56 protein-coding genes and 1 tRNA gene (1 of these 57 running past the window's edge) are annotated in these 55,841 nt (G+C 65.5%); 30 read left to right on the forward strand and 27 right to left on the reverse strand.

Annotated features, from left to right (window positions below; genetic code table 11):
• Positions 1-86: 86 nt before the first annotated feature.
• A tRNA-Gln gene (locus LXM94_RS09040) sits at positions 87-161 on the reverse strand.
• Between the two features lie 290 nt (positions 162-451).
• On the opposite strand from LXM94_RS09040, the gene LXM94_RS09045 reads away from it, so the two are divergent.
• From LXM94_RS09045 to LXM94_RS09055, 3 genes are read left to right on the forward strand one after another with little or no spacing between them, the layout of a single operon-like run.
• On the forward strand, positions 452-748 hold the full coding sequence (locus LXM94_RS09045; protein ID WP_235770862.1) for a cupin domain-containing protein: 297 nt from the start codon (positions 452-454) through the stop codon (positions 746-748).
• Between the two features lie 7 nt (positions 749-755).
• Entirely contained in the window at positions 756-1,700 is a 945-nt protein-coding gene (locus tag LXM94_RS09050; RefSeq protein WP_235770863.1) for an MBL fold metallo-hydrolase, read from the forward strand.
• Positions 1,697-2,155, forward strand: a complete 459-nt coding sequence (locus LXM94_RS09055; protein ID WP_235770928.1) for a thiol-disulfide oxidoreductase DCC family protein — start codon at positions 1,697-1,699, stop codon at positions 2,153-2,155. The genes LXM94_RS09050 and LXM94_RS09055 overlap by 4 nt, the downstream gene beginning before the upstream one ends.
• A gap of 4 nt (positions 2,156-2,159) precedes the next feature.
• On the opposite strand, the gene LXM94_RS09060 is transcribed toward LXM94_RS09055, so the two are convergent.
• Entirely contained in the window at positions 2,160-3,065 is a 906-nt protein-coding gene (locus tag LXM94_RS09060; protein WP_235770929.1) for a DUF1499 domain-containing protein, read from the reverse strand.
• A gap of 220 nt (positions 3,066-3,285) precedes the next feature.
• Here LXM94_RS09060 and LXM94_RS09065 point away from each other — a divergent pair, with 220 nt between their 5' ends.
• Both LXM94_RS09065 and LXM94_RS09070 read left to right on the forward strand, forming a co-directional pair.
• A complete protein-coding gene (locus LXM94_RS09065; protein WP_235770864.1) occupies positions 3,286-3,675 on the forward strand; it encodes a hypothetical protein in 390 nt (129 codons plus the stop codon).
• A 65-nt stretch (positions 3,676-3,740) separates the two neighbouring features.
• Positions 3,741-4,022: a hypothetical protein gene (locus tag LXM94_RS09070; protein WP_235770865.1), complete on the forward strand. Its 282-nt coding sequence runs from the start codon at positions 3,741-3,743 to the stop codon at positions 4,020-4,022.
• 98 nt (positions 4,023-4,120) lie between these two features.
• On the opposite strand, the gene ppdK is transcribed toward LXM94_RS09070, so the two are convergent.
• The 4 genes from ppdK to LXM94_RS09090 all read right to left on the reverse strand — a co-directional run bounded on the left by ppdK (position 4,121) and on the right by LXM94_RS09090 (position 12,136).
• Entirely contained in the window at positions 4,121-6,787 is a 2,667-nt protein-coding gene (gene ppdK, locus LXM94_RS09075; RefSeq protein WP_235770866.1) for a pyruvate, phosphate dikinase, read from the reverse strand.
• 281 nt (positions 6,788-7,068) lie between these two features.
• On the reverse strand, positions 7,069-10,533 hold the full coding sequence (gene smc / locus LXM94_RS09080) for a chromosome segregation protein SMC (protein ID WP_235770867.1): 3,465 nt from the start codon (positions 10,531-10,533) through the stop codon (positions 7,069-7,071).
• A gap of 135 nt (positions 10,534-10,668) precedes the next feature.
• Entirely contained in the window at positions 10,669-11,502 is an 834-nt protein-coding gene (locus tag LXM94_RS09085; RefSeq protein WP_235770868.1) for a DsbA family protein, read from the reverse strand.
• Positions 11,503-11,623: 121 nt separating this feature from the next.
• Positions 11,624-12,136 (reverse strand): DUF721 domain-containing protein, encoded by a 513-nt coding sequence (locus tag LXM94_RS09090; protein ID WP_235770869.1) that lies wholly within the window; start codon positions 12,134-12,136, stop codon positions 11,624-11,626.
• 118 nt (positions 12,137-12,254) lie between these two features.
• Between LXM94_RS09090 and mutY the strand changes: the two genes are divergently transcribed.
• The 9 genes from mutY to LXM94_RS09135 all read left to right on the forward strand — a co-directional run bounded on the left by mutY (position 12,255) and on the right by LXM94_RS09135 (position 21,294).
• The gene (gene mutY, locus LXM94_RS09095) at positions 12,255-13,382 is read left to right on the forward strand and encodes an A/G-specific adenine glycosylase (RefSeq protein ID WP_235770870.1); all 1,128 of its coding nucleotides are present in this window, start codon (positions 12,255-12,257) and stop codon (positions 13,380-13,382) included.
• A complete protein-coding gene (locus tag LXM94_RS09100; protein WP_235770871.1) occupies positions 13,379-13,996 on the forward strand; it encodes an HAD family hydrolase in 618 nt (205 codons plus the stop codon). The genes mutY and LXM94_RS09100 overlap by 4 nt, the downstream gene beginning before the upstream one ends.
• 19 nt (positions 13,997-14,015) lie before the next feature.
• Entirely contained in the window at positions 14,016-14,378 is a 363-nt protein-coding gene (locus LXM94_RS09105) for a nuclear transport factor 2 family protein (RefSeq protein ID WP_235770872.1), read from the forward strand.
• Between the two features lie 301 nt (positions 14,379-14,679).
• Positions 14,680-15,789, forward strand: coding sequence for a hypothetical protein (locus tag LXM94_RS09110; protein WP_235770873.1), 1,110 nt, complete (start codon positions 14,680-14,682; stop codon positions 15,787-15,789).
• 367 nt (positions 15,790-16,156) lie between these two features.
• Positions 16,157-17,275 (forward strand): hypothetical protein, encoded by a 1,119-nt coding sequence (locus LXM94_RS09115; RefSeq protein WP_235770874.1) that lies wholly within the window; start codon positions 16,157-16,159, stop codon positions 17,273-17,275.
• 104 nt (positions 17,276-17,379) lie between these two features.
• On the forward strand, positions 17,380-19,494 hold the full coding sequence (locus tag LXM94_RS09120; protein ID WP_235770875.1) for a glycosyltransferase: 2,115 nt from the start codon (positions 17,380-17,382) through the stop codon (positions 19,492-19,494).
• Between the two features lie 78 nt (positions 19,495-19,572).
• Entirely contained in the window at positions 19,573-19,749 is a 177-nt protein-coding gene (locus LXM94_RS09125) for a hypothetical protein (RefSeq protein ID WP_235770876.1), read from the forward strand.
• Between the two features lie 5 nt (positions 19,750-19,754).
• Positions 19,755-20,462 (forward strand): hypothetical protein, encoded by a 708-nt coding sequence (locus LXM94_RS09130; protein WP_235770877.1) that lies wholly within the window; start codon positions 19,755-19,757, stop codon positions 20,460-20,462.
• Positions 20,463-20,517: 55 nt separating this feature from the next.
• On the forward strand, positions 20,518-21,294 hold the full coding sequence (locus LXM94_RS09135; RefSeq protein ID WP_235770878.1) for a hypothetical protein: 777 nt from the start codon (positions 20,518-20,520) through the stop codon (positions 21,292-21,294).
• Between the two features lie 148 nt (positions 21,295-21,442).
• On the opposite strand, the gene LXM94_RS09140 is transcribed toward LXM94_RS09135, so the two are convergent.
• A complete protein-coding gene (locus LXM94_RS09140; protein WP_235770879.1) occupies positions 21,443-22,573 on the reverse strand; it encodes a site-specific DNA-methyltransferase in 1,131 nt (376 codons plus the stop codon).
• 229 nt (positions 22,574-22,802) lie between these two features.
• On the opposite strand from LXM94_RS09140, the gene LXM94_RS09145 reads away from it, so the two are divergent.
• Positions 22,803-23,639, forward strand: a complete 837-nt coding sequence (locus LXM94_RS09145; RefSeq protein WP_235770880.1) for a vWA domain-containing protein — start codon at positions 22,803-22,805, stop codon at positions 23,637-23,639.
• Positions 23,640-23,764: 125 nt separating this feature from the next.
• On the forward strand, positions 23,765-24,475 hold the full coding sequence (locus tag LXM94_RS09150; RefSeq protein ID WP_235770881.1) for a hypothetical protein: 711 nt from the start codon (positions 23,765-23,767) through the stop codon (positions 24,473-24,475).
• Positions 24,476-24,534: 59 nt separating this feature from the next.
• On the opposite strand, the gene LXM94_RS09155 is transcribed toward LXM94_RS09150, so the two are convergent.
• A complete protein-coding gene (locus LXM94_RS09155; RefSeq protein ID WP_235770882.1) occupies positions 24,535-24,885 on the reverse strand; it encodes an antibiotic biosynthesis monooxygenase family protein in 351 nt (116 codons plus the stop codon).
• On the reverse strand, positions 24,882-25,211 hold the full coding sequence (locus tag LXM94_RS09160) for an NIPSNAP family protein (RefSeq protein ID WP_235770883.1): 330 nt from the start codon (positions 25,209-25,211) through the stop codon (positions 24,882-24,884). The genes LXM94_RS09155 and LXM94_RS09160 overlap by 4 nt, the downstream gene beginning before the upstream one ends.
• Positions 25,212-25,285: 74 nt before the next feature.
• Between LXM94_RS09160 and LXM94_RS09165 the strand changes: the two genes are divergently transcribed.
• Positions 25,286-25,963: an ArsR/SmtB family transcription factor gene (locus LXM94_RS09165; RefSeq protein WP_235770884.1), complete on the forward strand. Its 678-nt coding sequence runs from the start codon at positions 25,286-25,288 to the stop codon at positions 25,961-25,963.
• Between the two features lie 703 nt (positions 25,964-26,666).
• On the forward strand, positions 26,667-27,356 hold the full coding sequence (locus tag LXM94_RS09170; protein WP_235770885.1) for an HAD family hydrolase: 690 nt from the start codon (positions 26,667-26,669) through the stop codon (positions 27,354-27,356).
• 115 nt (positions 27,357-27,471) lie between these two features.
• Here the strand turns inward: LXM94_RS09170 and LXM94_RS09175 are convergent, their stop codons facing one another.
• The gene (locus tag LXM94_RS09175; RefSeq protein WP_235770886.1) at positions 27,472-28,035 is read right to left on the reverse strand and encodes a hypothetical protein; all 564 of its coding nucleotides are present in this window, start codon (positions 28,033-28,035) and stop codon (positions 27,472-27,474) included.
• A gap of 362 nt (positions 28,036-28,397) precedes the next feature.
• Here LXM94_RS09175 and thrC point away from each other — a divergent pair, with 362 nt between their 5' ends.
• The 4 genes from thrC (at position 28,398) to LXM94_RS09195 (ending at position 34,819) form a co-directional block, all read left to right on the forward strand.
• The gene (gene thrC, locus LXM94_RS09180) at positions 28,398-29,795 is read left to right on the forward strand and encodes a threonine synthase (RefSeq protein WP_235770887.1); all 1,398 of its coding nucleotides are present in this window, start codon (positions 28,398-28,400) and stop codon (positions 29,793-29,795) included.
• 17 nt (positions 29,796-29,812) lie between these two features.
• The gene (locus LXM94_RS09185) at positions 29,813-31,111 is read left to right on the forward strand and encodes a M16 family metallopeptidase (RefSeq protein WP_235770888.1); all 1,299 of its coding nucleotides are present in this window, start codon (positions 29,813-29,815) and stop codon (positions 31,109-31,111) included.
• A 137-nt stretch (positions 31,112-31,248) separates the two neighbouring features.
• Positions 31,249-31,842, forward strand: a complete 594-nt coding sequence (locus LXM94_RS09190; RefSeq protein WP_235770889.1) for a GNAT family N-acetyltransferase — start codon at positions 31,249-31,251, stop codon at positions 31,840-31,842.
• A 127-nt stretch (positions 31,843-31,969) separates the two neighbouring features.
• Positions 31,970-34,819, forward strand: coding sequence for an EAL domain-containing protein (locus tag LXM94_RS09195; RefSeq protein WP_268965067.1), 2,850 nt, complete (start codon positions 31,970-31,972; stop codon positions 34,817-34,819).
• Positions 34,820-34,841: 22 nt separating this feature from the next.
• Here the strand turns inward: LXM94_RS09195 and LXM94_RS09200 are convergent, their stop codons facing one another.
• The 3 genes from LXM94_RS09200 to LXM94_RS09210 form a co-directional block, all read right to left on the reverse strand.
• Positions 34,842-35,159 (reverse strand): hypothetical protein, encoded by a 318-nt coding sequence (locus tag LXM94_RS09200; RefSeq protein WP_235770891.1) that lies wholly within the window; start codon positions 35,157-35,159, stop codon positions 34,842-34,844.
• A gap of 146 nt (positions 35,160-35,305) precedes the next feature.
• Positions 35,306-36,358, reverse strand: coding sequence for a zinc-binding metallopeptidase family protein (locus LXM94_RS09205; protein WP_235770892.1), 1,053 nt, complete (start codon positions 36,356-36,358; stop codon positions 35,306-35,308).
• A 284-nt stretch (positions 36,359-36,642) separates the two neighbouring features.
• Positions 36,643-37,236, reverse strand: coding sequence for a YqgE/AlgH family protein (locus tag LXM94_RS09210; protein ID WP_408015612.1), 594 nt, complete (start codon positions 37,234-37,236; stop codon positions 36,643-36,645).
• A gap of 197 nt (positions 37,237-37,433) precedes the next feature.
• Between LXM94_RS09210 and LXM94_RS09215 the strand changes: the two genes are divergently transcribed.
• Both LXM94_RS09215 and LXM94_RS09220 read left to right on the forward strand, forming a co-directional pair.
• Positions 37,434-38,249: a protein-disulfide reductase DsbD domain-containing protein gene (locus LXM94_RS09215; protein WP_235770895.1), complete on the forward strand. Its 816-nt coding sequence runs from the start codon at positions 37,434-37,436 to the stop codon at positions 38,247-38,249.
• A 63-nt stretch (positions 38,250-38,312) separates the two neighbouring features.
• Positions 38,313-38,798: a peroxiredoxin gene (locus LXM94_RS09220; protein ID WP_235770896.1), complete on the forward strand. Its 486-nt coding sequence runs from the start codon at positions 38,313-38,315 to the stop codon at positions 38,796-38,798.
• A 410-nt stretch (positions 38,799-39,208) separates the two neighbouring features.
• Here the strand turns inward: LXM94_RS09220 and rnhA are convergent, their stop codons facing one another.
• The 12 genes from rnhA to coxB form a co-directional block, all read right to left on the reverse strand.
• Positions 39,209-39,661, reverse strand: a complete 453-nt coding sequence (gene rnhA, locus LXM94_RS09225; protein ID WP_235770897.1) for a ribonuclease HI — start codon at positions 39,659-39,661, stop codon at positions 39,209-39,211.
• Positions 39,658-40,623 (reverse strand): homoserine kinase, encoded by a 966-nt coding sequence (locus tag LXM94_RS09230; protein WP_235770898.1) that lies wholly within the window; start codon positions 40,621-40,623, stop codon positions 39,658-39,660. Before LXM94_RS09230 ends, rnhA begins: the two co-directional genes overlap by 4 nt.
• Before the next feature lie 44 nt (positions 40,624-40,667).
• Complete coding sequence (gene ispH / locus LXM94_RS09235) at positions 40,668-41,672, reverse strand: 4-hydroxy-3-methylbut-2-enyl diphosphate reductase (protein WP_235770899.1); 1,005 nt, start codon at positions 41,670-41,672, stop codon at positions 40,668-40,670.
• Position 41,673: 1 nt separating this feature from the next.
• Positions 41,674-42,039: a DUF1304 domain-containing protein gene (locus tag LXM94_RS09240; RefSeq protein WP_235770900.1), complete on the reverse strand. Its 366-nt coding sequence runs from the start codon at positions 42,037-42,039 to the stop codon at positions 41,674-41,676.
• Positions 42,040-42,214: 175 nt separating this feature from the next.
• Positions 42,215-42,982 (reverse strand): SURF1 family protein, encoded by a 768-nt coding sequence (locus LXM94_RS09245; protein WP_408015613.1) that lies wholly within the window; start codon positions 42,980-42,982, stop codon positions 42,215-42,217.
• Entirely contained in the window at positions 42,951-43,334 is a 384-nt protein-coding gene (locus tag LXM94_RS09250; protein ID WP_235770901.1) for a DUF983 domain-containing protein, read from the reverse strand. Before LXM94_RS09250 ends, LXM94_RS09245 begins: the two co-directional genes overlap by 32 nt.
• Before the next feature lie 197 nt (positions 43,335-43,531).
• Positions 43,532-44,404: a cytochrome c oxidase subunit 3 gene (locus LXM94_RS09255; protein ID WP_235770902.1), complete on the reverse strand. Its 873-nt coding sequence runs from the start codon at positions 44,402-44,404 to the stop codon at positions 43,532-43,534.
• 58 nt (positions 44,405-44,462) lie between these two features.
• Entirely contained in the window at positions 44,463-45,065 is a 603-nt protein-coding gene (locus tag LXM94_RS09260; RefSeq protein WP_235770903.1) for a cytochrome c oxidase assembly protein, read from the reverse strand.
• 4 nt (positions 45,066-45,069) lie between these two features.
• A complete protein-coding gene (locus LXM94_RS09265) occupies positions 45,070-45,210 on the reverse strand; it encodes a hypothetical protein (protein WP_235770904.1) in 141 nt (46 codons plus the stop codon).
• 8 nt (positions 45,211-45,218) lie between these two features.
• A complete protein-coding gene (locus LXM94_RS09270; RefSeq protein ID WP_235770906.1) occupies positions 45,219-46,154 on the reverse strand; it encodes a heme o synthase in 936 nt (311 codons plus the stop codon).
• Positions 46,155-46,251: 97 nt separating this feature from the next.
• Positions 46,252-47,919: a cytochrome c oxidase subunit I gene (ctaD, locus tag LXM94_RS09275; protein ID WP_235770908.1), complete on the reverse strand. Its 1,668-nt coding sequence runs from the start codon at positions 47,917-47,919 to the stop codon at positions 46,252-46,254.
• A gap of 19 nt (positions 47,920-47,938) precedes the next feature.
• Positions 47,939-48,823 carry a cytochrome c oxidase subunit II gene (gene coxB / locus LXM94_RS09280; protein ID WP_235770910.1) on the reverse strand — a complete coding sequence of 295 codons (885 nt, stop codon included), beginning with the start codon at positions 48,821-48,823 and terminating at the stop codon, positions 47,939-47,941.
• 397 nt (positions 48,824-49,220) lie between these two features.
• Between coxB and LXM94_RS09285 the strand changes: the two genes are divergently transcribed.
• Together LXM94_RS09285 and tldD are read left to right on the forward strand one after the other, a co-directional pair.
• Entirely contained in the window at positions 49,221-49,751 is a 531-nt protein-coding gene (locus LXM94_RS09285) for an invasion associated locus B family protein (protein ID WP_235770911.1), read from the forward strand.
• A 67-nt stretch (positions 49,752-49,818) separates the two neighbouring features.
• Positions 49,819-51,234, forward strand: coding sequence for a metalloprotease TldD (gene tldD, locus LXM94_RS09290; protein WP_235770913.1), 1,416 nt, complete (start codon positions 49,819-49,821; stop codon positions 51,232-51,234).
• Between the two features lie 15 nt (positions 51,235-51,249).
• On the opposite strand, the gene LXM94_RS09295 is transcribed toward tldD, so the two are convergent.
• Positions 51,250-51,570 carry a nucleoside triphosphate pyrophosphohydrolase family protein gene (locus LXM94_RS09295; RefSeq protein ID WP_235770915.1) on the reverse strand — a complete coding sequence of 107 codons (321 nt, stop codon included), beginning with the start codon at positions 51,568-51,570 and terminating at the stop codon, positions 51,250-51,252.
• 176 nt (positions 51,571-51,746) lie between these two features.
• Here LXM94_RS09295 and LXM94_RS09300 point away from each other — a divergent pair, with 176 nt between their 5' ends.
• The gene (locus LXM94_RS09300; RefSeq protein ID WP_235770917.1) at positions 51,747-52,808 is read left to right on the forward strand and encodes a polysaccharide deacetylase family protein; all 1,062 of its coding nucleotides are present in this window, start codon (positions 51,747-51,749) and stop codon (positions 52,806-52,808) included.
• A 6-nt stretch (positions 52,809-52,814) separates the two neighbouring features.
• On the opposite strand, the gene pdxH is transcribed toward LXM94_RS09300, so the two are convergent.
• On the reverse strand, positions 52,815-53,435 hold the full coding sequence (pdxH, locus tag LXM94_RS09305; RefSeq protein WP_235770919.1) for a pyridoxamine 5'-phosphate oxidase: 621 nt from the start codon (positions 53,433-53,435) through the stop codon (positions 52,815-52,817).
• A gap of 46 nt (positions 53,436-53,481) precedes the next feature.
• Here pdxH and LXM94_RS09310 point away from each other — a divergent pair, with 46 nt between their 5' ends.
• The 3 genes from LXM94_RS09310 to fabI form a co-directional block, all read left to right on the forward strand.
• Positions 53,482-53,934, forward strand: a complete 453-nt coding sequence (locus LXM94_RS09310; protein ID WP_235770921.1) for an RT0821/Lpp0805 family surface protein — start codon at positions 53,482-53,484, stop codon at positions 53,932-53,934.
• A 146-nt stretch (positions 53,935-54,080) separates the two neighbouring features.
• Positions 54,081-55,151, forward strand: a complete 1,071-nt coding sequence (locus LXM94_RS09315; RefSeq protein WP_235770922.1) for a DnaJ domain-containing protein — start codon at positions 54,081-54,083, stop codon at positions 55,149-55,151.
• A 121-nt stretch (positions 55,152-55,272) separates the two neighbouring features.
• Positions 55,273-55,841: the 5' portion of an enoyl-ACP reductase FabI gene (gene fabI, locus LXM94_RS09320; RefSeq protein WP_235770923.1), read on the forward strand. The gene runs 250 nt beyond the window's last position; 569 of the gene's 819 nt are visible here — the first part of the coding sequence; the start codon lies at positions 55,273-55,275; its stop codon lies beyond the right edge, outside the window.

Raw genomic sequence — 55,841 nt, forward strand, 5'->3', positions numbered from 1 at the left:
ACTCCAAGACCCCTTCGGGCCAAAAGTGTTACCCATGTCTCCGGTATAAACCGTAACCCATGTGTCCAGAATGGACCGCGTAGGGCTGGCTGGGGCGCCAGGATTCGAACCTGGGAATGCCGGTACCAAAAACCGGTGCCTTACCGCTTGGCGACGCCCCACCACGAATGCCGGCTTCAAATCACCGGCATAGGCGGGAGCCTGATAGCAAAGCTTGCGGGAGCGGACAACTCGCAAATTCCGCCAGGGCGCGATTTGGCGGTCGTCATGGGCCCTGCCGCCGGGGCGGACGGATCGCGGGACCCCTGCCATCAAGATCGGCGCAGGGACGCGCGGGCCGCTTGGCTTCGCCGTTTCGAGGCGGTAGGCTCCGGCGATCCGCTTCGGTTAGGGCCATTGCCCGCGCCGCAATCCCGAGCGCCCGTCCGGGCGCATCCAGCAAGGAGCCTCCATGCCGCCCTTCCGTGCCCGTCCGCCCGCCGTCCCGACCGTGCTTCTCGACGACCCGGTGGTGCGCGTGACGCGCTGGGATTTCGAGCCGGGCGCCGATACGGGGCATCACGTGCACGGGCTCGGCTATGTCGTCGTGCCGATGACGGACTGCGCCTTCCTGATCGAGGATGCCGGCGGCGAACGGCGCGTGACGTCGAGGGCCGGCGAGGTCTACCGGCGCGAGGCGGGCGTCGAGCACAATGTCGTCAATGGCGGCGACGCGCCGATGAGCTTCATCGAGATCGAATACAAGTGAGCCTGCCGTGACGGCCGCAAGACCAGCCTCTCCGCGTTTCGACCTCGACTTCCTGCCGGCGCATGGCGAGGCGGTGCCGGTCGCGGCGGGCGTGCAGCGCGTGACGGTCAACAATCCCGGTCCCTTCACCTTCCACGGCACGAACAGCTACATCGTCGGCGACCGCTCGGTGGCGGTCATCGATCCCGGCCCGCAGGACGAGGCGCATTTCGCCGCGCTGATGGCGGCGCTCGCGGGCCGCGAGGTGACGCATATCGCCGTCAGCCACACCCACCGCGACCATTCCCCCCTCGCGCGCCGGCTGAAGGCGGCGACGGGCGCGCTCATCGTCGCCGAAGGGCCGCATCGCGCCGCGCGGCCGCTCCATGCCGGCGAGATCAACCCCTTCGCGGAAAGCTCCGACACGGATTTCGTACCCGACATCGCGCTTGCCGACGGGGAGCGCGTCGAGGGCGACGGCTGGTCGCTGACGGCACTGCTCACGCCCGGCCACACGGCGAACCATGCCGCCTTCGCGCTCGGCGGGCCGACGGCGGATACCGGCATCGTCTTTTCCGCCGATCACGTCATGGCCTGGGCGACGACCATCGTCGCGCCGCCGGACGGCGCCATGGCGGACTACATGGCCTCGCTCGACCGGCTTCTTTCGCGCGACGACCGGCTCTACCTGCCCGGCCACGGCGGGCCGGTGCGCGAGCCCGCCGCCTTCGTGCGGGCGCTGAGGGCCCACCGGCGCATGCGCGAGCGCGCCGTGCTGCAGCGCATCCGCAAGGGCGACCGGCGGATCGTCGACATGGTACAGGTGATCTACCGCGACACCGATCCGCGGCTCCACGGCGCGGCGGCGCTGTCGGTGCTCGCCCATCTGGAGGATCTCGTCGGCCGCGGCGCCGTCGTCACGGAGGGGCCGCCCTCGCTTGCCGGGCTCTATGCCCCGCCGCCGGGAGGCTGACGGTGGAACCGCGCCGGCCCTTCAGCTATCGCGACGACCCGGCGGTGCCGCCCTTTCCGGACGACCGGCCGCTCGTGGTCTTCGACGGCGAATGCGGCTTCTGCTCGCGCGACATCCGCTTCCTGCTCAAACACGACCGGCGCGGACGCTACCGCTTCACGCCCGCCCAGTCGCCGCTCGGAACCGCGCTGATGCGGCACTACGGCTTCAATGCGGTGAACTACGAGACGAGCCTGCTCATCGAGGACGGCCGGGTCCACCAGCGCTCGGCGGGTGTGCTGCGCACCGTTGCCGGCCTCGGCGGCGCCTGGCGGCTGGCGCGCCTGCTCATGCTCGTGCCGCGCCCGATCCGCGACTTCGTCTACGACCGGGTGGCGGCAAACCGCATGCGCATCGCCGGCCGGCTCGACACGTGCCACGTGCCCCCGCCGCACCAGCGCGCGCGTTTTCTCTGAGGAATCAGTCGCCGGCGATGCCGAGAAGCTCGGCGTCGAGCGCCTTCAGGTAGCGCTCGGCGAAAGCCGCGCCGATGCCGAGATCGTGCTGGCCGTAGCGGGAGGCGACGCGCAGGTCCACCAGCGTCGTTTCCGCCTCCTCGCGCAGCCGGATCACCAGATCGAAACGGAAACCGAAGACGAGCGAGCGCCATTCGCCCTGGAGCAGCACGTCGCCGGGGCCGCCGATGCGCGGCGTCAGCACCGTTTCGAGCGGGCGGGCGACCGGCACTGGAACGGCGCCGAGGCCGTCGTCCTCCGGCTTTTCCGCCTTGGGGTCGATGGCCATGTCCTCGAGGTCTGCCACGACGTTTTCGAGGCCGCTCTCCCGGATGATGGCGATGCCGTTTTCCTCCGCCACCTTGCGGGCGCCCACCAGCACGCGGTCGAGCGCGCCGTCATAGCGCCGGCCGGTAAGACCCGCATAGGCGCGGCTCTGCGCGGTCCTGTCCTGCACGGTGACCGAGCCGGCGCGCGGCAGCCAGTCCTGCTTGGCGACAGGCTCCTGCAGCCAGGGCGGCGGCGCGGCCCGGTCGGTCGTCACGTCGTAGATCGCCGGCCGGTCGAAGAAGGCGAAGGCACCCGCTCCGGCCGCGACAAGCGGCGCAACGGCGGCAAGCACCGCGACGAAGGCCGCACGGCCGCCGCGCGCGCCCACCTGCCAGAGCCGCGCGATGCCGACGGCGGCAAGCGCGACGGCAAGCAGCGACAGGACGGCTGCAAAGAGCACGAGCGCCAGGAAATGCGGTGTGGTGAGCGGGCCGAAGCGATGGGAGAGCGTCGCGAAGAGGAAGAGCAGCAGCGCGAAATAGGCAAGGCGCCGCGACCAGTAGGCCGCATGCGAGGTGGGCCGCACATATTCGATCGTCACCGCCATGCCGTCAGATCCGGCGCTCCCTGCCGCCCGTTTCCCGTTCGACCGGCTTACAGCAACACGGTGGAAATTGCCATCCGCCGGCAGCGCGCGAGCGGAGACGATGCGCACGGGCCGGGCGAATGCCGGACGCGCCCACCACCCTGCCCTGCAAGCCGCCGCAAATTCGCCATGCTCCTTAACAATTCTCTTATGGACGGGGCGAAAGGAGCAGATCATGGAGTCGACATCGACCCCGGCCGCCAACGCGCCGGCCGTATCCAAGGCAGTGGCCGAACCGATCCTCACGCTGGATCTCGTGGAGCTCGAGCTGGCGCTCGACAGCTTTTCCGGCGAGAGCCCGGATTTCGAGAAGACGGTGCGGCTCGCGGCGCGCAACCTCGGCGGCGACTTTCTCTTCGCGCTGCCGGCCTCCGGCCTCGCGGAGGATTGCAGCCGGATCGCCGCGCTGCGCATTCCCGACCCCGGCGATCAGAAGGCGCTGAAGATCGTTTTCGCGCTTCTCGGCGAAAGCGACGGCACCATCCGCGTCGAGGAACCCGCCGCCGCGACGGCGGGGCTGAAGCGTTTCGCGGAGGCCTTCGTCGGAGTGCTGGAACGCATCTGACGGCTTGTCCTTGTTGCGGCGGCGCTATAGTCCTTCGACGGTTCATCATGTTTCCGGATACCGCAATGACCAGGCTTTTCTCGCGGCTGGCGCCGCTCGCCTTCCTCGCCCTCGCCCTTGCGTCCTGCCAGACGATGACGCCTGAGGAACGCCGCGCGGCCGACGAGGCGAAATGCGCCTCCTACGGTTTCCGCCGCGGCAGCGAGGCCTTCGCCGGATGCCTGCAGCGCATAGAGCTCGACCGCCGCGCCGACGCCCGCGCCTTGCGTTATTCCAACACCTATCCCGGCTGGGGCTGGGGCGGCCCGGTCTATGTCGAGCGCCGGGCCTATGTCCGCCGCCGGTAAGCCGGCGCCAAGGAACCTGCCGCCCGTCCGCGACTGAACGCCCCATGGCGCGACGTCGACGTGGTGCACGCCATGCGGCAGCGGAATGCGGCTGCCGTTCAGCCGCCGTTGCGGTAGGCGGCCTGCGCGGCCGCGAGCCGGGCGATCGGCACGCGGAAGGGCGAGCAGGACACGTAGTCGAGCCCCGTCTCCTCGCAGAAATGGATGGAGGCCGGGTCGCCGCCGTGCTCGCCGCAAATGCCGAGCTTCAGATTGTTGCGGGTGCGCCGGCCCCGTTCGGCGGCGATGCGGATCAGTTCCCCCACCCCGTCGAAATCGATCTGCACGAAGGGATCCTGCTCGACGATGCCCTTCTGGATATAGGTCGACAGGAAGGAGGCGGCGTCGTCGCGCGAAATGCCGAAGGTGGTCTGCGTCAGGTCGTTGGTGCCGAAGGAGAAGAACTCGGCGGATTCGGCGATGACATGGGCGCGCAGAGCCGCACGCGGCAACTCGATCATCGTGCCGACGAGATAGGCGATGCCGACGCCGGCTTCCGCGATCACGTCCTTCGCCACCGCCTCGATGCGCGCCTTGACGTAGTCGAGTTCCGATTTCAGGCCGACCAGCGGCACCATGATCTCGGGCTCCACGGCGGCACCGGTCAGCCGCGCCGCCTCGCAGGCTGCCTCGAAGATGGCACGCGCCTGCATCTCGGCGATTTCCGGATAGGAGATCGCCAGCCGGCAGCCGCGGTGGCCGAGCATGGGATTGAACTCGTGCAGCGTCTCCACCCGGCGGCGCAGCACGGACTCGTCGATCGCCAGCGCGAGCGCCACCTCGGCGATCTCCTCGTCGGTCTTCGGCAGGAATTCGTGCAGCGGCGGATCGAGCAGGCGGATCGTCACCGGCAGACCGTGCATGATCTCGAAGAGCTCGACGAAATCCGAGCGCTGCATCGGCAGCAGCTTGGCGAGCGCCGTGCGGCGCCCCGCCTCGTCCTCCGCGAGGATCATCTCGCGCATGACGTTGATGCGTCCGCCCTCGAAGAACATGTGCTCGGTGCGGCAGAGCCCAATGCCCTCCGCGCCGAAGGAGCGGGCGGCGCGCGCATCCGCCGGCGTTTCGGCATTGGTGCGCACCTTCATGCGGCGTGTCTTGTCCGCCCACGCCATGATCAGCCCGAAATCGCCGGAAAGCTCCGGCTGGAGCATGGGGATCGCGCCCTTCAGCACCTGGCCGGACGAGCCGTCGATGGTGATGACGTCGCCCTTCCCGAGCGTCACGCCCTGGGTGATCAGCAGTTCGTTGCGCAGGTCGACGCGCAGCATGCCGGCGCCGGAGACGCAGGGTTTGCCCATGCCGCGGGCGACGACGGCCGCATGGCTCGTCATGCCGCCGCGCGTCGTCAGGATGCCCTCGGCGGCATGCATGCCGTGAATGTCCTCCGGGCTCGTCTCGATGCGCACGAGGATGACCTTGCGCCCCTCCTCCTGCGCATGCACCGCCTGTTCGGAGGTGAAGACGATCTCGCCCGTCGCCGCCCCCGGCGAGGCCGGCAGGCCGGACCCGATGACGTCGCGCCGGGCGCGCGGGTCGATCGTCGGGTGGAGAAGCTGGTCGAGCGAGGCGGGATCGATGCGCGAGACGGCCTCGCCCTCGCTGATCAGCCCCTCGCCCGCCATGTCGACGGCGATCTTCAGCGCCGCCTTGGCGGTGCGCTTGCCGGAGCGGGCCTGCAGCATCCAGAGCGTGCCGCGCTCGATGGTGAATTCGAGATCCTGCATGTCCCGGTAATGACTTTCGAGCCGGTCGCAGATCGCCTGGAACGCCTCGAAGGCGTCCGGCATCAGCTTTTCGAGCGACGGCCGGTCGGAGCCCGCGGCAAGGCGCGCCGCCTCGGTCAGGTTCTGCGGCGTGCGGATGCCGGCGACCACGTCCTCGCCCTGCGCATTCACCAGGAACTCGCCGTAGAGCTCCTTGGCGCCGGTTGACGGGTTGCGGGTGAAGGCGACGCCGGTGGCCGACGAATTGCCGAGATTGCCGAACACCATGGCCTGCACGTTGACGGCAGTGCCCCATTCGGCCGGAATGTTATGGAGATGGCGATAGGTGACGGCGCGCGCGTTCATCCAGCTCGAGAAGACGGCGCCGATCGCGCCCCAGAGCTGGACTTCCGGATCCTGCGGGAAGGGCTCGCCGAGTTCCTCCTCGATGGTCTCCTTGTAGCGGGCAACGACATGCTGCCACTCAACGGCGGAAAGCTCGGTATCCTGCTCATGGCCGAGCCGTGCCTTCTCGTCCTCGAGAATCTCCTCGAAGACCTCGTGGTCGAGGCCCATGACGACGTCGCCATACATCTGGATGAAGCGTCGGTAGCTGTCCCAGGCAAAACGTGCGTCGCCCGCATCGTGCCCCAGCGCCTGCACGGTCTCGTCGGTGAGGCCGAGATTGAGCACCGTATCCATCATGCCCGGCATGGAGGCGCGCGCGCCGGAGCGCACGGAGAGCAGCAGCGGCCGGCTGTCGCGGCCGAACTGCCGGCCCGTCAGGCGTTCCATGCGGCGGATGCCCGCCCGGACCTCGTCCTTCAGCGCATCGGGAATGACGCGGCCGCTGTCATAAAAATGGGAACAGGCGGTGGTAACGATCGTCAGGCCCGGCGGTACGGGCAGGCCGAGATTGCACATCTCCGCCAGATTGGCGCCCTTGCCGCCAAGCAGGTCTCGGTCGGCCGCGCTGCCCTCGGCAGACCCGCCGCCGAAGGTATAGACCCATTTCTGCATGCCTGTTCTCCCCCAGGACAACCGAAGGACGACCCGCCCGCCGAACGCGGCGGGCACCCCGCTCCCCGTATGCCTGCGGAGAGCTTATACCAATAGCGCGCGATTGAGAATGCGGCGGGAAGGCAAATTTGCTGCATTGCAGCAAATTTGCGACGAACAACGGCCGGAGGGGGCGTCCGCCGCCGTCAGTTTTCCTCCACGCAAACGCCGTCCCTGCCGATCCGGATTTCCACCCGCCCGGCTGCTTTTCCTCCTGATGGCCGTGTTTCACTCCGGCAGGGCTACACCGCCTCCCGCAGCTGCTCCGCCGTCTGCAGGTCGACGCTCACGAGCTGGGAGACGCCCTGCTCGGCCATGGTGACGCCGAAGAGGCGGTTCATCCGGGCCATGGTGATCGGGTTGTGGGTGATGATGACGAAGCGGGTCTCGGTGGAGGCGGCCATCTCGTCCATCAGGTTGCAGTAGCGCTCGACATTGTGGTCGTCGAGCGGTGCGTCCACCTCGTCCAGCACGCAAATCGGCGCCGGGTTGGTGAGGAAGACGGCGAAGATCAGCGCCATCGCCGTCAGCGCCTGCTCGCCGCCCGACAAAAGCGTCATGGTCTGCGGCTTCTTGCCCGGCGGGCGGGCGAGGATCTCGAGGCCGGCATCAAGCGGATCCTCGCTCTCGATCAGCTGCAGTTCCGCCGTGCCGCCGCCGAAAAGGTGGGTGAAGAGCCGCTGGAACTGCCCGTTCACCACGTCGAAGGCGGCGAGCAACCGCTCGCGGCCCTCGCGGTTCAGGCTCTGGATCGCCGAGCGCAGCTTGCGGATCGCCTCGATGATGTCCTCGCGCTCGGTGACGATCGCCTGCAGCTTGTCGGAAAGTTCCTTCTGCTCCTCCTCGGCGCGCAGGTTGACGGCGCCGAGCCGCTCGCGCTCGATCTTGAGGCGCTCGAGCTCCAGTTCCGTCTCGCGCGGCTCCGGCAGCGGCCGGTCGACCGGGTGTTCGGCAAGCCTGAGGGCCTCGTGCGGCGCGCAGTGCAGCGCCTCGCGGATGCGCGCCTCGCCGTCGATGCGGCGCTCGCGGGCGGAGACCAGCCGCTCCTCCGCGCGGCCGCGCCGCTCGCGGGCTTCGGCGAGTTCCGACAGCGCGGTGGCGGCGACGCGGTCGGCGTCGCGCTGGCGGTTCTCCGCCTCCTGCAGGAGGTCGGCCGCCTCCCGCCGCGCGCCCTCCGCGCGGGAAAGGTCGCTCATCAGGCCGCGCCGCTTTTCCTCGATCTCCTCCGGCGCCTCTGCAAGCGCCTCCATCTCCTCATGCGCCTCGGCCTCGCGCTCGCGCAGCGTCGCGATATGGTGCTCGGCATTGGCGGCGCGGCTCTTCCAGGTCTCGCGCTCGGCGGCGATGGCGGCGAGCCTGCGGCGCCGCTCCTCCATCTGGCGGGCAAGCCCGTCATGCTCGGCGCGCGCCTCGGCGAGCGCCGCGCGGTCGGTCGCGACGACGGCGGTCTGCGTGGTGAGCCTGAGGTCCAGTGCGGCGAGATCCGGTGCGTCGTCGAGCGCGATGCGGGCTTCTTCCAGCGCGGCGGTCGCCTCCTCGAGCTGCCCGTCGAGCTGCCCGCGCGTCTCGGCGAGCACGGCACGCTTGCGGATGAGGTCGCCGGCGGCGCGCTCGGCGGCATCGAGCGCCTCGCGCGCCTCGCCGAGGGCGCGGGTGGCAAGCCGCTGGCCGTCGCGCGCCGCCTGCTGGCGCTCGGCCGCCGCACGCACGCCGTCACCGGCCCGCCGCAGCGCCTCCTCGGCGGCACGAAGCGTCGCTTCCGCCGCCGACAGTTCCGCGTCGAGTTCCGCCAGCCGGTTCTTCTGCGCAAGCCGGAGGGCCGCCGCACTCGGCGCATCCGCGCCGGTGACGTGACCGTCCCAGCGGAAGACGGCACCGTCGCGCGTCACGAGCCGCTGGCCGGCGGCAAGCGCCGGCTGCAGCCGAAGGCCCTCCCCGGCATCGGCGACGACGCCGATCTGGCGCAGGCGGCGGATCAGCACCGCCGGCGCCCGGACATGGTCGAGCAGCAGAACGGCGCCGGCCGGCAGGGCCGGATCGGCGGCGGCGTCTGCGTTCAGGCGCCAGTGGACGGGCGCCGCCTCGTCCGCCGGCGAATCGAGATCGTCGCCGAGGGCTGCGCCAAGCGCCGTCTCGAACCCCTTGTCGACGACGATATCCTCGACGACCGGGGCAAAGGAGCCGCCCGCCGCGCCGGCCTCCAGCATGCGCCGGATGGTGCGCGCCTCGGTCTCGATGCCGCCGACGGCAGCGCGGGCCGCCTCGACCGGCGGCCGCGCATCGGACTCGGCAAAACGCGCGTTCTCCAGCATCTCGTCGGCTTCGCCGAGCCGCGCGCCGGCCTCTTCCAGCGCCGCCTCCGCCGCATGGACGACCGCACGCCTCTCTTCCGGGTCGGGAAGGGCCGCGATGCGCGCATCGAGGTCGGCGAGCTCGCGGGCCTGTCCCTCCACCTGCTGGGCAAGCCGCAGGCGGCGGTCGGCAAGGTCGCGGATCGTCCGCTCGAGCTGGTTGCGGGCCGCCTGCGCCTCGGCGCGCTCCGCGGTGACCGCGCCGAGCACCGCCTCGCTCTGCGCAAGCGTGGCGGCTGCCGCCTCCATCGCTTCACGCGCCGAGACCGCGCGATCGTCGGCCTCGCCCAGCACCTCGGCAATCTCTTCCTCCTCGGCGGCAAGCCGCCCGAGGATCGCCGCATTGTCGGCGCGCAGGCGCTCCTCGCGCGCGATGTCCTCGGCAAGCTGCGCCAGCCGGCGCGCCACCTCGTCGCGCCGCCGCATCAGCCGCGCCGCATCCTCGTCGAGCTGGCTGCGGGCGATCTGCAGGCGCTGCAGGGCGGCAGCGAGCTTCGCCTCGTTGTCGCGCAGCTCGGGCAGCTTCAGGCTCGCGACGGCCTGCACCTTTGCGGCCTCCATCTGCATCTGGGCGCGCTCGGCGACATGCGAGGTCGCCTGGTTGAGCTGGCTGTCCGCCTCGCCCTCCGCCTCCTTCGCCTGCGCCCAGCGGATGTGCAGCAGCATCGCCTCGCGGCGGCGGATGTCGGCCGACAGCATCTTGAAGCGGTTGGCCTGGCGCGACTGGCGCTTCAGGCTCTCGATCTGGCTTTCGAGCTGCGAGGTGACGTCGTCCAGCCGTTCCAGATTGGTCTCGGCGGCGCGCAGCCTGAGCTCCGCCTCGTGGCGGCGCGAATGCAGGCCGGAAATGCCGGCCGCCTCCTCGAGCAGCTGGCGGCGGGCCTGCGGCTTGGCGTTGATGAGCTCGCCGATCCGCCCCTGCCCGACCATCGACGGCGAGCGGGCACCGGTGGAGGCATCGGCAAAGAGCAGCTGCACGTCCTTGGCGCGCGCCTCCTTGCCGTTGATGCGATAGACCGAGCCGTTCTCGCGCTCGATGCGCCGCGTCACCTGGATCTCGTCCTCGCCGTTGAAGGCGGCGGGCGCGGTGCGGTCGGAATTGTCGAGATAGAGGCCGACCTCGGCCGTGTTGCGTGCCGGACGGTTGCCGGAGCCGGAGAAGATGACGTCGTCCATGCCGGACGCCCGCATGTTCTTGTAGGAGTTCTCCCCCATGACCCAGCGCAGCGCCTCGACGAGGTTCGACTTGCCGCAGCCGTTGGGGCCGACGACGCCGGTGAGGCCCCGCTCGATGACGAATTCGGTGGGCTCGACGAAGGACTTGAAGCCGAGGACGCGGAGCTTGGTGAACTTCATGACAGGCCCCCGGGGCCGGCAAACCGACCCTCCTTGGCCCTGCCGGCCTGCATCACCACGCCCGTGGATGATGGAGCAAAACAAAAAACGGGCGCGCGGCCTCGGCCGGCGCCCGTCCGGAAACCGGCGGATCGATCAGAGAAGGCTGTCGATGAGGGCCGACATGGTGTCAACCGACATGTCTCCGGAATAGCGCTTGCCGTTGATCAGGAAGGTCGGGGTCGCCGCGACGCCGAATTCCTTGGCACCCCGCTCGCGTACCGCGTTCACATCATCCAGAAGTTTCTGGTTCGTCAAGCAGGCCTCGAAGCTCTCCTGTGTAAAACCGGCAAGTTTCGACATCTGGAGCAGCGCGTCGCGGCCGTCCTGGGCCGCCGCCCAGGTTTCCTGCTGCTTCATCAGCACCGAGACCATCGGGAAATACTGCCCTTCCGGGGCGCAGCGCGCCAGCATGAAGGCGGCCGCCGCGCGCGGGTCGAACGGGAACTCGCGCACGATGAAGCGCACCTTGCCGCTGTCGATGTACTTCGCCTTGATCGCATCGAAGGTGTTGTTGTGGAAGGCCGCGCAGTGCGGGCAGGTCATCGACATGTATTCGACGATGGTCACCGGCGCCGTCTCCGGCCCGAGCGCCATTTCCGGCAGCGGGCCGGGCTTCAGCACCTCGGCCATGTCGACATCGCCTTCCGCGGCTGGAACTTCGACGGCGGCGGCGGGCGCCTGGGCGGTCTCGGTGGTCGTCGCCGTTTCCGTTCCGGTCGTCGCGGTGCCCGATGCCTCGGTGCTGGTCGCGCCGGACGTGGTCTCGGCCGGCGTCGAGGCGGCGGTGTCGGTCGCGGTCTGGCTCGTCTCCGGGGCCTTGGCCGTCTCCTGCTTCTCGTCGCTGCAGGCGGCGAGCGTCGCGGCGAGCGCCGCCACGGCGGCACCGGCCATCAGACGCTTCAAGAGGCTCGTTGCGGAAAGGGACATGGTTTCTCCTGTGCGGGAAGTGAAGGAAATTCTTCGTCGCCCCCCGATATACCGGCTTTGCGGCGCTAACAAGCGGCGGCACCGGCACTTCCTTCAAAGAATTGTGACCGGCCGATGATCGTCAGCCGCGGCGTTTCGCCCCGCCGAGGACCGCCGTGCCGAGGCGCTTCAGCGCCGCCTTCAGCCGATCGCCCTCGATGCCCTCGACCATCTCGTCGAGCTGGCGGGCCGCCGTGCCGGTCAGCGGACGCGGCGGGCGGCGGTGGGCGGCGGGTGGCAATACCGGTTTCTGCACGATCTTCACCTGGCGCACCGCCGGGAAGCCGAAGAAGCCGTTGACGCGCTGGATCAGTTCGCCCTGCTGGTGCGACAAGAAGAGCGCCCGCGACCCCTCGCAGGCGACGGTGAGCACGCCGGGCTGATAACCGCCGTCCTCGCCCGCCTCCGAGGCGCGCCGCGGCCAGGTGATGCGCTCCGGCCGCGTGCAGTCGGCAAAGGAGGCGCCGGCGATCTCGTCCCACGAGCCGAGCAGCATCGTGTTGATGCCGGCGCGCTTCGAAAGCACCGGATCGATCAGGCCGTTGGCGATCTCGCTGATCTGGACGACACCCCTGCGATACGCTCGTGTACTCACGCCCTCAACCCCGGCACTCCGCGGAACGCGGAAAATATTCCTTTTCGGCTCGCTGCCATCTTGAATATGGCGGAGCGCTCCGCCAGTTATAGCCTTCACCATCGCGATCAGGCAAATCATGAAACAAGCGGCGCCGGGGACGGATCTCGCTCCCCTCCTCCTCAACTGGTACGACCGGCACCACCGCGACCTGCCCTGGCGGATCTCGCCGCCCATGGCCGCGCGCGGCATGACGCCCGACCCCTACCGTGTCTGGCTGTCGGAGGTGATGCTGCAGCAGACGACAGTGCAGGCGGTGCGCGCCTATTTCGCGCTGTTCCTCGACAAATGGCCGACCGTGACCGACCTTGCCCGCGCCGACAGCGAGGATGTCATGAAGGCCTGGGCGGGGCTCGGCTACTATGCGCGGGCACGCAACCTCAAGAAATGCGCCGAGGCCGTCGCCTTCCGGCATGGCGGCCGTTTCCCCGACACCGAGGACGGCCTGAAGGCGCTGCCGGGCATCGGCGACTACACGGCCGCCGCCATCGCGGCCATCGCCTTCGGCCGGCAAAGCGCGGTGCTCGACGGCAATGTCGAGCGGGTCGTCTCCCGGCTGCACGTGATCGAAACACCGCTGCCGGCCGCCAAGCCGCAGATGCGCGCGCTGGTGGCCGCGATGACGCCGGCGGACCGGCCCGGCGACTTCGCGCAAGCCATGATGGATCTCGGCGCGACGCTCTGCACGCCGAAACGACCGGCCTGCGCGCTCTGTCCGTTCAGCGCCCGGTGCCTGGCGCGCGCCTCCGGCGAGCCGGAACGCTTTCCGGTCAGGGCCGCCCGGAGAGAAAAGCCGATCCGCCTCGGCGCGGCCTTCGTCGCCATCGACGCGACCGGCGCCGTGCTGCTTCGCAAGCGCCCCGAAAGCGGTCTGCTCGGCGGCATGACGGAGGTGCCGGGCACCGCTTGGACCGCCCGCCTCGACGGCGCGACCGGGCCGGAGGCCGCGCCGTTTGCCGCCGACTGGCGGCCGCACGGCATCGTCGGCCATGTGTTCACCCATTTCGAACTGCGGCTCTCCGTCTACAGCGCGGACGTGACCACTGCGGCCGGCGGCACGGCGAACTGGTGGGAGCCGCTCGCAACGCTCGGCCGGCAGGCGCTGCCGACTGTCATGAAGAAAGCAATAAAGCAGGCCATACCCGAGGCTTTCGACGCGCCGCGGCGCGGCCGGCCCGCATATGACGACAAGGCGAGGACCCCATGAGCAGCATCGACATCCGACACATCGTCTTCGACATCGGCCGGGTGCTGATCCACTACGACCCGCATATCCCCTTCAGCCGGCTGATCCCGGACGATGCGGAGCGCAACTGGTTCTTCGCCAATGTCTGCACCCACGACTGGAACCTCGAACAGGACCGCGGCCGGCGGTGGGCGGATGCCGAGGCGCTGCTCGTCGCCGAGTTTCCCGAGCGCGAGGAGCACATCCGCTGCTTCCGCAAATACTGGCACGAGATGGTGTCGCATGCCTATGTCGAGAGCGTCGCGATCATGGAGACGCTGATTTCCGACGGCCGCGACGTGACCATGCTGACGAATTTCGCCGCCGACACCTTCAAGGAGGCAAGAAAGCTCTTTCCCTTCCTCGACATGCCGCGCGGCGTGACCGTCTCCGGCGAGATCGGCCTCATCAAGCCGGACGTCGCCATCTACGAAAGACATGCCCGCGACTTCGGGCTTGACCCCGCCCGCACCCTCTTCATCGACGACAGCATGGCGAATGTCGAAGGCGCCCGGCTTGCCGGCTGGAACGCCGTGCATTTCGTCGATCCCGAAAAACTGAAGAGCGACCTCGCCGCCCACGGCGTGGCGCTTTAGGGGAGCGGACGCGAACGGCATGGCCTTCGACCCAGCCGAACGGCACCGGCTCTATCACGACGCCATCGAACGGCGGGACTTCGCGGAGATCCGAAACCTGTTCGCGGAGGACGCGGTCTATGCCTCGCCGGGGACCGGCGGCGTGACGGAGGGCCGGGACGCGATCCTCGCGGCTTTCCGCGCCTATTTCGAGACGTTCGCGGATCAGGTGGCAAGCGACAGCCTCGTCGAGGCCCTGTCGCCGTTTTCGAGCCGCGCGCTCTGGTCGCTGAGAGCGACAAACGGCGCGACGGGCGCGGTCGTCGAGCGGACAGGCGAGGAAATCGTCACCTTTGACGACGACGGCGCGATCGTGCGGATCGCGGTGGAGGATAGACGATAGCAACGGCGCTTATGTTACCGTGCCCCAAAAGGAAAACGCCCGGAGCTGGCGGCTCCGGGCGTTTTTCGCTTTGCCGGGACTGAAGGTACGAAAAGGTGCAACCGAAAATCGAGCCAAGCAGCCGCTTGATTAAGTGGACACCCTGGCAAGCAGGCACGTCCGCACGACGCCCCGAATTTCATTTGAAAGGTTCGTTTCCCAGCATTCAAAGACGGTTTGCTCGCAAGGATCACGCGGCTTGATATGCTGACGTAAATGAGCGAGTAAATGCCCGTCAACGCATGCAAGGATAAAGCCGTTCATGGATGCCAGCGCAGTTCAAGTAATTTCCCAAGGCCCATCATTTAAGCATGTAGGGCGCGGCAGCAGACGATGCGTTGTTGTGTTTTCATCTTTCGCAGCCAGAGACTATGGCCCTGATGCTTACTCCTTCTTCCCGCACTTGAAACCACATTTCAATGAAGCTGACTTTTTATTTATTAAGGATGCCAGGAACCAGTGGTATAATCGCGGACTTTGCGAGATCGCCGATACGGCGGATGAACTGACAAAGTGGTTGGCATCCAAGATATCTGCTTACGACGAGACGTCGTTCTTCGGCTCATCTATGGGAGGCTATGCCGCTTTGCTCTTTGGCGGCCGGGTGCAAACCCAACATATCGTCGCGATCGCGCCGCAAACATTTCTCCGAAAAGGCTACCCTCGATACGGATCGTCTCACAGTGGAAACTATATTGAGATTGAATGCGCTGATCTTGCGACCGTTGGCCGGGTCGACATCGTCGTCGGCGAGAACAACTTGTTTGACCTCCATCAAAGCAACAGATTGCTCGGAACATCGAACATTCGTCGAAGTGTGGTTCCGATTGCTTATCATAACGTGCTGGAACATTGGCACTCTCTTGGATTGACGCAATCGCTTATGGCGGCGGTCGCCGGCTTTCGGTGGCCGGAATTTCTGAGTACAGTGGATTTACGAGCGAGAGGCCTCGAACTTGGCGATGAAACGGAGATCCTCGCCTTGATCGATAGTTACGTTTATTTGCGGTATTCGGGTGACAAGCTAGGTTCTTTGAACGCCCTGAAGCGGCTCCGAAAGATAGCTCCGGAATGGCAAGGCCCGATGGTGGCAGTCGGTTTGCTCAAGTTAGAACTTGGCGCCCTTTTCGATGGAGTGCGCATCCTTAAAAAGGTCATGGAACAAGGCACTAAAATACACGGCTTTTTTCGCCCGCTCGCTGTCGCACTTGCGCAACTAAAAAGACCGCAGGAAGCAGTGGATGTCGCCATCGCAGGAACTCGGCTCAACCCGAAAAACCGCCTAGCGTTCTCAGAGATTGAACCAATCTTCAGGGCTTACGGACTTCAAGATTTCGCACAGCAATGCAGTAAGCTGGCGCAAAAAGCGTAAAGCGACGCGACGCCGTGACCGGCTCCACCGCTCCTTCGGCATATTGCCGCGGAATTTTCGACTCTGCGGTACGCTGCATATGATTTTCTCACGAGACAAACGGCGGGGCCAGTTGCATTTCCCGGCATGAAACATGCAGAGCCATATCGCGCTGGCCTTCGGTGGAGTCGATCCAATCATGTCGGTTGCGCCTATGGGCAAGCGCTATAGCCCCAAGCTGGAAAAATGTGCGAAAATCACCCTGTTTCGACAAAAGTCATTGCCAACGAAAATCATTCGGTCTTTTTAGCGACTGAACGTGGATGCCGCCAAATTGTGCACATCTTGCACGAGATGTGTTCGAAGATGTTTCGAAGCGAGATAGCGAATGAGTGGACTCAAAACGGGCGACATTGTCGCGGGGGAGGCGTTTAAGCACATCAAAAACAACCATAAAAGTTGCGTCGTCGTTTTTTCCGCATTTGCGGCGCGAAATTTTGGCCCGAACGCTTTTTCCTTCCACAGCCAATTCATTCAGCACGTCGATAAAAAAGACGTCCTATTCATAAAGGACGCAAAAAACCAATGGTACAATAAATCTTTACCTGGGATCGGCGACGGTATCGAAGCTACGACAGCGTGGCTGAGAAGGACGCTCGCTCCTTATGAAAACATAATCTTATTCGGGCAGTCGATGGGTGGATACGCGTCCCTCCTATTTGGCAGCCGTTTAAATGTAGACAATATCATCGCCCTCTCCCCGCAGACTTTCCTGCGCTCGCCTTATCCGCGGTTCAATCCAAAATTACACAAAGGCCCCTATGCCGACCTCTCGGAGGAGAACTATTCCGGAACCAAGCGCATAGATGTTGTTATCGGCGAAGACGATTTATTCGACATCTACCAAATCAATACACTTCCTTCGGACAAGGTTATAAAGACCATCGTCCCAACGGCGTTTCACAACGTGCTTTACCTATGGCATAGGCAGGAAAACTTCGACAAGGTCGTTGCAGCCGTCATGGACGACACATGGCCGACGCTAATCGACAATTGGCGCGAGACTTACCGACCACGCCTCCAAGTTGCACCTTTTGTTGACGATCCACAGTTCGCGCGCGATCTCATCGATTTCATCGAAAACAGATATGCCGGCGATAAGATGGCTGCGTTGAACATGCTTGTCCGCATCCAAGCTTATTCGAACGACTGGATAGGTCCGACGGCAGCCATGGGACTTCTGAAGATGGATATGGGAGCAACGCTCGAAGCAATCGACCTTCTCGATAAAGTACGGTCTAAAAGCAATACGATCGACGACATCTATCGTCCTCTGGCGCGCGCTCTGGCATCTCAGAAACACATCCAGCGCGCGTTGGAAGTTGCTGAGGCTGGCATCAAGATCAACGTCGCCAACAGGGTTGTTTACCGGGAGCTCGAGCCAATTTTTTACGCCTATGGGTTGACCGACGCCGTCGAAATGTGCCGAACTCTCGCCGCTGCCTAGCAGGAAAGGTATGGCGAATTAACTCAAACGCGGTCTGCCATGACCGATTCTTGCAGGGCGACCTGATACGGTCGCATCAAAACGCCGAACGCGGGAAGTATCAAATGAATCTTACAGTAATCAGCGCGCGTCTGTATGATTGCGGTGCGTCTATTGCAGCGTTGCGCTCTGCGAACGCATTGGCGTCCGAATTCGACAGCGTTGACTATCTTTACGAGGAGGGTTCCGCCCTCAACGAGGTCAGGCAGGTCAATCCCGCCGTCAACATCACTGGAATTTCGCCACAGCAAAGACCTGGGAGACCTCCATTCGAACTCTACGAACGAGAGATGGAGCGCCTCTCCACCGACTTCGTGATCCTGCATAATTTCGATCACGATTTCGACACTGTCGCACGATTCGGCCAGGCGAAGCCTACGCTTTGGATGATGCACGACGCCTCTCCCGTAACGGGGCTTCACTATGCCATGCCCTCATACGACGGCCGCTCCATAGTGCGGTACGAAAGTCGCAAGGGCGTTCCGACCCGAAGCTTCTTCGAGCGCATTGCAAAGCAGCGTTTCGGGTTTGCCGCTCCCAGCTTGTGGCTCAAGAAAATCGCCGAATACTACCTCTGCGGCGAAACCCCGGTCCATCTTGTCCGCAACTCGGTTCCTACCGCCTACTTTCGCCCGCGCGACAAAGCCTTGGCGCGCGCAATCGTGGGGGCAGATCCCGACGCCTTTGTCGTACTGTTCTTTGCCGGGCGCGGTGCGATGGAGCGCAAGAATCTGCACCTCCTCATGAAGGCGCTTGAATATATTCCGGATCCGCGCCTGCAGGTTCTGGTTATCGGCGGACTGCCGGCTCGCCATAGCCGTGTCGATCCCCGCTGCCTGTTTCTTCCGAACTTCTCTCAGCAACGCGACCCCGTTCGCCCGTCCCTCCTCTACTCGGCCGCCGATCTCTTCCTTCTCCCTTCACTCATCGACAACCTGCCGAATACGGTGCTCGAAAGCTACTTCTGCGGAACGCCCGTTATGGCCACACGCGACGGCGGGACGAAGGAGATGCTGATCGAGAATGAAACGGGGTGGTTGATCGATGCGCGCTCGCCCGTAGACGTTGCGACGAAGTTGAGCGAAGCGATGAAAGACAAGGCGCTGTCTCGTTTCGGAGAGCGCGGCCGCGCATTCGTAGGCGAGCATTTTTCAGAAGAGGTCTCCCGATCGCAATATCTGACGGCAATCGAGTCCGTTCAAAACCTTGCGGCCGGCCGAACGGTGGTCGCAGTTCCGCCTTCTGATCCTGTACCGACGGCGGCCGTCACGGAGCCGATATATGCTCCGGAACCAGCGCCGATATCCTTCAATGACGCCGTTGCAATTCACCGCCAGTTGAACCCCGACAGTCATATCGCCGTCTATCGCGACAAGTGGAATCCGACTCCCCTGCAAAAGCGGTGGCTGACCACATGCTATCGCATGGCCGGCAGCGGCCATGCGATCAGGTCGAACGAAGAGCGTATTGCTCGATGGCGCAATGTCTACAAGGGGAAGCGAGCCTTCCTCATCGGCAACGGCCCAAGCCTCAATCGGTGCGATCTGTCCTATCTGCGCGACGAAATAACGATAGGCGTCAATTCCATTTTCCTAAAGGCCGACGAACTGGGTGGTCTTCCGACTCATTACGTCGTCGAGGATTTTTTCGTTGCCGAGGACCGCGCCGAGCAAATCAACGCCCTTACGGGGACCACGAAGTGGTTTGGAAACTACCTGAAATACTGCCTGGATGACGATGACGCGCATTGGCTGAACGTGCGTATGCGGTATGACAACTACAAGAACTTCCCGTTCTTTTCCACAGACGCTTCACGTCAAGTCTGGGCCGGCGGCTCTGTCACATTCATCTGCATGCAGCTTGCTTTCTTTTTCGGGATCAAGGAACTCTATCTCATCGGGTTTGATCACCACTATGTGATCCCCGATACCACCGATATTGACGGAGGCAATCTTACCTCGCTGGGGGACGATCCCAATCATTTTGACAAGACATATTTCGGCAAGGGTCTGCGTTGGCACGACCCCAAAACGGAGCGTATGGAGCTTGGCTATTCGAAGGCCGGACTGACATTCGAGAGGCACGGTCGCAAGATCTACAACGCAACCGTCGGCGGAAAACTGGAAGTACTGGAACGCAGAGACTACCAGTCCATATTTGGCCCCGGCTCCGTTCGCTGAGAGCATTTGCAGAGCGTCAGCATTCTCCGCGTTATCCCGCTAGCGCAAGATGCCCGATCCAATACGAAAGGAAAAACGATGTCCAAAGTCACCGAAAATCCGGCTGAAAATAAAAATACAGTCAGCCTTGAAGAGTTCAATCAGCTAAAAGCTGCTTTCCAGTCACTGGAAAAGGATGTCCAGGACCGGATCATCGAGCTTCAGCTTGGCCTTCGGGCCATAGAGATCGTCGTGCTGTCACAGAAACAGGAGTAGCGACCGTGAGTTCAGAAGAAAAGGTTCTGAGCTGGCAGGTGCCGCTGCAGCGCGTGATGGTCTTTCAATCCGTACGCGACGACGAGAAACAGGTTGCGGATCTGAAGGCCCTTTTGGGCAAACACGAGGATGATCTTCAGATCGTATTCGTTCCGCCCCTCGATTCTGCCGAATCCTGGCCCGGAACAACAAGCACCTGGCAAAGGATTCTGCGGGTCAGGGACCGCATTCTGAATCGCACCACTCGTGTGAAGAAGATCGTGGGACTAGGCGTCGGCCATGCCGCCGCTTACGCCATTCTTCTCGACCTTATTGTCGATTTCAATGCCGCGTATGCGATAGCGCCGCGTTTCAGAGCTCAGGACGGTTCTTCTCTCCTGCCTTTTGACCTCGGGGTCGCCGGTGCGCTGCCCGGAGTTCGGCGCCGGGCAGGACGTCTCGCCATCGACGACTTTACAGGTGGGCCAGCACTTAGCCACTTGGCGGCACTCATGCCATTGGCGCGCTGCGTAAACGTCAAGGGCCTGAAAACCGAAGCTGGCAATCACGCTTTTGAAAGTTTGCTTCGATCGGTTCTCGCCGGCTTGAACTCAAACGCGGAGGACTTGGCTCCGGGTGCAATTGAGATCGGGGGAAGCTCCTGCGTCACGCAGGAGGACCTCGAGCAGGCGCGTGCATCGGTGGACCAACTCCGTATGCTCCTTGCGATATGAACAACGGCCAGGCGTGCTCCCAAGCGCCGATGACGCCCAAGCGAAGGAAAACACGATGACAGTTACTCCCTCAATGTTGCTGGAAAGGAAGCTTGCCAGTCTTGAGAATCTGCTTACCGAGAAGGACAGGCTCCTCGAAAGCCTGATTGCCTCGATAGATGCCCGGGGACAGTCGGAACTCGACGCGCTCAGAAATCTCGTGGCTGAGCAGCAGGCGCTTATCGGCGCCCTTTCGGGCAACGGGTCCGTGACACTCAAAGCGCTCGATGACGGACAGACAAGTTCGGGAGAGAGAGAGCTCAAGGTCTTCACCGGTCAGAACGGCGATGTCTTTGCTTTCAGCAAGCCCTTCTTCCCGCCGTTCACGATCGCCGCGAGAATTTACAATGTAAAATCCGCCCACGATGATTTCTCCATGAGCAGTACGACACCTCCCATGCCGTTTACTGTCGGTGGCGTCGCACTTTACCGCCGCGACGAGGAAACCATGCGGCTGATCATTGGGAACAAGGAAAAGGTCGAAATAGACTTCGACGACAACTCCGGCTGGATAACGCTGCACATTGCCATGGAGAGCGACAAGCTCAGAGTCTATGTCAACGAGGCGCTGGCTCACGAGGGGGTGCCGCCAGAATTGTTCCACCTGCGGTCCGCCAAAGTCGGCTGCGGCCACAAGGATCGCGGCTGGAGTGGATACATCGACTATCTGTGGATCAAGCAGGATGCTTTGAGCCCAGCCTCCGCAAAGGTCGCACGGGCAGACACCAATCTGGCGGCGGACAAACGCACCATATTCTATTTCGACGGCGCCAAATCAGCCGTAAAGGCGTAGCGCTTTCCGGGCGGTCGTTACTCTCAGCGCTTCCTGCTGTTGCCAAAGGAAAACGCCCGGAGCTGGCGGCTCCGGGCGTTTTTCGCTTTGCCGGGACTGAAGGTACGAAGACCGGCAGAGCGAGACCTGACCTGGCGAGACTGGTTGATCAGTCTAGTTTTGCCAAGTCACATCTTATGACCGCCCGCAACGCGTCGATGGGCTTCAGGGTCTGCCCGTCGTCGTAGTGCCAGAACGTCCAGCCGTTGCAGGCATCGAGCCCCTGCACCTTGGCGCCGAGGCGGTGGATGGAGCCGGCGTCGCCGCCGCAGGCGAGCGTGCCGTCGGCCCGCACGATGGCGCTGTGGCGGCGGCGGGCGTCGGTCAGGACCGTGCCCGGCTTGATGAGGCCGCTTTCGATCAGCGTGTTGAAGGCGACGCGCGGCTCGGCCTTCTTGCCGGTCATCACCGAGAGCGTCGCCTTGCCGAGCGGCTCGACCGCCTCGATGCGCTCCAGCGCCGCGTCGATATAGGCCTGCTCGCGCTCGATGCCGACGAAGTTGCGGCCGAGGCGCTTGGCGACGGCCCCGGTCGTGCCGGAGCCGAAGAAGGGATCGAGCACGATGTCGCCGGGCTTCGTCGAGGCCATGAGGACCCGGGCGAGCAACGCTTCGGGCTTCTGGGTCGGATGCGCCTTCTTGCCATCCGCGCCCTTCAGCCGCTCGCCGCCCGAGCAGATCGGGAACAGCCAGTCGGAGCGCATCTGCACGTCGTCGTTCGCCGCCTTCATGGCATCGTAGTTGAAGGTGTAGCCCTTGGCCTTCGGGTCGCGGCTCGCCCAGATCATCGTCTCGTGCGCGTTCTGGAAGCGGCGGCCCTTGAAGTTCGGCATCGGGTTGGTCTTGCGCCAGACGATGTCGTTCAGGATCCAGAAATCGAGATCCTGCAGCGTCGCGCCGACGCGGAAGATGTTGTGGTAGGAGCCGATCACCCAGATCGTGCCGTTCGGCTTCAGCACGCGGCGGCAGGCGAGCAGCCAGGCGCGGGTGAAGGCGTCATAGGCTTCGAAGGAGGCGAACTGGTCCCATTCGTCGTCGACCGCGTCGACCACCGACTGGTCGGGCCGCGTCAGCATGCCGCCGAGCTGGAGGTTGTAGGGCGGATCGGCGAAGATCACGTCGACCGACTGGTCCGGCAGCGCCTCGAGCGCCGCGACGCAATCCCCCTTGATGATGGTGTTGAGCCAGGCGCCGGAAGCGGGCGAACGGCGGATGTCGGCAAGCGAAAGGACAGATGACATGAGGAACTCGCTGGTACGCTTACTCGGAACGGACGTGTTGAGGCTCATGGTTACCGAAGATGGTTACCAAAGGTTGAAGGCGCCGGCGAAAAAGAGAAATCGGCCGCATGTCGCGTCGTTCCGAATAACAGCCGCGCCGCAGCCGTCAGCATAGCGACCGGCCCGGCATCCGCTGCCGGCAGGCCTGGCATTTGCCCAAACCACCTTGCCCGCCGCAAAGGAGGACACCGTGCGCCCAGCGTTCCTGCTTCCCATCCTGTTCGCCCTCGCCGCCCCGCCGGCGCTTTCCGCCGAGAAGACCATCGTCGTGCTCGACGCATCCGGCTCGATGTGGGGCCAGATCGACGGAAAGGCGAAGATCGAGATCGCCCGCGAGACGCTCGGCACGGTGCTGAAATCCGTGCCGTCCAGCACCGAGCTCGGCCTGATGGTCTACGGCCACCGGGAGAAGGGGTCCTGCGGCGACATCGAGCTCGCCGTGCCGCCGGTCGCCGGCAGCGCCGCGGCCATCACCCGCTTCGTCGACGGCATCAGCCCCAAGGGCAAGACGCCGATCTCGGACGCCGTGCAGCGGGCCGCGGACGTGCTGAAATACACCGAGGAGAAGGCGACGGTGGTGCTCGTCACCGACGGGCTCGAAACCTGCGCGGCGGATCCCTGCGCGCTTGCCAGCGCGCTCGAGAAGCAGGGGGTGGATTTTACCGCCCACGTGGTCGGCTTCGGCCTGACGGAAGAGGAAGGCCGGCAGGTCGCCTGCCTCGCGGAAAATACCGGCGGCACGTATTTCGAGGCGGCGAATGCGGTCCAGCTCGTGGCGGCCCTGACCGAGACGGTGGCGGAAGCGCCGATGGCGAAGCCGGAACCGATCGTCGAGGAGGTTGCCGAGGCGACGCCGGAGCCCGCCGCAATCGAGAACAATGTCGAAACCGATGCCACGCTTTCCGAGAGCGGCCCGTCGCTCGCAAAGGATGACCGCGTGCGCTGGGACTTCTTCAAGGCGGATGCGAAGGGCGGCAGGACGGACGAGCATGTCCACGGGGGCTACGCGGTTCGCAACTCGTCCTGAAGCTGCCGGCCGGGCGCTATGTCGCCGCGGCGAAGCTCGGCAATCTCCGCCGGGAAGTCGCCGTCGAGGCAAAAGAGGACCAGGTCGCGCGCGCCAGAGTCAATTTCGACGCCGGCCTCCTGAAAGTGACGCCGAAGCGGACACCCGAGGACGACAGGGCGGACGACAGCGCCCGCGTCGACCTGCGTCAGGGAGACTTTGCCGATGGCGGCTACGGCCTGACCGAAGCCTTCGTGCCGGCCGGCGCGATCGGCATCGAGGCGAAGATCGGTCCCGCCCGGATCGAGGACACGGTGACGGTGCGGGCGGGCGAAACGGTGGAACACACGGTGGTTGTCGGTGCCGGTATCGTCGTGACGAAGGCGGTCTATGCGGAGGGCGGGCCGGAGGTCGATTCGGGCGACGTGCGCTTCGACGTCGTCGCCGCCAAGTCGAATATCGACGGCAATCGTGACAACGTGAACGGCACCTATGGCACAAACAACCCGATCGAGAGCCCGTCGGGCGACTACGTGCTCACCGCACGGCTCGGCTCGGCGACCGGCGAAACGCCCTTCTCTCTGAGGGCCGGCGAGCGCCTCGACGTCTCCGTCAACATCAATGCCGGCGTGCTCGCCGTCTCGGCGCCGGGCGCCTACCGCATCGATCTGAAGGACGGCAAGAAGGACATCCAGGGCAACCGGAAGGACGTGTCGGGCAACTACGGCACCGAGCATCAGGACACACTGCATCCCGGAGACTACGTCATCGTCGTGACCTATGAGGGCGACAAGGCGCCGAAGGAGGCGAAGGCGACCGTGAAGGCGGGCGAACGCACCGAGATCACGGTCGAGTAAGCGGGGACCGGAGCCTCCGGCACCGCGGCCCGCCCGGACCTGCCGGGCGGGCCGTCTGTTCAGGCGGCATCATGGCGGGCCCGGCTGTCGCCCGGGGCGCCGGCGCGTTCGAAGCGGCCGTAGTCCCGCATCACCGCGGCGACCCGCAGCCGGTAGTCGGCAAAGACGCCCGCCCGGCCCATCGCCTGCGCCTCCCGGTGCTCCTGCCCGTTCCGCCAGGCGATGACCGCTGCCTCGTCGCGCCAGAAGGAGAGCGACAGGAGCTTGCCGGGCGTCGAAAGGCTCTCGAAGCGCTCGACCGAGACGAAGCCGTCAATCCCCTCCAGCAGCGGCTTCAGGTCGACCGCGATGCCGAGATAGGCGTCGCGGCGGCCGGGCGCCGGCACGACCTCGAAGATCACCGCGATCATCGCGCCGCCCCCGCCGCATGCGGCAGCGACATGTTGGACAGGAAGAGGCGGTCCTCCTTCAGGATGAAGCGCTCCCGGCGGGCGAAGTCGTAGTTCTCCCGCCCCAGCGGATCGTCCGCGAGCCGGGCGCGATAGGCCTCATAGGCCGCCAGGTTCGCGATGTTGTAGACGCCGTAGGCGGTGGTGGCGGAGCCCTCGTGCGGGCCGAAATAGCCGACGAGGTCGGCGCCGCAGCGTGGGATCGCCTGGCCCCAGTTGCGGGCATAGGTTGCGAAGGCATCCCGGCGGAACGGGTCGATCTCGTAGCGGATGAAGCAGGTGATCATGAATTCTCTCCGTCGTTGGCGATGCCCCTTTCTCGCATGTTGAACAGCGCCAACGCTTCGATTATGATCGAACTATGAAGGAAGGACCGGACATCGCGCAGATCGGCACGCTCGTCGGAGACCCGGCGCGCGCCAACATGCTGACGGCTCTGATGGGCGGCCGGGCGCTGACGGCGACGGAGCTTGCGGGTGCGGCCGGCGTGACGCTGCAGACGGCGAGTTCGCACCTTTCGAAGCTGGAGGCCGGCCGGCTCGTCACCCAGCGCAAACAGGGCCGCCACCGCTATTTCGCGCTGGCCGACGACGAGGTGGGCCTGATGCTCGAGGCCCTGATGGGCTTTGCCGCCAATCGCGGCTTCCTGCGCGCCCGTCCAGGCCCCAGGGACCCGGCGCTGCGCAAGGCGCGCGTCTGCTACGACCACCTTGCCGGCGACTTCGGCGTCAGGCTGTTCGACCGGCTGGTGGCCGACGGCGACATCGAAACGGCGGGCGAGGACGCGGTGCTGACCGCCCGCGGCGAGGAGCGGATGACGGCGCTCGGCATCGACGTGGCGCGTCTGAAGGGCCAGCGCAGGCCGGTCTGCCGGGCCTGCCTCGACTGGAGCGAGCGGCGCTCGCATCTCGCGGGGTCGCTGGGCGAGGCCCTGCTCGCGCGCTTCGTCGAGCAGGGATGGGCGCGCCGCGATCCGGACGGGCGGGCCATCCGCTTCAGCCGGAGCGGCGAGGCGGCTTTCCTGGCGATGTTCAGCTGAGCTGTTCGTGCCGGAACGGCGTCGAAGGGGCGCGGATGCAGGTGCGACGCCAGGCGAAACACCGTCGATGCCGGCATACACCGGCTGCGTTCTTTCAGGCCGCGGAAATCAGACGGGACAGAGTTAATCTTCCGCTGTATTTATTGACAGCCATCACCCAGGGTTGTAGTCGTTAAGTGCCGTCTGACGGGCGATAAAACTAAAAACTGCACCGGGCGCAAGCGTCTTGGGCAGGCCATCTATTTTCCGGATGAAGCTTGAGAGAGTTGATCGGTTGAGGTCCGCCAACCCCAACGGCCTTCGTTCCTCGAATGAAGGCCGCGATCAACTCTCTCATTTCGTTGCCGCATCCTGCCTGTCGGCAGTCCGTGCTGCGCCGCATTCACAAAGATCTTAGCAGCACCCTCGAACCGCTCCGACCTCGAGAAGAAACCTATCCGAAGCCGGTTCCCGCTGAAATCGCTAGTTCTAGGGACGCCACACCGCAAGATTGCGTGGCGCAAATGCCGGGCATCTGCCGGCAGGCGCCGGCGACCGGGGTGCCGCCGCGGCATCGCCGCACTCGAACATTGTCCTTTTGCCGCTCCTCGTGTAGGTAGCGCCGACGCTGGCATGCGGTCGCGACATGGCCCGCGCAAACACCCGGACACGCCTGACCGCGTTCCGCCGACCGGCTACAGACCCCACAGGAAAGACGGCATCCATGGAAGGCTTCGACCTCATCATCTTCGACTGTGACGGCGTCCTCGTCGATTCCGAGATCATCGCGGCGGAGGTGGAATCGAAACTCCTGACGGAGGCAGGCTACCCGATTGGCGTCGAGGAAATGGGCGAGCGCTTCGCCGGCATGACGTGGCACAATATCCTGCTCACCATCGAGCGCGAGGCATCGATTCCGCTGTCGGCCTCGCTGCTGGACAAATCCGAAAAGCTGCTCGACGCGCGGCTCGCCCGCGACGTCAAGGTGATCGAGGGCGTGAAATTCATGCTGTCGCGCATCCGCCGGCCCTATTGCATCTGCTCGAACTCGTCGTCGCACCGGCTCGACATGATGCTTGCCAAGGTCGGACTGAAGGACGTCTTCGCGCCGCATATCTTCTCGGCCAAGGATCTCGGCCCCGACCGTGTCAAGCCGAAGCCGGATATCTTCCTGCACGGCGCCAAGCAGTTCGGCGCGGACCCCGCCCGCACGCTCGTCATCGAGGATTCAGTGCACGGCATCACCGGCGCGCGCGGCGCCGGCATGCGCGTCGTCGGCTTCACCGGCGCCTCGCACACCTACCCGTCCCATGCCGACCGGCTGACGGATGCCGGCGCGGAAACAGTGATCGCCCGCATGAGCGACCTGCCCGGCGTCATCGCGGCACTGGCAGAGTGGCAGGAAGCGATTTGAGGCAGTAGGCAGTAGGCAGTAGGCAGTAGGCAGTAGGCAGTAGAGTGTCGAGGCTGGTGGAATCTGCAAGCACAAAAGCTCTGCTTTCCCAGACCTAACGCCTACTGCCTAAATCTCACTTCGTATTGTACGGCCCCTCGTCAAAGCCGAGATAGATCTTGGTGAAACCGCCGGCGCCGCCGGGGATCGTGACATTGGCGTTCGTGAAGACGAACTGCGTCGTGCCGCTGTCGGCCGGGATCGTGACCGGCAGCTGGGTCAGCTCGGAAAACAGCGTCGTCGTGCCGTCGCTTACGGCGACGCGGATCGGCAGGTTGATGGTGCCGGACGAGCCGGCAGGCCCCTCGACGAGACGGCCCTGCGCCATGACGGTGATCTTGATCTCGCTCGCAGTCTGAATGCACTGGCGCGTCGTGTCGACGAGGGTCGCCTGGTAGGTGACGCCCTCCGGATCGCCGCTCTTCTTACCCTTGGCATAGGCGCGGTGCACCGCCGTCCCGTCGCGCAGGTAAACCTGCGGGCAGGCGCCCTGGATGACGGCGGGAAGCTGGTCGCCGGTCGATGCCTGCTGCTGCGTCGTGTTTTCCGGCGTGACGCCAACGTCGGTCGCCTTGTCGGTCTGGCTGCAGCCGGCAATCACCGCGAGAAGCGAGATGCCGAGGAGGCGGCGACTATTCATCTGGAACACGTGACTTTCACTCCTGCCTGCGCAATCGTCCGGCTTCACGGCGCACGATCGATACTGTCGAAACGGGCCTTTTCAGGGCCCGCGCGGATGGTCTATAGCAGCGGCGTGAAAAAAAATCGATCTGCGAATGGCGGACCTTCGACAATTTGCCGGCCGAAAACCGCGCAACCCGGGCAGGTGCGGGCTGCGAGCCCGTCATGCACTGCCGCAACGGGAACTGCGCACACCGAAACCGGATGCTAGAAGGACGACGCATCGATGCCCGCGACAGTCGAGGACATGCGCCCTCCCCGCCGCCTGTTCGCAACGACCGCCTTTGCGCCCCGCCGGGCGCCCAGCAAGGATGACAGACCGTGAAATACGTATCGACCCGGGGCGAGGCCCCCTCCCTCGGTTTTCGTGACGCGCTGCTGACAGGGCTTGCGCGCGACGGCGGCCTCTACGTGCCGAAGGACTGGCCGAGCTTCTCGAAGAAGGAAATCCGGGCGCTGCGCGGCAAATCCTACCAGGAGATCGCCTTTGCGGTTCTCTCCCCCTTCGTCGACGGCGAGATCGAGGAGACAGCCTTCCGCGCGATGATCGACGAGGCCTATGCCACCTTTCGCCACCCGGCGATCGCCCCCCTCGTCCAGACCGGGCCGAACGCCTTCGTGATGGAGCTTTTCCACGGCACGACGCTCGCCTTCAAGGACGTGGCGATGCAGCTCCTCGCCCGGCTGATGGACCACGTGCTTGCCGAGCGCGGCGAACGGGCGACCATCGTCGGCGCGACCTCGGGCGACACGGGCGGCGCGGCGATCGACGCCTTTGCCGGGCGCGACCGCACCGACATCTTCATCCTCTTCCCGCATGGCAAGGTCTCGCCGGTGCAGCAGCGCCAGATGACGACCTCGACGGCGGCGAACGTGCATGCGCTTGCCGTCAAGGGCAATTTCGACGACTGCCAGGACCTCGTGAAGGCGATGTTCAACGACGGGCCGTTCCGCGACCGCATGGCGCTTTCCGGCGTCAACTCGATCAACTGGGCGCGCATCATGGCGCAGATCGTCTATTATTTCACGACGGCCATCGCGCTCGGCGGACCGGACCGCAAGATCTCCTTCACTGTGCCGACCGGCAATTTCGGCGACATCTTCGCGGGCTACGTCGCGAAGAAGATGGGCCTGCCGATCGACCGGCTGGTGGTCGCCACCAACGACAACGACATCCTCGCCCGTGCGTTGAAGTCGGGGCGCTACGAGATGCGGGGGGTCAAGGCCACGACCTCGCCGTCGATGGACATCCAGATATCCTCCAACTTCGAGCGGCTGCTGTTCGAGGCCCACGGCCGCGACGCCGGCGCGGTCCGCAACGCGATGGCCGGGCTCAAGCAGTCCGGTGCCTTCGAGATCGGCGAGAAGGCGCTTGCCGCGATCCGCAAGGAGTTCCGGGCCGGCCGCGCCAGCGAGAAACAGGTGGCCAAGACCATCAGGGACACGCTTGCCGCGACCGGCTACCTGATCGACCCGCACACCGCCACCGGCGTCTTCGTCGCGGCGAAGAACGAGAAGCCGCGTTCGCCGATGGTAACGCTTGCCACGGCCCATCCGGCGAAATTTCCCGCCGCGGTAAAATCGGCCTGCGGTATTGACCCGGCGCTTCCGACGTGGCTTGCTGACCTCATGCAAAGGGAGGAGCGCTTCGAAGTGCTGGATGCGGACCTGAAGACGGTCGAGACTTTCATCGCCGACCGTGCGCGCATCCGGGGCTAACGATCGCGGAAAGACGGATGATGAAAGTAGAGTGTACCCGGCTCCCGTCCGGGCTGACGGTAGTAACCGAGGCGATGCCCCATCTCGAGAGCGTTGCCCTGGGCGTCTGGATCAAGTCCGGTTCGCGCAACGAAACCGTCGACGAACATGGCATCGCCCATCTTCTGGAGCACATGGCCTTCAAGGGCACCTCGCGCCGGAGCGCGCGGGAGATCGCCGAGGAGATCGAGAATGTCGGCGGCGAAGTGAACGCCGCCACATCCACCGAAACGACCTCCTACTACGCCCGGGTCCTCAAGGACCACGTGCCGCTGGCGATCGACATCCTTGCCGACATCCTGACGGAATCGGTCTTCGACGACGAGGAACTGCGGCGCGAGAAACACGTCATCCTGCAGGAGATCGGCGCGGCGAACGATACGCCCGACGACGTGGTCTTCGACAAGTTCTCCGAAACCGCCTATCGCGGCCAGACGATCGGCCGGGCGATCCTCGGCACGCCGGAAACGGTCCTCTCCTTCCAGCCGAACCAGATCCGCAACTATCTCGGACGCAACTACACGACGGACCGCATGTTCGTCGTGGCCGCCGGCGCCGTCGAGCACGAGAGCTTCGTGCGGGAGGCGGAAGCCCGGTTCGCGCGGCTGCCGCAGACGCCGAACGCACCGCCTGTGCTCGAGGAAGCCCGCTATTCCGGCGGCGACGTGCGCGAGACCCGCGACCTGATGGACGCGCAGGTGCTGTTCGGCTTCGAGGGCAAGCCCTACCACGCCCGCGATTTCTACTGCTCGCAGATCCTTGCCAACATCCTCGGCGGCGGCATGTCCTCCCGCCTGTTCCAGGAGGTCCGGGAGCACCGCGGCCTCTGCTATTCGGTCTATGCCTTCCACTGGGGCTTTTCCGATACCGGCATCTTCGGCATCCACGCGGCAACGGGCGGCGAGAACCTGCCGGAACTCGTTCCCGTCATCATCGACGAGCTTCGCAAGTCCTCCGACCGGATCGACCAGCAGGAGATCGACCGGGCGCGGGCCCAGATCCGCGCGCAGCTTCTGATGGGCCAGGAAAGCCCGGCGGCGCGCGCCGGCCAGATCGCCCGCCAGATGATGCTCTACGGCCGGCCGATCCCGAACGAGGAACTGATGGAGCGCCTCGCGGGCATCACGACCGAGCGGCTGACCGATCTTGCCGGGCGGCTGTTCTTCGACACGGCGCCGACGCTTTCGGCGATCGGACCGCTCGACCATCTCGCCTCGATGAGCGACATCGTGCGCGGCCTGTCGCGTCACACGCCGCTGCAGCGCGCGGCAAGCTGACCTGTTCCGGCAACAACGGGTTTGACGGGGTCGCGGCTGCTGGCTTAGAGTTCCCGAACATGCGGCCGCGGAACGGCCGGCCCGGCACTGGCGCACGGCGGCCATGCCCGGCAGTCGTGGCGGAGGCGTCGGCATAGATGGCGAGATCGGTCTTTCGGTTCCTGTCGCGGCAGTCCGATGCCTTCGAGCTCGCCGACGAACACCATCTCCTGCGCCTGCCCCGCTATGCCGACTATCGGCAGTGGTATCCGCTGCGCTCCGAAAGCCGGCGCTTCCTCGAACCCTGGGAGCCGACCTGGCGGGGCGACGAGCTGACGGAGGGCGCCTTCCGCTCGCGGGTGAACCGCAACGAACAGGAATACGAATCCGGCCAGGCCGTGCCGCTCCTGCTCTTTTCGCGGCCCGAGCAGGTGCTGCTCGGCGGTATCACCATCGGCTATATCCGCCGCGGTTCGGCGCAGTGCTGCATGATCGGCTACTGGATGGGCGAGCCTCACGCCGGCAAGGGACACATGCTCGCGGCGCTCCGGCTGGTCATTCCCCACATCTTTGGCCCGCTTCAGTTGCACCGCATCGAGGCAGCCTGTATTCCGGACAACGTGAGAAGCATCCGCCTCCTTGAAAAGGCCGGCTTTCAGCGCGAAGGCTATCTCAGGGAGTATCTGAAAATAAACGGGGAATGGCGCGACCACGTCATGTATTCGTTGCTTGCCATGGACGCCCGGTCGTGAGCCTCCCTGCCCGCGACGGACCCCTTGGCGGACGCCGCCCCGGCCATAGGACCATGCTCTATCGATGACCCTTCACAACGCGTCGCCACTGCTGCCCGCCAGCCGCAGGCTTGCCGCCATTCTGCTCATGGCGATACTGACCTGGGCCGGCCTTTCCGCGACGCCGGCGGGCGCCGTGGAACCGGTGCAGATTTCGCGTGACGACACGGCGCTCGACCTGACGGCGACGACGGAGATCTATGCCGGCCGCGAGGGCGCCTTCCAGGTCTCGACGGCGCCGGGCACCGACGGCATCGTGCGGCGCATCGAAGTGCGACCGACCTCCGAGACCCATGCCGGCGACTGGGCCGTCTTCGCGCTCGCCAACGTATCGGAGGAGCAGCTCGAACGCGTGATCGTCGCGCCGCATTTCCGACTCGTGCGCTCCAAGCTCTTCTGGCCGGACCTCGGCGCCCAGCGCATCCTCTCGATCACGCCGAGCGAAGGTTTCGCGCTGGACCGCGAGCCGAGCGAGGAGGCGGACGTCTTCCGCATCACGCTGAACCCCGGCTCGGTGGTGACCTTCGTCGCGGAACTCGCAACGCCGGAACTGCCGCAGATCTATCTCTGGGAGCCGGACGCCTACAAGGACACGGTCAACGCCTTCACGCTCTACCGCGGCATCGTGCTCGGCATTGCCGGTCTGCTCGCGGTGTTCCTCACCATCCTCTTCGTCGTCAAGGGCACCTCGATGCTGCCGGCGACGGCGGCACTCGCCTGGGCGGTGCTCGGCTATATCTGCGTCGACTTCGGCTTCCTCTCGAAGCTCATCAGCGTGACCGCCGGCGACGAACGCATATGGCGGGCGGGAACGGAGGTGTCGCTGGCCGTCGGCCTCGTCGTCTTCCTGTTCACCTATCTCAACCTCAACCGCTGGCACACGCACCTCTCCTACGCGACCTTCGCCTGGATCCTCGGCCTCGGCCTGCTCTTCGGCGTCGCGATCTACGACCCGCCGATCGCGTCCGGCATCGCGCGCCTCTCCTTCGCGCTGACTGCCTCGGCCGGCATCGTGCTCATCGCCTATCTCGGCTTCAACCGCTACGACCGCGCCATCCTGCTCGTGCCGGCCTGGTCGCTGATCCTCGTCTGGCTGTTCGGCGCCTGGCTCACCGTCACCGGCCGGCTCGACAACGACATCGTGCAGCCGGCGCTCGGCGGCGGGCTGGTGCTGATCGTGCTGCTCATCGGCTTCACCGTGATGCAGCATGCCTTTGCCGGCGGCGGCTACGGCCAGGGCCTGTTCTCCGATCTCGAACGCCAGTCGCTGGCGCTGACCGGCTCGGGCGACACGGTCTGGGACTGGGACGTCGCCCGCGACCGGGTCGTCACCATCCCCGACATCTCGATCCAGCTCGGCCTTTCGCCGGGCTCCATGCACGGACCGGCGCGCAACTGGCTGCCACGGCTCCATCCGGACGACCGGGACCGCTTCCGCGCGACGCTCGACGTGCTGCTCGAACACCGCAAGGGCCGCCTCAACCACCAGTTCCGGGCCCGCGCCGAGGACGGCCACTATCACTGGCTTGCCATCCGCGCCCGGCCGGTGCTGGGCGCCAACGGCGAGATCATCCGCTGCGTCGGCACGATCATCGACATCACCGAACAGAGGAACTCCGTCGACCGGCTGCTGCAGGACGCGCTGCACGACAACCTGACCGGCCTGCCGAACCGCCAGATCTTCCTCGACCGCCTGCAGGCGCTGCTCGTGCTGACGGGCTCCGACGCCGTGCGTCCGACCGTGCTCGCGATCGACATCGACCGCTACAAGCAGGTCAACGACGCGCTCGGCATCGCCGCCGGCGACAATATCCTCGTCGCGCTGACGCGCCGGCTGCGGCGGCTGCTGAAGCCGCAGGACACGCTGGCGCGGCTTTCCGGCGACCAGTTCGGCCTGATCCTGCTTTCCGAGCGCGACCCCGCGAAGGTCGCGGATTTCGCCGATGCGGTGAGCAAGGCGATCATGGTGCCGCTCACCTTCGGCAACCGCGAGATCATCCTCACCGCATCGATCGGCCTCGTCTCCTGGGTCGACCAGCAGCAGGATGCGACGGGCCTGCTCAACGACGCCGAGCTTGCCATGTTCCGCGCCAAGAAGGCCGGCGGCAACCGCGTCGAACCCTTCCGCCCCGCTTTCCGCACGATGGGCACCGACCGGCTGCAGCTCGAGACGGATCTGCGCCGCGCGCTCGAGCGCAAGGAGCTCTCCCTCGTCTACCAGCCGATCGTCAGGCTTGCCGATGCGGAGATCGCGGGCTTCGAGGCGCTGATGCGCTGGGACCATCCGAAGCGCGGCAACATCTCGCCGGCCGAGTTCATCCCGGTTGCCGAGACCTCCAACCTGATCAGCCAGCTCGGCATGTTCGCCTTCGACAAGGCGGCCGGCGACCTGATGGACTGGCAGCTCCAGACGGGAGAGCTGCCGATCTTCGTCTCCGTCAATCTGTCGAGCGCCCAGCTTCTCAACAACGACCTCTACAACGACGTGAGGGCGGTGCTCTCCAAGACGCGCTGCGAGGCGCACAAGCTGAAGCTGGAACTGACGGAATCCGTCGTGATGGAGAATGCCGAGCAGGCGCGGCTGGTGCTCGACAAGCTGCGCGAGGCCGGCCTCGGCCTGGCGCTCGACGATTTCGGCACCGGCCATTCGTCGCTCGCCTATCTGACACGCTTCCCCTTCGACACGATCAAGATCGACAAGGCGCTGATCCGTGACGGGTCGGACAAGCGCGCCGTGCTGCTGCGCTCCGTCGTCTCCATGGCGCGCGAGCTGGAGATGCAGGTCGTGGCGGAAGGCATCGAGACGGAGGAGGACGCCATCGAGCTCGCCGGCATGGGCTGCGAATACGGCCAGAGTTACCTCTTCGGCCCGCCGATCGGCTACGATTCCGTCCTCCGCCTGCTCAAGGAGCGCTTTCCGCTGATGAAGCGGGCGTGAGTTCAGCACGCAGCGCCCGGTGTCATGCCTTGGGTCCGACGGGTTGCGGCACCTCCTGCCAGCCTTCGCCGGACAGCACGATGCAGCTCAGGCCGGCCGCCGTCGTGACGACGATGGTCCAGCTTCCGCGATCCGAGACGTAGATTTCGACCACCGCCTGGGGATTGATGAGGCCGAAGGCCGACAGGTGCTCCGTATGCACGCTGCCGAGAAAGCCCGTGACGGCGCCGCGGCCGGCACAATTGTGCGGGGTCTGGGCGCCGGCGGTTCCGGGAAAGGCCGTCATCGTTGCCGCCAACATGACGGCGCCGAAAAGGCCATGAGTCATATTGCGTAACATGACGCACCTCCTTTCGCCGGGTAACCCGGCAGAAGAGGTGATTTCCGCTGGCCTTCTGCCGGTCTCCGGCATGTCGTGGCCGCTTGCGGGCGCGGGATGCGGGGCGCAGGCGCCACGTCGCTATTATACCGCAGGTCGATCCCGCTTCAAAGAAGAACCATACGGTTGATGAAGTCGAGCTTGGCGACGACCGGCGGCGGCAGCACGAAGGGATAACTGTCCGGCTGTCCCATGGAGCGCTGAATGGCGTTCATGACGACGCTGAGCGGCACCCAGGCCTCGACCAGCCTGCCGGCATCGGGTGCGCGATAGGGATCGAAGGTCACCTCGGCTTCCAGCTCCTCGTGGCCCTTCGGGTCCGTGTTGAGGCCGAAGGCGCGGGCCGTCTCCAGCGTGTCGACGATATGGAAGAAATGCGCCCAGCACTCGGCGAAGTCCTCCGCCGGATGGCAGCTCGCATAGGTGCTGATGAAATGCTGCCGCCAGTCGGGCGGCGGGCCCTGCTCGTAGTTGCGCTGCAGGGCTGTCGCATAGTCCTCCCGCTCGTCGCCGAAAAGCCTGCGCGCCTCGGCGAGGGTCGCCTCGTCGCGCACGAGCTGCGTCCAGTAGAAATGACCGATCTCGTGGCGGAAATGGCCGAGCAGCGAGCGGTACGGCTCGTTCATGGAAACCCTTACGCCTTCCCGCACGACGTCGTCGGCCTCGGCGGCACGCAGGCTGATGAGGCCATCCTCGTGGCCGGTCATCGCCGGCACGATGGCGCCGTTGGCATCGACCTCGTCGGCGAGGAAGTCGAAGACGAGACCGCCCTCCGGCTGCTCGGCGCGCGTCGGACGCGGCAGGTTCCAGCGCAGCAGCGAGTAGAAGAGATGGCGCTGGGCCTGGCAGATGCGCCGCCAGCGCTCCCGGCCCTGCGGGTCCGTCATCGGCACGATGCGGTTGTGGCGGCAGGCGACGCAGAGCGTTTCGGCGCCCTCTGCAGGCACCAGCCAGTTGCAGACGTCGATCGCCGCGTTGTGGCAGAAGCGATAGTCCTGCGGGCCGTCGCCGGTCACCTGCCACCGGTCGCCGCCGACGGGCACGAGCGCATGCAGCGCGACGTCGTCGGCCCGGAAACCGAGCATGGCGCCGCACCGTATGCACTGCCTGTTGTCGAAGTGGATCGTCTGGTCGCAATTGGCGCAGCGAAAAAGCTTCATCGGGTTCCCCAGCCGGAAGAAGCGCCCGGCGGCGGCAAGCCGCACGGACGCTTGATTTCCCGCCGCCACAAACCGGCGGCGGGCTATAGATGTGGCATTCAGAGACGGCCGACGGCACCCTCGACCGCGTCCTTGGCCTTGCCGGCCGCCTTCCGGGTCCTGCCCTTGACCTTGTCAGCGATGCCGCCCATCGCACGGCTCTTTCGTTCGACCGCACGATCCTTCATGCGGGCCGGAAACGGGCGCCGCCGTGACTTGTTCCTTGGGTCTCGGGAGAATGCCGGTCAGGCGTGGCCGGCCTCGCTGGACAGCATGGCCGGCGAAATGCCCATATGGGCGAGCACGCGGTCATACTTGTCCTCGAGCCGCATGTCGAAGATCATGTCCTCCTCGGCCGGGCAGGTCAGCCAGCCGTTGGCGCCGATCTCGCCTTCGAGCTGACCCGCGCCCCAGCCGGCATAGCCGAGCATCATCAGGCCGCGGCGCGGCCCCCGGCCGCGCGAGATGGCGCGCACGATGTCGAGCGTCGCCGTCAGGCAGATGTCGTCGCTGACGGGAATGCTGGATTCCGACATGTAGTCGTCGGAGTGCAGCACGAAGCCGCGTCCGCTCTCCACCGGGCCGCCGCTGCGGATCGGAAAATCGCGGGTGTCGCCCGGCAGGCGGATGACCTCACCCTCGTCGAGCAGCTGCAGGTGAAGGAGCACGTCGGAGAAGCTCAGGGGCTGCGGCCGGTTGATGACGAAGCCCATCGCGCCGTCATCGGAATGGGCGCAGATATAGACGACCGTGCGCTCGAAATTCTTGTCGAGCATGCCCGGCATGGCGACCAGGAACTGGCCGTCAAGAAATCCGCGTTCGCGATTGTGCCGCAGCATGGGAATGACCATAATTGCACAGCCTACCAATTCACGGGCAAATGAAAAGCGTCGAATCCGCCTTTCGGGTAAATTACGCGTGGTCCGATTGCCGCCCTTCTTTGGAGCTAAAGCGGGATCGTTTCCGATCAACCGCTTGCGGACGGGCGGGTGCAGAATTCGTTGAAATGCGGCCGTGGGGCCGCCGAGAGATGTGCATGAAGTTTTCCGTTCTCAGTCTCCTTCTTCTCTGCCTCGTCGGCATCGTCGCCCCCCGGGATGCCGGCGCCGCGGCGTCGCAATGGGTGGAGAGCCAGGGCGGGCGCGTCCGTCTCGTCACCCTGCCGGCCGATGCCGAGGGAAACATCCGCGGCCTTCTCGACATCAGGCTCCTGCCCGGCTGGAAGACCTACTGGCGCGATCCCGGCGAAAGCGGCATTCCGCCGGAAATCGCCCTGCCGGATGCCGCCGGCGTCACGCTGGAAAAGATCGGCTTTCCGCTGCCGAAGCGCTTCGACGACGGTACGACGCGTTATGTCGGCTATGACCGGTCCGTGGGACTGCCGCTGGCGCTCCGGTCGTCGGGCGGTTCGCAGGCGGTGACGGCATCGGTCTTCCTCGGCATCTGCAAGGAGATCTGCATCCCGCTCCAGGCGAACCTGACGGCCGATGCCGGCGGGGAGAGCTTTGCGAACCCGCTGGACGTGGCGGCGGTCGAGCAGGCCGAGGCGCGGTTGCCCGCGGCCGCCGGCGGAGCCTTCCGCGTGACGGCCGCGTCCTGGGATGCGCAGCAGCAGCATCTCTCGGTGACATTCATCGCACCGGCCGGCGGACACCTGCCGGAGGCCTTCGCCTCGGGCGACGGCGGGCTGCAGTTCGGCGCCGCGGTCGTGACGATCGCCGCAGACGGCGGCTACACGGCGCGCATACCGCTCGTCCACAAACCGAAGGCGCTCGACCTCCCCGCCGCCACGATCCTCTTCACGGCGGAAAGCGGCGACACGGCGATCGAAACGCCGCTTGCCTTGGATTGATCATCGCCTATAGTCCGGCCGAACGCGACCGGGCGCACTGCCCAACGAAGGGAGACAGGAACCGTGACAATCGCCGTCGGAGACAAGCTGCCATCGCTGACGATCAAGGAACGCACGCCGGACGGGCCGGCGGAGGTCTCGACCGACGACCTTTTCCAGGGCAGGCGCGTCGTGCTCTTCGCGGTGCCGGGTGCCTTCACGCCCACCTGCTCGCTCAACCACCTGCCGGGCTATCTGGAAAACCGCGACGCGATCCTTGCCAAGGGCGTCGACGACATCATGGTGCTGTCGGTCAACGACCACCACGTGATGGGCGCCTGGGCCACCCATACCGGCGGCGCCGGCAAGCTGCGCTTCCTCGCCGACTGGGACGCCGCCTTCACCAAGGCAATCGGCATGGATGCCGACCTCTCCGCCGGCACGCTCGGCATCCGCTCCAAGCGCTATTCGATGCTTGTCGAGGACGGCGTCGTAAAGACGCTGAACGTCGAGGAAAGCCCCGGCCAGGCCACCGTCTCGGCAGCCGCGGCAATGATCGGGCAGCTCTGAATAGCCAGGTCGACCGAAACGTCATCCCGTCTGACGAACCACCGATGCCCGGGCATGTCGTCCGGGCATTTTTGATGTGCGTTGCCGCAGAGACGACGAGGACCGGCAACCGATGGACGACGGCCCCTGGCGCAAACCCAAACAGGGCCGGCCGGCCCCCGAAACGCGGTCCGCGATCAACCGCCTTACCCTACACGGCGATCAATCGCAGAGCCTGGGGTGCGGTCGGGTCAGGTGTGGAGACCGGGCGGCTCTGCCTCCCGAGCCATCAAGGGCGGCGAACATGATAGCCATACCGATCCCCTGCCTTCCAACATCTTCGGTCATGAGAACCGCCCCGAAAAGGCAGGTGTCGAAACGCACGTCATTGGTAGGGCCGGCATCACGCTCACCATGCCGCGCCGATCTGGCTATGCTCTCGCCGGTCGCCCCTTGAACGGCTCCATGCCCTTGCGCGCGAGCTCGTCGGCGCGTTCGTTCTCCGGGTGGCCCGCATGGCCCTTGACCCAGTGCAGCGTCACCTTGTGGCGGCCGCGCACCTCGTCGAGCGCCTGCCACAGCTCGCCGTTCTTCACCGGCTTCCTGTCGGCGGTCTTCCAGCCGTTCCGCTTCCAGCCGTGGATCCACTTCTCGATGCCGTCCATGACGTATTTCGAGTCGGTGTAGAGGTCGACCTCGCAGGGCGCCCGCAGCGCGCTCAGCGCCGTGATCGCGGCCAAGAGCTCCATGCGGTTGTTGGTCGTCTGCGCCTCGCCGCCGAAAAGCTCCTTCTCGGTCTCCCCGTAGCGCAGCACCGCGCCCCAGCCGCCGGGGCCGGGATTGCCGGAGCAGGCCCCGTCGGTGAAGATATCGACATGTTTCATCGCGAAAGCCCGTATTCGGCGGCGTTGGCCACCTGCCTGTGGAAGCGCAGCTTGCGCAGATATTCGAGCGGGTCCTTCTTGACCACCAGCGCGCCCGGCGGCGTCATCAGCCAGTCGTAGAGCCGGGTCAGGAAGAAGCGCAGCGCCGCGCCGCGCGACAGGACCGGCAGGGCGGCGGCCTCGGCATCGGAGAGCGGCCGGATGCTTTCATAGCCGGCGAGCAGCGCCATGCCCTTCGTCAGGTTGAAGGAGCCGTCCTTCTCGAAGCACCAGGCGTTCAGGCAGACGGCGACGTCGTAGGCCAGCAGGTCGTTGCAGGCGAAATAGAAGTCGATGAGGCCGGACAGCCGGTCGCCGATGAAGAAGACGTTGTCCGGGAAGAGGTCCGCATGGATGACGCCGGCCGGCAGCGCCATCGGCCAGCGGTCTTCCAGCAGGGCGAGTTCGGCCCCGATCTCCGCCTGCAGGCCGGCCTCCACCTCGTCGGCCCGCGCCTCGGACCTCTCCCAGAGCGGCCGCCAGCCGTCGACCGACAGCGCGTTTCTGCGCGTCAGCGCAAAGCCCTCGCCCGCCACATGCATCGCGGCCAGCGCCCGGCCGACCTCGCGGCAATGTTTCGCCGCCGGCTTGCGAAGCCACATGCCCTCGAGGAAGGTGATGATCGCCGCCGGCCGGCCGGAGAGTTCACCGAGCAGCGCGTTGTCCTTGCGCGGCAGCGGCAGCGGGCAGGAAAGCCCCTTTTCGGCCAGATGGTGCATCAGGCCGAGGAAGAACGGCAGGTCGTCGCGGTCGACCCGCTTCTCGTAGAGCGTCAGGATGAAGCTGCCGGCGGTCGTGTGCAGCAGGAAGTTGGAGTTCTCGACGCCCTCGGCGATGCCCTTGTAGGACAGCAGCGTGCCCGCGTCATAGGCGGTCAGGAAGCGGGCGAGATCGTCCTCGGAAATATCGGTATAGACTGCCAAAATCGTTCACTCGAATAAGACGCGGGCGCGCCGGGGTCCGTCAATCAATCTCCGTTGACGAAGGCCATGTCGGCCGGCGTCAGGGCAATATTACGCAGCTCGCGGTTGACGAGGAAATTCTCGTTCTCCTCGACCGTGTCGGCCAGCTCCACGGTCGCCGCGTAGCGGGCCCGGAAGGCCTCGATGATCTCGTTGACGATGACCTCCGGCGCCGATGCCCCCGCCGAGAGCCCCACCGTACGGATATCGCCGAGCGCGTCCCAGTCGATTTCCGACGCGCGCTGGACCAGGATCGACTGCGTCGCGCCGGCGCGCAGGGCCACCTCGACGAGGCGCTTGGAATTCGAGGAGTTAGGCGCTCCGACGACAAGGAAGAGGTCGCAGCCGGGGGCCGCCTGCTTCACCGCCTCCTGGCGGTTGGTCGTCGCATAGCAGATCGAATCGGCGGCCGGCGCCGTCAGGTTGGGAAAGCGCTCCTGCAGCTTGGCGATGACGCCCGCGGTATCGTCGACCGACAGGGTCGTCTGCGTCACGAAGCCGAGATTGTCGGGGTCCGCCGGCGCATAGACCGCGGCATCGTCCACGGTCTCGACCAGGGAGACGGAGCCTTCCGGCAACTGTCCCATCGTACCGATCACTTCCGGATGGCCGGCATGGCCGATCAGCACGACATGGCGGCCGAGCCGCTGGTGGCGCATCGCCTGCTTGTGGACCTTGGAGACAAGCGGACAGGTGGCATCGAGATAGAAGAGGTTGCGCGCCTGCGCGTCGGCCGGCACGGATTTCGGCACGCCATGGGCCGAGAAGACCACCGGCTGGGCACGGTGCTCCTCCGGGATCTCGTCCAGCTCCTCGACGAAGATCGCGCCCTTGGCCTCCAGCCCCTCGACGACGTAGCGGTTGTGCACGATCTCGTGGCGGACATAGACCGGCGCGCCATAGGCCTTCAGCGCCAGCACGACGATCTGGATCGCCCGGTCGACGCCGGCGCAGAAGCCGCGCGGGCCGCAGAGGCGGATGGTGAGCGGCGCTTTGACCATGGCGTTCATGTCAGTAGCTCAGCGCGACGAAGAGCATGGCCAGCATGGCGGGCGCGCCCTGCACATAGAGGATGCGGCGGCTCACCGTATGGGCGCCGTAGGCCGCGGCCGCCACGACGCAGAGCAGGAAGAACACTTTGAGCTGGAAAGAAAACAGCGGGTCCGGGTGCAGCAGCCCCCACACCAGACCGAGCGCCAGGAAGCCGTTGTAGAGGCCCTGGTTGGCGGCAAGCGTCGCGGTCGCCGCAGCCTTCTCCTCGTCCATGCAGAAGATGGCGCGGCCCCGCGGCGTCGTCCACAGGAACATCTCCAGATAGAGGAAACCCGCATGCAGGAGGGCCGTCAGCAAGACGAGGGTGTTGGCGATCGCGGTCATCTGTCTCGTTTCGTCCTGTCCGGCCTATCGCCGGCTTTCGGCCGGTTTAGCACAAAACCCGCCCGTTGAAAGGCTCCGGCGCGCCGTTTGCCACCGGGGGCCGGCCGGCCGTTGCGCAGCGTTCTCTGCGGTCATGCGAAGGTCGCCTGTCTCCGCCAAGGAGTGTTCCTCCCCCTTATTCGGTTCTGAAACGAAAAGCTATCAGTACGCCGGCAAGGGCCAGCGCAAGGCCGTACCAGGTCACAGCATATTGAAGGTGGCTGTTCGGCAGGTCGAACTGCGTGACGCCGCCGATCGGAAGTCCGTTCGGATTGGCGGTCGCGTCGGCGTCGACGAAGAAGGGCACGACGCGGGACGAATCGAAACCGTCGCTCGCCGCCATCTGGTCGATGTCCTTCCAGTAGAAGATGTTGCGCGCCGGATCGTTGTCCGGCACCAGCCAGGACGGCTTGCCGGAAAGCCGGTCGCGCGCCAGCCCGGTTACGGTCTGCGGGCCGGTGAGCTGGCCCTGCTTGCGCATCTCCGGCTCCTTGTTCTCATAGGGGACGAAACCGCGGTTGACGAAGAGGACACGGCCGTCCGCGAGCGCGAGCGGCGTGTAGACGTGGTAGCCGGTGACGCCGTTCCAGGTGGCGAAGAAATGCCGTTCGCGATTGTTGAGGAAGGTGCCCGTCACGGCAACGGGGCGATATTCGATGTCGCCGCCCGCAGCCTTCATCGCCTCGATTTCGGCCAGTGGCACCGGCGTCGCGACGCGCCGTTCGGCGATGTCGGCGATCAGCGTCTCCTTCCAGTGGAGGCGCTGGACCTGCCAGGTGCCGAGCGACAGCAGAATGGCGAAGACAAGCGCGATGCCGAGTGCCGCGAGTATGCGGCCAACCGGATGTGACGATTCCTGCCGTTCCGCGACGTCAGCCACGGTCGATCTCGCCCGGCCGCGCACTGTTGCGGTATTGCAGCGTGATCAGCACGCCCTTCAGAATGCGGGTAAGCGCCAGACTGAAGAGGACCGCAAGCGGGATCCATAGGATGAAGTGAACCCAGAGCGGCGGATTGACGTTCACCTCCATCCAGAGCGCCGCGCCGACAACGATGAAGCCGACGATCAGGATAACGAAAACGACGGGGCCGTCGCCGGAATCGGCAAAGGAATAGTCGAGGCCGCAGCCGGCACAGCGCGGCTTGACCTTCAAAAATCCATCGAACAGCTTTCCCTGGCCGCAGCGCGGGCAACAGCCCTTGATGCCGGCGCCAATCGGCTCGACGGGCGGGTAGAGTGCCTTGTCCTCGTTCATCGGATGCTCCCGGTACCTGGCGGTGCCTCTGCGGCAGCGCTCGTTCCGCTGTAGGTAGCGCCTCGCATGCGCCATGTCCAATGCGCCGACTGCGGCAAAGGGCGCGGTTCGCCGGCGCGTCGCCCGACCTGCCCCGCAACGAAAGGCGGCCGCATTGCTGCGGCCGCCGGAATGCGGGATCCAAGAAAGCCCGGGGCTCAGTGGACCGGTGCGCCCCAGCCACCCCAGATGTAGATGGAGAAGAACAGGAACAGCCAGACCACGTCGACGAAGTGCCAGTACCAGGCCGCCGCCTCGAAGCCGAAATGCTGCTTCGGCGTGAAATCGCCACCGAGCGCGCGCACGAGGCAGACGGTCAGGAAGATCGTGCCGACGAGCACGTGGAAACCGTGGAAGCCGGTCGCCATGAAGAAGGTCGCGCCGTAGATCGAATCCTTGAAGGCGAACGGTGCGTGAGCGTATTCGTAGCCCTGCACGAAGGAGAACAGCGCGCCGAGCAGAACGGTCAGCGTCAGCCCCTGGACGAGACCCCTGCGGTCGCCGTGCAGCAGCGCATGGTGCGCCCAGGTGACACAGGTGCCGGAGAGCAGCAGGATGACGGTGTTGTAGAGCGGCAGGTGCCAGGGATCGAGCACCTCGATGCCCTTCGGCGGCCACTGGCCACCGGTGAACTCGGTGCGCGCTGCCTGGATGGCTTCGCCGGCAAAGAGGCTCGCATCGAAGAACGCCCAGAACCAGGCGACGAAGAACATCACTTCCGAGGCGATGAACATGATCATGCCGTAGCGCAGGTGCAGCGACACGACGCGGGTGTGGTGTCCCTCGTGCGCTTCCTTCACCGTATCGGCCCACCAGGCGTACATGGTGTAGAGCGTGATCACCAGGCCGATGACGAAGATCCACGGATTGGCGAGCTCCAGGCCGAAGATCTTCAGCGAGCTGCCGGCGAGGTAGCGCATGTAGACGATGCCGCCGATCGCCAAGATGAAGGCGCCGATCGCGGCAAGCAGCGGCCACGGGCTCGGGTCGATGATGTGGTAGTCGTGGTTCTTCTGATGCGCATCGGCCATGTGACTTATCCCCGAATGTATCGCGTCGTTCCCGACATAGCCGGAAACGCCTGTCTGATCAAAGCTTGTTTGCGGCCTTCCCCGCCTCGTCCGACACGGCAGCAACGGGTTTCGTGCCCTCGTGCGGATAGAAGGTGTAGGAAAGCGTGAGCGTGTGGATGTTCTTCGTCTCGACCGGCTCGACGATCGCCGGATCGACGAAGAAGACGACCGGCATGAGCATCTCCTCGCCGGGTTTCAGCATCGTCTCCGTGAAGCAGAAACACTGGACCTTGTTGAAATAGGCGCCGGCGGACTGCGGCGTGACGTTGAAGGTCGCCTGGCCCTTCGTATCGCGCGTCGAAAGGTTGCGGGCGCGGTACATGACCTGCACGGTCTCGCCGATCTTCAGTTCCACTTCGCGCTGGACGGGTTCGAACTGCCAGGGCAGGCCCGGCGCGGTATTGGCATCGAAGCGTACCTTGACCGTGCGGTCGAGCACCACGTCCGACATCTGCTCGACGCGCTGCGTCGTGCCGCCGTAGCCGGTCACCTTGCAGAACATCTCGTAGAGCGGCACGGCGGCATAGGCCATGCCGACCATCGCCACGACGAAGGTCAGACAGGCCGCAACGATCGTGCCGTTGCCGAGCTTGCCGTTGGTCTGCGGGGCATCGCTCATCGGCCTACTCCACCATGCCGCCGGCGAATTTCACCAGCGTGACGATGTAGAACAACACGACGAGGCCGCCAAGCGTCAGCGCGAGCGCGATGTTCCGGCCCCGGCGCGACTTCTTCTGCCTGTCGTTGAGCGTTACGGTTTCCATCGGCTCCCTCACAGCAGCTTGGCGATCAGGTGATCGCCGATCAGCGCTAAGAAGACGGCGAAAAGGTAAAGGATCGAAAAGGCGAAGAGCTTCTTGGCCGGCACCATGGCGCGGTCGGCTTCCGGCATGCGCAGCACACCGATGGAATACCAGACGAACCCGAGGCCGAGCGCCGCGGCGAAGAGCCCGTACCAGAGGCTCGCGAAGCCGAGCACGGCGGGAACCACGGCGATCACCGCGGTCAGCACCGCATAGATGACGATCTGGACCTTGGTGGTCGCCTCGCCGGCCACGTTCGGCAGCATGGGGACGCCGACTGCGCCATAGTCGCGCATCTTGAAGAGCGCCAGCGCCCAGAAATGCGCCGGCGTCCAGAGGAAGGTGATGAGGAAGAGCACGATGCTCTCGATCGAGACGCCGCCCGTGACGCAGGCCCAGCCGATCATCGGCGGGAAGGCGCCCGCCGCACCGCCGATGACGATGTTCTGCGGCGTCGAGCGCTTCAGCCACATCGTGTAGACGACCACGTAGAAGAAGATGGTGAAGGCGAGAAGCCCGGCGGAGAGCCAGTTGACGACGAGGCCGAGGATCACGACCGAGAAGGCGGAAAGCGTCAGGCCGAAGGCGAGCGCCTCTTCCGGCCGGATGCGGCCCGACGGGATCGGCCGGCTCGCCGTGCGCGACATGACGGCGTCGATGTCGGCGTCGTACCACATGTTCAGGGCACCGGAGGCTCCGGCGCCCACGGCGATACAGAGGATCGCGATGAAGCCGATCAGCGGGTTGATATGGCCGGGCGCGAGCACGAGGCCGGCGAGCGCGGTGAAGACGACAAGCGACATGACGCGCGGCTTCAGGAGCTCGAAATAATCGCGCGGCGACGCTTCGGAGAGGTAGACCTCGCCCGTCCGCTCAACCGCTTCATTGTGATCGAAGACTGCCATAACCGTCGTCCCGGGCCGTTCGGCCGCTCCCGGCGGGCAGGTGCCCGTCCGATTGGCGAGGCCGCCAAGCTGGCGGCCTCTCTATGGTTCCTGGATCCTACTTGATCCGCGGAAGCTGCTCCCACTGGTGGAACGGCGGCGGCGAGGAAAGCTGCCATTCCAGCGTGTTCGCACCCTCGCCCCACGGGTTGTCGCCGGCGACGCGCTTCTTCGCGAAGGCCTCGAAGAGGCCGAAGAGGAAGATGAGAACGCCGACAGCCGAAATGTAGGAGCCGATCGAGGACACGTAGTTCCAGCCGGCGAACGCATCCGGATAGTCGATATAGCGGCGCGGCATGCCGGCAAGGCCGAGGAAATGCTGCGGGAAGAACACGAGGTTCACGCCGACGAACATCACCCAGAAGTGCAGCTTGCCGAGGAATTCCGAATACATGTAGCCGGTCATCTTCGGGAACCAGTAGTACCAGGCCGCGAAGATCGCGAAGACGGCGCCGAGCGACAGCACGTAGTGGAAGTGGGCAACCACGTAGTAGGTGTCGTGCAGCGCCCGGTCGAGGCCGGCGTTTGCGAGTTGCACGCCCGTGACACCGCCGACCGTGAACAGGAAGATGAAGCCGATCGCCCAGACCATCGGCGTCGTGAAGCGGATCGAGCCGCCCCACATCGTGGCAATCCACGAGAAGATCTTCACGCCCGTCGGAACCGCGATGACCATCGTCGCGAAGACGAAGTAGCGCTGCGTGTCGAGCGACATGCCGACCGTATACATGTGGTGCGCCCACACGATGAAGCCGACGGCGCCGATCGCCACCATGGCATAGGCCATGCCGAGATAGCCGAAGATCGGCTTGCGCGAGAAGGTCGAGACGATGTGGCTGATGATGCCGAAACCCGGCAGGATCAGGATGTAGACCTCGGGGTGGCCGAAGAACCAGAACAGGTGCTGGAAGAGGATCGGGTCACCGCCGTTTTCCGGCGCGAAGAAGGCCGTGCCGAAATTGCGGTCGGTCAGCAGCATGGTGATGGCACCCGCCAGGACCGGCAGCGACAGGAGAAGCAGGAAGGCGGTGATCAGCACCGACCAGGCGAAGAGCGGCATCTTGTGCAGCGTCATGCCCGGCGCGCGCATGTTGAGGATCGTCGTGATGAAGTTAATCGCACCGAGGATCGACGAGGCACCGGCGATGTGCAGGCCGAGAATGGCGAAGTCCATCGCGGGCCCGGGCTGTCCGGATGTCGACAGCGGCGGATAGATCGTCCAGCCGCCGCCGACGCCATAGGCGCCTGCCGGCCCCTCGACGAACATCGAGAGCAGCACCAGCAGGAAGGCCGGCACGACCAGCCAGAAGGAGATGTTGTTCATGCGCGGGAAGGCCATGTCCGGCGCGCCGATCATGATCGGCACCATCCAGTTGGCGAAACCGCCGATCAGCGCCGGCATGACCATGAAGAAGATCATGATCAGCGCGTGCGCCGTCGTGAAGACGTTGAACATGTGCTTGCCGCCGTCGAGCGCGGCGTCGCCCTCCATGCCGTAGACCATCGAGGCCAGGCCGTGGAAGATCTGGATGCCCGGCTCCTGCAACTCGGCGCGCATGAAGACCGACAGCGTGCCGCCGACGATGCCGGCGACGATCGCGAAGATCAGGTAGAGCGTGCCGATGTCCTTGTGGTTCGTCGAAAGGAACCAGCGCTGGAAGAAGGAGAGCGGCTTGTGTTCGTGGTGATCGTGATGATCGCCGTGGGTAGCGGTTGTTCCGGCCATGGATCTCACTCCTCGGGATTTACTGCGCGGCGTTTTCGGCGACGTCGACCGACTTGGTCGCGCCGTCGACCGACGCGATCAGAGCCTTGTTGGCCGCACCGAGGTCGGTCGCCGCGGCGGAAAGCCACGAATCGAACTTCTCCTGCGAAACGACGCGGATCGCGATCGGCATATAGGCGTGATCCTTGCCGCAGAGCTCGGAACACTGGCCGTAGAACAGGCCTTCGCGGTCGGCCTTGAACCAGGTCTCGTTGAGGCGGCCCGGAATGGCGTCGATCTTCACGCCGAAGGACGGCATCGCGAAGGCGTGGATCACGTCGGCTGCCGTGACGAGCAGGCGGACGTGCTTGCCGACGGGGACGACGACTTCATTGTCGACGGCGAGCAGACGGGGATAGACGGCCTTGTCGTCCTTGCCGGCGGCGGCGCGATCGCCGTCCTGCAGCAGCAGGCTGTCGAAGGCGAGCGGGCTTTCACCGACCTGGTATTCATAACCCCAGTACCACTGATAGCCCGTCGCCTTCACCGTCAGTTCCGGCTCCTCGGTGGGCGCGAGCTGCTTGGTCAGCAGCTGGAAGGAGGGAATCGCGAGGAAGAGAAGGATGACGACCGGACCAACGGTCCAGACGACTTCGATCGCCGTGTTGTGGCTCGTCTTCGACGGCACCGGGTTGGCGCCTTCGCGGAACTTGACGACGACGATGATGAGAAGAAGCAGGACGAAGAGCGTGATCGGGACGATGAACCAGAGGGTGTACTGCTCGAACCAGCGGATCTCCTCCATGATGGAGGTGGCAGCGGGCTGAAGCCCCTTCTGCCATTCGAGCGGCTGGTCCGCCCAGGCGCCCGAAGCAAAGAGCAGACAGCCGAGAGCGGCCAGACCTGCAAAAGCTTTGTTTTTCACAACGTATCTCCCCGATGCGTTTGACTGGGATCAAACGGAAACGCAGAATCCCTGCTATACCGCTCGCTTAAAATCACAGTTTCCGGCTCGCCGCAACCGCCACGGAGGAAAGCCCGTGCGGCATTTTTGCGCAAAAGCAAGACTGCGGCGGACCGGGCGATTTTTTCCACTATCCTTACAGCACCGGACGCCGCAACGAAAGGCGGAAGGCAGGGCGGACTGCCCAAGCCGGCCCGCTGCCCGCGCTCGTTCCGGCCGCTGCCGCGGCAAGCAATGCGCTTGTCGCGCTTCCGGTCCTATTTCCGCCGTGAAGCACTGGAAATCCACCGTCAGGTCTTTTCATTTCCGGCGGCGCTCTTCAAGAATAGCCTGTCTGATTCGAGTCTTTGAGGTATTCATGGGTTTCGGTTCCCTCCCCTGGCCGGCAAAAGCGGTCCGCAGCCTTGCCGTCCTCGTGGTCGCGGCCGGTTCGCTTCCGGCCATCGCCGCAGCCCAGCAGCCCGGTACGGTCAAGTCGAACCATGGCGCCTGGTCGATCGTCTGCGACCAGCCGGCGGGCGCCTCCGCCGAACAATGCGCGCTGATGCAGAACGTCATCGCCGAGGACAGGCCCGAAGTCGGCCTTTCGGTCGTCGTGCTGAAGACCGCGGACCGCAAGGCGAAGATCCTGCGTGTTCTCGCCCCCCTCGGCGTGCTGCTGCCGAACGGCCTCGGCCTCAACGTCGACGGCAAGGACATCGGCCGCGCCTATTTCGTGCGGTGCTTCTCCGACGGCTGCTACGCCGAGGTCGTGCTCGAGGAAGAGTTGCTGAAGACCTTCCGCTCCGGCGCCACCGCCACTTTCATCGTCTTCCAGTCGCCGGAGGAAGGCATCGGCATCCCGGTCGACCTCAAGGGCTTCGGCGAAGGCTACGACACGCTGCCGTGAGCGGGCTTGCCGCCCGCGACCGGGGGCCTTACATGATCCCCGAACTCAAATCGCGTGCGGAGCTCCCATGAACACCGACCTTCTCTCCCTCTTCGACGCCGACGAGGCGTCCGTGCAGGCGGTGCTTCGGGAGACGCTGAAAAACGCCGACGACGGCGAACTCTTCCTTGAACACGCGCAGGCGGAATCGCTGTCCTTCGACAACGGCCGCATCAAGGGCGGCAGCTTCAACACCGACCAGGGCTTCGGCCTCAGGGCCGTCGCCGGCGAAGCGGTCGGCTATGCCCATTCCGGCGAGATGACGCTCGCGGCGCTGAAGCGTGCCGGCGACGCTGCCTCCGCCGTCTCGCACGGCCATGCCGGCAGCTATGCCGAGCCGCCGCAGGGCACCAACCGCAGGCTCTATGGCGCCGAAAACCCGATCGGCAGCCCGACCTTCGAGGAGAAGGTCAAGCTGCTCACCGGGATCGACGCCTATCTGCGCGCCAAGGACCCGAAGGTCCGTCAGGTGACGGCAAGCGTCGCGGCGAGCTGGCAGGTCGTCAACATCCTGCGCGCCGACGGCCACCGCGTCAGCGACGTGCGGCCGATGACCCGGATCAACGTCTCCGTCGTCGTCGGCGACGGCGACCGGCAGGAGACCGGCTCCTACGGCATGGGCGGGCGCACGAGCTTCGGCGACTTCCTGACGGAGGAAAGCTGGCGGTTCGGCGCCGACGAGGCGCTGCGCCAGGCGCTCGTCAACCTCGAAGCCGTCGAGGCGCCGGCCGGCACGATGGACGTGGTGCTCGCCTCCGGCTGGCCGGGCGTGATGCTGCACGAGGCGGTCGGCCACGGCCTGGAAGGCGACTTCAACCGCAAGAAGACCTCCGCCTTCGCCGGGCTGCTCGGCGAGCAGGTCGCGGCAAAGGGCGTCACCGTCGTCGACGACGGCACGATCGACGACCGCCGCGGCTCGATCACCGTCGACGACGAGGGAACGCCGTCGGCCCACAACGTCCTCATCGAGGACGGCAGGCTGGTCGGCTACATGCAGGACCGCCAGAACGCCCGCCTGATGGGCATGAAGGCGACCGGCAACGGCCGCCGCCAGGGCTACGCCCATCGCCCGATGCCGCGCATGACCAACACCTACATGCTCTCCGGCGACCGGACGCCGGAGGAAATCATCGCATCGGTGAAGAAGGGCATCTATGCCGTCTCCTTCGGCGGCGGCCAGGTCGACATCACATCGGGGAAATTCGTCTTCGGCTGCACCGAGGCCTATCTCATCGAGGACGGCAAGGTCGGCGCTCCGGTCAAGGGCGCCATGCTGATCGGCAACGGGCCGGACGCGATGAAGCGCGTGACGATGATCGGCAACGACACGAAGCTCGATACCGGCATCGGCAATTGCGGCAAGGCCGGCCAGTGGGTGCCCGTCGGCGTCGGCCAGCCGCATCTCCGGATGGACCAGATCACAGTCGGCGGCACCAGGGCCTGAGAACGGTCGCGGAATCTACGGCAAGCGGGGACCGTTCGTCGGCCGGAACCGCCACTTCCGCTCGATCGCCGCCGCAAGATCGACATCGTGGTGCCGCGCGAACAGCAGGATATGGCCGAGGAGATCCGCCGTCTCGTCGGCGAGCAGCCGCCGCAGATCCTCCGGCGAATGCCCTTTCGCCGGCGATCGGCCCGACAGACGGTTGGCGACCTGGGTCAGTTCGCCCGCCTCCTCCTGCAGCTTCAAAAGAAACCAGTCGCCGTCCCGCGCGATATCGCGTTCCGCAGCGTAGCGCGCCGACGCGGCCTCGAAGGATTCGGCGAGTGCCCGGATCATCCCTGTTCTCCCTATGTTCGGCAAACACAACCACGATTCCCGGCGCGGGTCCATAGCCGGCCCCGTCCCCGGCAGCCCGGCGGCGCAGGCAAACGGACCGGGGCGGCCGCGCGTTAACGAACCGGATACCATGCGGACGGCATAAAGGGCCGATCGGAACCGCAATCGGAGACCCAATGCCCTCCACTCTTCGCAGCGCCGTCCGCCAGCGGCTCAGGCACGCCGTCATCACCGGCGGGCTCGAATTCGCGCGGCTTGCCGGCCGCGCGGGGCTGATGACGTCGGCACGGGGAAACGGGGCCATCTTCACGCTTCACCACGTCCGGCCGAAGGCCGTGCAGGCCTTCGAGCCGAACGCCCATCTGGAGATCACGCCCGCCTTCCTCGACGAGGCGATCGTGCATCTTGCCGAGGAAGGCTACCAGTTCGTCGCGCTGCACGACCTGCCGGCCCGCATGGCGATCGCACGGCCGGAAGAACGCTTCGCCGCCTTCACGCTCGACGACGGCTACCGCAACAACGCCCTGCACGCGCAGCCGGTCTTCACCAGGCACAAGGTGCCCTTCACGGTTTTCGTCGCCGGCGGCTTTGCCTGCAGGACGCACAGCATCTGGTGGGAGACGCTGACGGAGCTGCTGCGCGGCCTTGCGCATATCGAGTTCGACTTCGGGGCAGGCCCGGTGGTCCTGCCGCTCGCCTCGCCGTTCCAGAAACAGGCGGCGTTCAACCGTTTCGCTGCCTTCGTCCATGCCGGCAGCGACGAGGCATCCGCCATCGCGCGCCTCGACGAAATCGCCGCCCGCAACGGCATCGATCCCCTCCTCATCACGGAACGGCTGGTGCTGCGCGAGCCGGAGCTGAAGAGCCTGGCGCTCAACCCGCTCGCGACGCTCGGCGCCCACACGATCAGCCACCGGGCGCTCGCCCGCCTGCCGGACGACGAGGCCCGCCGCGAGATGCGGGACTCGGCCGACCGCGTCGAGGCGATGATCGGCCGCCGCCCCGACACCTTCGCCTATCCCTACGGCGACGATGCTGCGGTCTCGCCGCGCGAGCACAGGCTTGCTGCCGAGCTCGGCTTCCGCGTCGCCGTCACGACGCTGCCGGGCACGCTGTCGCAGGCGTCCTTCGACCGGCCGACCGCCCTGCCGCGCATCTCCCTCAACGGCCTCTATCAGAAGCGCAAATATGTCGAGGCGCTTGCCTCGGGCATCCCCTTCCGCCTGATGCGGCGCTGACCGGCGTCAGGGATACATCCTGACCTTCGTCCAGCCGCCGCCACCCTCGGCGCGACGGAATTCCACCCGGTCGTGCAGGCGGAAGGGACGGTCGTGCCAGAACTCGATCGACACCGGACGAATGCGGAACCCGGACCAGTGCGGCGGGCGCGGGATGTCGCCGATCGCATAGCGCGCCGTATATTCGGCGACCGCCTTTTCCAGCGCGAACCGGCTTTCGAGCGGCCGCGACTGCTTCGACGCCCAGGCGCCGATGCGGCTGCCGCGCGGACGCGAGGCATAATAGATGTCCGCCTCCGCGTCGCTCACCACCTCGACGTCGCCGCGCACGCGCACCTGCCGGCGCAGGGACTTCCAGTGGAAACACATGGCGGCCTTGTGCGACGACAGGATTTCCGTGCCCTTGCGGCTTTCGAAATTCGTATAGAAAACGAAGCCGTTCTCGTCGAACCCCTTGAGAAGCACCATGCGGACATTCGGCATCCCGCTCTCGTCGACCGTCGCCAGCGCGAGCGCGTTCGGGTCGTTCGGCTCGCTCTTCTCCGCCTCGGCAAGCCATGTGCCAAACAGGGAATAGGGCTCGTTTTCCTGTGTGAAGTCACCGCTTGTTAACGCATTCTCGTTCATCATCGCTTCCAATGCCGTTGGTTTTTATCGAGTAAGGCTGGCAGGAGTGGAAGTCATAGCAAAGTCGCGTTCCGAGACAATGATATTGTGCCTGCGCGGACCGTCCGTCGCGGGCCTTCTCCTGTCATGCACGCTGCTTTCCGGCTGCATGGGCAGCGGTCTCGATTTCGCCTCCGGCATCAAGGTGGACCGCAGCGTCAAGACCAGCACCATTCCCGGCCAGATCGAGGAACGCACCGACGAGGCGACGGTACGCAACGCCGTCTCCTCCGCCGACCTCGCGCTCAATGCCGGCAAGCCTATTCCCTGGGCCAACACCGCGTCGGGAAGCGCCGGCGTCATCAACCGGATCGTGGAGAACCGCGACGAGGCGGGCCGGACGTGCCGCGACTTCGCGACAACGCTCCATTCCTACAAGGGCATCGCCAATTTCACGGGCAAGGCCTGCATGACCCGGGACGGCGACTGGCTGACGACCACCTTCGACCGCCAGGGCTGACCCTCCTTCCTGAATGACGCTGCACGTCGGCGCCGTAACCAACGGTTAGGAGGTTTCTGCCACCATGGCCGGACCTGCGCGCGCATCGCGTCGGCAAGAACGAGGGAATCGGAGCACGGGCTCCGGCAGACGGGAAGAGCGGTCCAATGCTGATGCGTGATCCTTATTCGGTACTGGGCGTCAAGCGCGACGCCGATCAGGAGGATATCCGTACCGCCTGGCGCTCGCTCGCCAAGGCGCTCCATCCCGACCAGAACCAGGACGACCCCTTCGCCACGATGCGCTTCACCGAGATCGGCCGTGCCTATGAACTGCTGCGCGACCCGCAGCGGCGCGGCAATTTCGACCGCGCTCACCGCGAGGCCGAAATCCGCCGAGAAATGAACCTCAGGCGCATGGAGCAGATGCGCCAGCAGCAAAGCGCCCGCAAGCCGGAGCCGGCCGAGCAGAAGCCGGCCGACGATGCCGCCGACGAGATGATCTCGCGCATCTTCGGCGCGGAGGCGAGACCCGTTGCCGGCGATGCCGGCGCGAAACCGGCGCGCACGGCCGTCTCCGATCCGAAACCCGAGGCGAAGGATCCGCCGCGCGCAGGCAGCGCGCTCGAGGGCGACAGCACGAAGGCCGAAGCCGCCGCGCGCGCCCGTGCGCCCGCTGCCGAACTCATATCCTCGATCATCAAGCGCATCCGCGGCCTGCGCACGATGCCCGAAAAGGCGCCCGACCTCGTGGCCGACCTCGTCGTCACGGTCGACGAACTCCTGTCGAAGGCCTGGAAGACGGTCGAGGCACAGGGGCAGACGGTCCGCCTGCAGCTTCAGCCCGGCATGACGGAGGGCCACGTCGTGCAACTGCGCGAGCAGGGCCACCGCATCCAGAACCTGAAGCGCGGCGACGCCATCGTCACGATCCGCATCGCGCCCGGCGACTTCCGCGTCGAAGGCTTCGACCTGCGCACGCCGCTGCCGATCACCATCGAGAATGCCGTCCTCGGTTGCGAGACCACCGTCAGGGGACCCGACGGCAGCGTTCTCCCCGTCGTCGTGCCCGAGTGGTCCGGCTCCGACCACGTGCTGCGGATCGAGGGACACGGCCTTCATGACGCCTCCGGCGGGCGCGGCGACCTGCTGGCGGAGATTCGCCTGATGCTCTGGGAAAAGCCCGATCAGAAGGTCATCGACCTCATGCGCCATCAGCGCGAAGGCCTCTATTTGTGACGCTTTCGTGAAAAGAGCACCCATTGTTACGGGTGCTAACAGTTCCTGAACCGGGCCAAGCTTGAACGGCACAGCCGGCTATGCCATAGGCACAATCCGACAAAAGTATCAGGGGGTATCCATGGTCCAGGCATCTGGTCTGATGAAGGGCAAGCGCGGCGTCATCATGGGCGTCGCCAACAACCGTTCGATCGCCTGGGGTATCGCCAAGGCAATCCACGCGCAGGGTGGCGAAATTGCACTGACCTATCAGGGCGATGCGCTGAAGAAGCGCGTCGAGCCGCTGGCCGCCGAAATCGGCGGTGTGCTCGCCGGCCACTGCGACGTCAGCGACGAGTCCACGATCGACGCGGTTTTCGAATCGGTTGAAAAGATGTGGGGCAAGATCGATTTCATCGTGCATGCGATCGGCTTTTCCGACAAGGACGAGCTGACCGGCCGCTACATCGACACGTCGCCGGAAAACTTCGCCAAGACGATGCAGATCTCCGTCTATTCCTTCACCTCGGTCGCGCGCCGCGCCGAGAAGCTGATGACGGACGGCGGCTCCATGCTGACGCTGACCTATTACGGCGCCGAGAAGGTCATGCCGAACTACAACGTCATGGGCGTCGCCAAGGCGGCACTCGAGGCGAGCGTCAAATATCTCGCCGTGGACCTCGGCCCGAAGAACATCCGCGTCAACGCCAT

The sequence above is a fragment of the Rhizobium alarense genome, assembly GCF_021555155.1.
Classification (GTDB): domain Bacteria; phylum Pseudomonadota; class Alphaproteobacteria; order Rhizobiales; family Rhizobiaceae; genus Rhizobium_D; species Rhizobium_D alarense.

Excerpts from the sequence above, each read along its gene's own strand:
- LXM94_RS09045 (WP_235770862.1), top strand. The coding sequence starts at position 452 with ATGCCGCCCTTCCGTGCCCGTCCGCCCGCCGTCCCGACCGTGCTTCTC.
- LXM94_RS09065 (WP_235770864.1), top strand. The coding sequence starts at position 3,286 with ATGGAGTCGACATCGACCCCGGCCGCCAACGCGCCGGCCGTATCCAAG.
- LXM94_RS09070 (WP_235770865.1), top strand. The coding sequence starts at position 3,741 with ATGACCAGGCTTTTCTCGCGGCTGGCGCCGCTCGCCTTCCTCGCCCTC.
- ppdK (WP_235770866.1), bottom strand. The coding sequence starts at position 6,787 with ATGCAGAAATGGGTCTATACCTTCGGCGGCGGGTCTGCCGAGGGCAGC.
- smc (WP_235770867.1), bottom strand. The coding sequence starts at position 10,533 with ATGAAGTTCACCAAGCTCCGCGTCCTCGGCTTCAAGTCCTTCGTCGAG.
- LXM94_RS09085 (WP_235770868.1), bottom strand. The coding sequence starts at position 11,502 with ATGTCCCTTTCCGCAACGAGCCTCTTGAAGCGTCTGATGGCCGGTGCC.
- mutY (WP_235770870.1), top strand. The coding sequence starts at position 12,255 with ATGAAACAAGCGGCGCCGGGGACGGATCTCGCTCCCCTCCTCCTCAAC.
- LXM94_RS09100 (WP_235770871.1), top strand. The coding sequence starts at position 13,379 with ATGAGCAGCATCGACATCCGACACATCGTCTTCGACATCGGCCGGGTG.
- LXM94_RS09105 (WP_235770872.1), top strand. The coding sequence starts at position 14,016 with ATGGCCTTCGACCCAGCCGAACGGCACCGGCTCTATCACGACGCCATC.
- LXM94_RS09110 (WP_235770873.1), top strand. The coding sequence starts at position 14,680 with ATGGATGCCAGCGCAGTTCAAGTAATTTCCCAAGGCCCATCATTTAAG.
- LXM94_RS09115 (WP_235770874.1), top strand. The coding sequence starts at position 16,157 with ATGAGTGGACTCAAAACGGGCGACATTGTCGCGGGGGAGGCGTTTAAG.
- LXM94_RS09120 (WP_235770875.1), top strand. The coding sequence starts at position 17,380 with ATGAATCTTACAGTAATCAGCGCGCGTCTGTATGATTGCGGTGCGTCT.
- LXM94_RS09125 (WP_235770876.1), top strand. The coding sequence starts at position 19,573 with ATGTCCAAAGTCACCGAAAATCCGGCTGAAAATAAAAATACAGTCAGC.
- LXM94_RS09135 (WP_235770878.1), top strand. The coding sequence starts at position 20,518 with ATGACAGTTACTCCCTCAATGTTGCTGGAAAGGAAGCTTGCCAGTCTT.
- LXM94_RS09140 (WP_235770879.1), bottom strand. The coding sequence starts at position 22,573 with ATGTCATCTGTCCTTTCGCTTGCCGACATCCGCCGTTCGCCCGCTTCC.
- LXM94_RS09155 (WP_235770882.1), bottom strand. The coding sequence starts at position 24,885 with ATGATCGCGGTGATCTTCGAGGTCGTGCCGGCGCCCGGCCGCCGCGAC.
- LXM94_RS09160 (WP_235770883.1), bottom strand. The coding sequence starts at position 25,211 with ATGATCACCTGCTTCATCCGCTACGAGATCGACCCGTTCCGCCGGGAT.
- LXM94_RS09165 (WP_235770884.1), top strand. The coding sequence starts at position 25,286 with ATGAAGGAAGGACCGGACATCGCGCAGATCGGCACGCTCGTCGGAGAC.
- LXM94_RS09170 (WP_235770885.1), top strand. The coding sequence starts at position 26,667 with ATGGAAGGCTTCGACCTCATCATCTTCGACTGTGACGGCGTCCTCGTC.
- LXM94_RS09175 (WP_235770886.1), bottom strand. The coding sequence starts at position 28,035 with ATGAATAGTCGCCGCCTCCTCGGCATCTCGCTTCTCGCGGTGATTGCC.
- LXM94_RS09185 (WP_235770888.1), top strand. The coding sequence starts at position 29,813 with ATGATGAAAGTAGAGTGTACCCGGCTCCCGTCCGGGCTGACGGTAGTA.
- LXM94_RS09190 (WP_235770889.1), top strand. The coding sequence starts at position 31,249 with ATGGCGAGATCGGTCTTTCGGTTCCTGTCGCGGCAGTCCGATGCCTTC.
- LXM94_RS09195 (WP_268965067.1), top strand. The coding sequence starts at position 31,970 with ATGGCGATACTGACCTGGGCCGGCCTTTCCGCGACGCCGGCGGGCGCC.
- LXM94_RS09200 (WP_235770891.1), bottom strand. The coding sequence starts at position 35,159 with ATGTTACGCAATATGACTCATGGCCTTTTCGGCGCCGTCATGTTGGCG.
- LXM94_RS09205 (WP_235770892.1), bottom strand. The coding sequence starts at position 36,358 with ATGAAGCTTTTTCGCTGCGCCAATTGCGACCAGACGATCCACTTCGAC.
- LXM94_RS09210 (WP_408015612.1), bottom strand. The coding sequence starts at position 37,236 with ATGCTGCGGCACAATCGCGAACGCGGATTTCTTGACGGCCAGTTCCTG.
- LXM94_RS09215 (WP_235770895.1), top strand. The coding sequence starts at position 37,434 with ATGAAGTTTTCCGTTCTCAGTCTCCTTCTTCTCTGCCTCGTCGGCATC.
- rnhA (WP_235770897.1), bottom strand. The coding sequence starts at position 39,661 with ATGAAACATGTCGATATCTTCACCGACGGGGCCTGCTCCGGCAATCCC.
- ispH (WP_235770899.1), bottom strand. The coding sequence starts at position 41,672 with ATGAACGCCATGGTCAAAGCGCCGCTCACCATCCGCCTCTGCGGCCCG.
- LXM94_RS09240 (WP_235770900.1), bottom strand. The coding sequence starts at position 42,039 with ATGACCGCGATCGCCAACACCCTCGTCTTGCTGACGGCCCTCCTGCAT.
- LXM94_RS09250 (WP_235770901.1), bottom strand. The coding sequence starts at position 43,334 with ATGAACGAGGACAAGGCACTCTACCCGCCCGTCGAGCCGATTGGCGCC.
- LXM94_RS09255 (WP_235770902.1), bottom strand. The coding sequence starts at position 44,404 with ATGGCCGATGCGCATCAGAAGAACCACGACTACCACATCATCGACCCG.
- LXM94_RS09260 (WP_235770903.1), bottom strand. The coding sequence starts at position 45,065 with ATGAGCGATGCCCCGCAGACCAACGGCAAGCTCGGCAACGGCACGATC.
- LXM94_RS09265 (WP_235770904.1), bottom strand. The coding sequence starts at position 45,210 with ATGGAAACCGTAACGCTCAACGACAGGCAGAAGAAGTCGCGCCGGGGC.
- LXM94_RS09270 (WP_235770906.1), bottom strand. The coding sequence starts at position 46,154 with ATGGCAGTCTTCGATCACAATGAAGCGGTTGAGCGGACGGGCGAGGTC.
- ctaD (WP_235770908.1), bottom strand. The coding sequence starts at position 47,919 with ATGGCCGGAACAACCGCTACCCACGGCGATCATCACGATCACCACGAA.
- LXM94_RS09285 (WP_235770911.1), top strand. The coding sequence starts at position 49,221 with ATGGGTTTCGGTTCCCTCCCCTGGCCGGCAAAAGCGGTCCGCAGCCTT.
- tldD (WP_235770913.1), top strand. The coding sequence starts at position 49,819 with ATGAACACCGACCTTCTCTCCCTCTTCGACGCCGACGAGGCGTCCGTG.
- LXM94_RS09295 (WP_235770915.1), bottom strand. The coding sequence starts at position 51,570 with ATGATCCGGGCACTCGCCGAATCCTTCGAGGCCGCGTCGGCGCGCTAC.
- LXM94_RS09300 (WP_235770917.1), top strand. The coding sequence starts at position 51,747 with ATGCCCTCCACTCTTCGCAGCGCCGTCCGCCAGCGGCTCAGGCACGCC.
- pdxH (WP_235770919.1), bottom strand. The coding sequence starts at position 53,435 with ATGAACGAGAATGCGTTAACAAGCGGTGACTTCACACAGGAAAACGAG.
- LXM94_RS09315 (WP_235770922.1), top strand. The coding sequence starts at position 54,081 with ATGCTGATGCGTGATCCTTATTCGGTACTGGGCGTCAAGCGCGACGCC.